Origin of the sequence: Pseudomonas sp. R25(2017) (assembly GCF_002112565.1) — a bacterium.
GTDB classification, from domain to species: Bacteria; Pseudomonadota; Gammaproteobacteria; order Pseudomonadales; family Pseudomonadaceae; genus Aquipseudomonas; species Aquipseudomonas ekonensis.
This window is the reverse complement of record NZ_NEHZ01000024.1, coordinates 1-55,155: the sequence shown is the minus strand read 5'-3', so window position 1 is coordinate 55,155 and position 55,155 is coordinate 1. Positions and strand designations below refer to the sequence as shown.

At 65.2% G+C, this 55,155-nt stretch carries 57 protein-coding genes (1 of these 57 only partly in view); 26 read left to right on the top strand and 31 right to left on the bottom strand.

What is annotated here, in order from left to right; genetic code table 11:
* Positions 1-816 carry the 3' portion of a LysR substrate-binding domain-containing protein gene (locus CAG31_RS25585; protein WP_085586457.1) on the top strand. It extends 69 nt beyond the left edge of the window, so only the last 816 of its 885 coding nucleotides appear in the window; its start codon lies off the left edge, out of view; its stop codon occupies positions 814-816.
* A 217-nt stretch (positions 817-1,033) separates the two neighbouring features.
* Here the strand turns inward: CAG31_RS25585 and CAG31_RS25580 are convergent, their stop codons facing one another.
* Both CAG31_RS25580 and CAG31_RS25575 read right to left on the bottom strand, forming a co-directional pair.
* Positions 1,034-2,308 (bottom strand): glucarate dehydratase family protein, encoded by a 1,275-nt coding sequence (locus CAG31_RS25580; RefSeq protein WP_085586455.1) that lies wholly within the window; start codon positions 2,306-2,308, stop codon positions 1,034-1,036.
* Between the two features lie 24 nt (positions 2,309-2,332).
* Entirely contained in the window at positions 2,333-3,700 is a 1,368-nt protein-coding gene (locus CAG31_RS25575; protein ID WP_085586453.1) for an MFS transporter, read from the bottom strand.
* A 117-nt stretch (positions 3,701-3,817) separates the two neighbouring features.
* Between CAG31_RS25575 and CAG31_RS25570 the strand changes: the two genes are divergently transcribed.
* Positions 3,818-4,717 carry a LysR substrate-binding domain-containing protein gene (locus CAG31_RS25570; RefSeq protein ID WP_085586451.1) on the top strand — a complete coding sequence of 300 codons (900 nt, stop codon included), beginning with the start codon at positions 3,818-3,820 and terminating at the stop codon, positions 4,715-4,717.
* 142 nt (positions 4,718-4,859) lie between these two features.
* On the opposite strand, the gene CAG31_RS25565 is transcribed toward CAG31_RS25570, so the two are convergent.
* From CAG31_RS25565 to CAG31_RS25540, 6 genes are all read right to left on the bottom strand, one after another.
* On the bottom strand, positions 4,860-5,465 hold the full coding sequence (locus tag CAG31_RS25565; protein ID WP_085586448.1) for a DUF6338 family protein: 606 nt from the start codon (positions 5,463-5,465) through the stop codon (positions 4,860-4,862).
* 141 nt (positions 5,466-5,606) lie between these two features.
* Positions 5,607-7,220 carry a GMC family oxidoreductase gene (locus CAG31_RS25560; RefSeq protein ID WP_085586446.1) on the bottom strand — a complete coding sequence of 538 codons (1,614 nt, stop codon included), beginning with the start codon at positions 7,218-7,220 and terminating at the stop codon, positions 5,607-5,609.
* Positions 7,221-7,319: 99 nt separating this feature from the next.
* Positions 7,320-8,537 (bottom strand): mandelate racemase/muconate lactonizing enzyme family protein, encoded by a 1,218-nt coding sequence (locus CAG31_RS25555; RefSeq protein ID WP_085586444.1) that lies wholly within the window; start codon positions 8,535-8,537, stop codon positions 7,320-7,322.
* Between the two features lies 1 nt (position 8,538).
* Positions 8,539-9,855 (bottom strand): nitrate/nitrite transporter, encoded by a 1,317-nt coding sequence (locus tag CAG31_RS25550; RefSeq protein WP_085586442.1) that lies wholly within the window; start codon positions 9,853-9,855, stop codon positions 8,539-8,541.
* Between the two features lie 82 nt (positions 9,856-9,937).
* Complete coding sequence (aldA, locus tag CAG31_RS25545) at positions 9,938-11,362, bottom strand: aldehyde dehydrogenase (RefSeq protein ID WP_085586506.1); 1,425 nt, start codon at positions 11,360-11,362, stop codon at positions 9,938-9,940.
* 226 nt (positions 11,363-11,588) lie between these two features.
* A complete protein-coding gene (locus tag CAG31_RS25540) occupies positions 11,589-12,521 on the bottom strand; it encodes a LysR substrate-binding domain-containing protein (RefSeq protein ID WP_085586440.1) in 933 nt (310 codons plus the stop codon).
* 183 nt (positions 12,522-12,704) lie between these two features.
* On the opposite strand from CAG31_RS25540, the gene CAG31_RS25535 reads away from it, so the two are divergent.
* On the top strand, positions 12,705-13,883 hold the full coding sequence (locus CAG31_RS25535; RefSeq protein WP_085586438.1) for a hypothetical protein: 1,179 nt from the start codon (positions 12,705-12,707) through the stop codon (positions 13,881-13,883).
* A 164-nt stretch (positions 13,884-14,047) separates the two neighbouring features.
* A complete protein-coding gene (locus tag CAG31_RS25530) occupies positions 14,048-14,923 on the top strand; it encodes a LysR substrate-binding domain-containing protein (RefSeq protein ID WP_085586436.1) in 876 nt (291 codons plus the stop codon).
* 358 nt (positions 14,924-15,281) lie between these two features.
* On the opposite strand, the gene CAG31_RS25525 is transcribed toward CAG31_RS25530, so the two are convergent.
* The 5 genes from CAG31_RS25525 to CAG31_RS25505 all read right to left on the bottom strand — a co-directional run bounded on the left by CAG31_RS25525 (position 15,282) and on the right by CAG31_RS25505 (position 21,328).
* Positions 15,282-16,646, bottom strand: a complete 1,365-nt coding sequence (locus CAG31_RS25525; protein ID WP_085586434.1) for an MFS transporter — start codon at positions 16,644-16,646, stop codon at positions 15,282-15,284.
* Positions 16,647-16,876: 230 nt separating this feature from the next.
* The gene (locus tag CAG31_RS25520) at positions 16,877-18,310 is read right to left on the bottom strand and encodes an NAD-dependent succinate-semialdehyde dehydrogenase (protein ID WP_085586432.1); all 1,434 of its coding nucleotides are present in this window, start codon (positions 18,308-18,310) and stop codon (positions 16,877-16,879) included.
* Positions 18,307-19,341 carry an aldo/keto reductase gene (locus CAG31_RS25515; protein ID WP_085586430.1) on the bottom strand — a complete coding sequence of 345 codons (1,035 nt, stop codon included), beginning with the start codon at positions 19,339-19,341 and terminating at the stop codon, positions 18,307-18,309. Before CAG31_RS25515 ends, CAG31_RS25520 begins: the two co-directional genes overlap by 4 nt.
* Before the next feature lie 10 nt (positions 19,342-19,351).
* The gene (gene fae / locus CAG31_RS25510) at positions 19,352-19,864 is read right to left on the bottom strand and encodes a formaldehyde-activating enzyme (protein ID WP_085586428.1); all 513 of its coding nucleotides are present in this window, start codon (positions 19,862-19,864) and stop codon (positions 19,352-19,354) included.
* Positions 19,865-20,122: 258 nt separating this feature from the next.
* A complete protein-coding gene (locus CAG31_RS25505; protein ID WP_085586426.1) occupies positions 20,123-21,328 on the bottom strand; it encodes an NAD(P)/FAD-dependent oxidoreductase in 1,206 nt (401 codons plus the stop codon).
* 337 nt (positions 21,329-21,665) lie between these two features.
* On the opposite strand from CAG31_RS25505, the gene CAG31_RS25500 reads away from it, so the two are divergent.
* Positions 21,666-22,214 carry an Rrf2 family transcriptional regulator gene (locus CAG31_RS25500; RefSeq protein ID WP_085586424.1) on the top strand — a complete coding sequence of 183 codons (549 nt, stop codon included), beginning with the start codon at positions 21,666-21,668 and terminating at the stop codon, positions 22,212-22,214.
* Positions 22,215-22,289: 75 nt separating this feature from the next.
* Here CAG31_RS25500 and CAG31_RS25495 read toward each other — a convergent pair whose 3' ends face one another.
* Positions 22,290-22,625, bottom strand: a complete 336-nt coding sequence (locus CAG31_RS25495; RefSeq protein ID WP_085586422.1) for a hypothetical protein — start codon at positions 22,623-22,625, stop codon at positions 22,290-22,292.
* A 199-nt stretch (positions 22,626-22,824) separates the two neighbouring features.
* Here CAG31_RS25495 and CAG31_RS25490 point away from each other — a divergent pair, with 199 nt between their 5' ends.
* Positions 22,825-23,064 carry a hypothetical protein gene (locus CAG31_RS25490; RefSeq protein ID WP_085586420.1) on the top strand — a complete coding sequence of 80 codons (240 nt, stop codon included), beginning with the start codon at positions 22,825-22,827 and terminating at the stop codon, positions 23,062-23,064.
* Positions 23,065-23,158: 94 nt separating this feature from the next.
* Here the strand turns inward: CAG31_RS25490 and CAG31_RS25485 are convergent, their stop codons facing one another.
* On the bottom strand, positions 23,159-23,347 hold the full coding sequence (locus tag CAG31_RS25485) for a DUF2188 domain-containing protein (RefSeq protein WP_085586418.1): 189 nt from the start codon (positions 23,345-23,347) through the stop codon (positions 23,159-23,161).
* A 209-nt stretch (positions 23,348-23,556) separates the two neighbouring features.
* On the opposite strand from CAG31_RS25485, the gene CAG31_RS25480 reads away from it, so the two are divergent.
* Entirely contained in the window at positions 23,557-23,919 is a 363-nt protein-coding gene (locus CAG31_RS25480; RefSeq protein ID WP_085586416.1) for an NUDIX hydrolase, read from the top strand.
* Between the two features lie 4 nt (positions 23,920-23,923).
* On the opposite strand, the gene CAG31_RS25475 is transcribed toward CAG31_RS25480, so the two are convergent.
* Complete coding sequence (locus CAG31_RS25475; protein ID WP_085586414.1) at positions 23,924-24,166, bottom strand: DUF1652 domain-containing protein; 243 nt, start codon at positions 24,164-24,166, stop codon at positions 23,924-23,926.
* Between the two features lie 111 nt (positions 24,167-24,277).
* On the bottom strand, positions 24,278-25,177 hold the full coding sequence (locus CAG31_RS25470; RefSeq protein ID WP_085586412.1) for a polysaccharide deacetylase family protein: 900 nt from the start codon (positions 25,175-25,177) through the stop codon (positions 24,278-24,280).
* A gap of 223 nt (positions 25,178-25,400) precedes the next feature.
* Here CAG31_RS25470 and CAG31_RS25465 point away from each other — a divergent pair, with 223 nt between their 5' ends.
* Positions 25,401-26,081: an SOS response-associated peptidase gene (locus tag CAG31_RS25465; RefSeq protein WP_085586410.1), complete on the top strand. Its 681-nt coding sequence runs from the start codon at positions 25,401-25,403 to the stop codon at positions 26,079-26,081.
* A 265-nt stretch (positions 26,082-26,346) separates the two neighbouring features.
* Positions 26,347-26,619, top strand: coding sequence for a hypothetical protein (locus CAG31_RS25460; protein ID WP_085586504.1), 273 nt, complete (start codon positions 26,347-26,349; stop codon positions 26,617-26,619).
* 47 nt (positions 26,620-26,666) lie between these two features.
* Here CAG31_RS25460 and CAG31_RS28520 read toward each other — a convergent pair whose 3' ends face one another.
* Genes CAG31_RS28520 through CAG31_RS25450 form a run of 3 tightly spaced genes read right to left on the bottom strand, consistent with a single transcriptional unit; the run spans position 26,667 to position 27,886 of the window.
* A complete protein-coding gene (locus CAG31_RS28520) occupies positions 26,667-26,819 on the bottom strand; it encodes a hypothetical protein (protein WP_170930063.1) in 153 nt (50 codons plus the stop codon).
* A 57-nt stretch (positions 26,820-26,876) separates the two neighbouring features.
* Positions 26,877-27,188, bottom strand: a complete 312-nt coding sequence (locus tag CAG31_RS25455) for an AzlD domain-containing protein (protein WP_170930293.1) — start codon at positions 27,186-27,188, stop codon at positions 26,877-26,879.
* The gene (locus CAG31_RS25450) at positions 27,188-27,886 is read right to left on the bottom strand and encodes an AzlC family ABC transporter permease (protein ID WP_085586406.1); all 699 of its coding nucleotides are present in this window, start codon (positions 27,884-27,886) and stop codon (positions 27,188-27,190) included. The genes CAG31_RS25455 and CAG31_RS25450 overlap by 1 nt, the downstream gene beginning before the upstream one ends.
* A 348-nt stretch (positions 27,887-28,234) precedes the next feature.
* Here CAG31_RS25450 and CAG31_RS25445 point away from each other — a divergent pair, with 348 nt between their 5' ends.
* Complete coding sequence (locus CAG31_RS25445) at positions 28,235-28,621, top strand: DUF2784 domain-containing protein (RefSeq protein WP_085586404.1); 387 nt, start codon at positions 28,235-28,237, stop codon at positions 28,619-28,621.
* Here CAG31_RS25445 and CAG31_RS25440 read toward each other — a convergent pair.
* A complete protein-coding gene (locus CAG31_RS25440; protein ID WP_085586402.1) occupies positions 28,618-29,145 on the bottom strand; it encodes a DUF3087 domain-containing protein in 528 nt (175 codons plus the stop codon). The two genes, CAG31_RS25445 and CAG31_RS25440, sit on opposite strands and share 4 nt — an antisense overlap.
* A 214-nt stretch (positions 29,146-29,359) precedes the next feature.
* Between CAG31_RS25440 and ppnN the strand changes: the two genes are divergently transcribed.
* The 3 genes from ppnN to CAG31_RS25425 all read left to right on the top strand — a co-directional run bounded on the left by ppnN (position 29,360) and on the right by CAG31_RS25425 (position 32,581).
* Positions 29,360-30,733, top strand: a complete 1,374-nt coding sequence (gene ppnN, locus CAG31_RS25435; protein WP_085586400.1) for a nucleotide 5'-monophosphate nucleosidase PpnN — start codon at positions 29,360-29,362, stop codon at positions 30,731-30,733.
* Positions 30,734-30,956: 223 nt separating this feature from the next.
* Positions 30,957-31,694: a response regulator gene (locus CAG31_RS25430; protein WP_085586398.1), complete on the top strand. Its 738-nt coding sequence runs from the start codon at positions 30,957-30,959 to the stop codon at positions 31,692-31,694.
* Positions 31,695-31,846: 152 nt separating this feature from the next.
* A complete protein-coding gene (locus CAG31_RS25425; RefSeq protein WP_085586396.1) occupies positions 31,847-32,581 on the top strand; it encodes an ABC transporter substrate-binding protein in 735 nt (244 codons plus the stop codon).
* A gap of 46 nt (positions 32,582-32,627) precedes the next feature.
* Here CAG31_RS25425 and CAG31_RS25420 read toward each other — a convergent pair whose 3' ends face one another.
* A complete protein-coding gene (locus tag CAG31_RS25420) occupies positions 32,628-34,058 on the bottom strand; it encodes an FAD/NAD(P)-binding protein (RefSeq protein ID WP_085586394.1) in 1,431 nt (476 codons plus the stop codon).
* 66 nt (positions 34,059-34,124) lie between these two features.
* Complete coding sequence (locus CAG31_RS25415) at positions 34,125-34,688, bottom strand: helix-turn-helix domain-containing protein (RefSeq protein ID WP_085586392.1); 564 nt, start codon at positions 34,686-34,688, stop codon at positions 34,125-34,127.
* An 85-nt stretch (positions 34,689-34,773) separates the two neighbouring features.
* Here CAG31_RS25415 and CAG31_RS25410 point away from each other — a divergent pair, with 85 nt between their 5' ends.
* The 7 genes from CAG31_RS25410 (at position 34,774) to CAG31_RS25380 (ending at position 42,092) form a co-directional block, all read left to right on the top strand.
* Positions 34,774-35,709 carry a DMT family transporter gene (locus CAG31_RS25410; RefSeq protein ID WP_085586390.1) on the top strand — a complete coding sequence of 312 codons (936 nt, stop codon included), beginning with the start codon at positions 34,774-34,776 and terminating at the stop codon, positions 35,707-35,709.
* 343 nt (positions 35,710-36,052) lie between these two features.
* Entirely contained in the window at positions 36,053-38,953 is a 2,901-nt protein-coding gene (locus tag CAG31_RS25405; protein ID WP_085586388.1) for a monovalent cation/H+ antiporter subunit A, read from the top strand.
* Complete coding sequence (locus CAG31_RS25400; RefSeq protein WP_007986256.1) at positions 38,953-39,297, top strand: Na+/H+ antiporter subunit C; 345 nt, start codon at positions 38,953-38,955, stop codon at positions 39,295-39,297. Before CAG31_RS25405 ends, CAG31_RS25400 begins: the two co-directional genes overlap by 1 nt.
* Complete coding sequence (locus CAG31_RS25395) at positions 39,294-40,973, top strand: monovalent cation/H+ antiporter subunit D (RefSeq protein ID WP_085586386.1); 1,680 nt, start codon at positions 39,294-39,296, stop codon at positions 40,971-40,973. The genes CAG31_RS25400 and CAG31_RS25395 overlap by 4 nt, the downstream gene beginning before the upstream one ends.
* The gene (locus CAG31_RS25390; RefSeq protein ID WP_085586384.1) at positions 40,970-41,458 is read left to right on the top strand and encodes a Na+/H+ antiporter subunit E; all 489 of its coding nucleotides are present in this window, start codon (positions 40,970-40,972) and stop codon (positions 41,456-41,458) included. Before CAG31_RS25395 ends, CAG31_RS25390 begins: the two co-directional genes overlap by 4 nt.
* Positions 41,455-41,733, top strand: coding sequence for a K+/H+ antiporter subunit F (locus CAG31_RS25385; protein WP_085586382.1), 279 nt, complete (start codon positions 41,455-41,457; stop codon positions 41,731-41,733). Before CAG31_RS25390 ends, CAG31_RS25385 begins: the two co-directional genes overlap by 4 nt.
* Positions 41,730-42,092, top strand: a complete 363-nt coding sequence (locus tag CAG31_RS25380; protein ID WP_085586380.1) for a Na+/H+ antiporter subunit G — start codon at positions 41,730-41,732, stop codon at positions 42,090-42,092. Before CAG31_RS25385 ends, CAG31_RS25380 begins: the two co-directional genes overlap by 4 nt.
* Before the next feature lie 141 nt (positions 42,093-42,233).
* Here the strand turns inward: CAG31_RS25380 and CAG31_RS25375 are convergent, their stop codons facing one another.
* Positions 42,234-42,674: a DUF3995 domain-containing protein gene (locus CAG31_RS25375; RefSeq protein ID WP_085586379.1), complete on the bottom strand. Its 441-nt coding sequence runs from the start codon at positions 42,672-42,674 to the stop codon at positions 42,234-42,236.
* 93 nt (positions 42,675-42,767) lie between these two features.
* On the opposite strand from CAG31_RS25375, the gene CAG31_RS25370 reads away from it, so the two are divergent.
* Together CAG31_RS25370 and CAG31_RS25365 are read left to right on the top strand one after the other, a co-directional pair.
* A complete protein-coding gene (locus CAG31_RS25370; protein ID WP_085586377.1) occupies positions 42,768-43,154 on the top strand; it encodes a DUF2946 domain-containing protein in 387 nt (128 codons plus the stop codon).
* Positions 43,155-43,246: 92 nt separating this feature from the next.
* Positions 43,247-45,379, top strand: coding sequence for a TonB-dependent siderophore receptor (locus CAG31_RS25365; protein ID WP_085586375.1), 2,133 nt, complete (start codon positions 43,247-43,249; stop codon positions 45,377-45,379).
* A gap of 43 nt (positions 45,380-45,422) precedes the next feature.
* Here CAG31_RS25365 and CAG31_RS25360 read toward each other — a convergent pair whose 3' ends face one another.
* The 3 genes from CAG31_RS25360 to CAG31_RS25350 all read right to left on the bottom strand — a co-directional run bounded on the left by CAG31_RS25360 (position 45,423) and on the right by CAG31_RS25350 (position 47,204).
* Positions 45,423-46,433: an ABC transporter substrate-binding protein gene (locus CAG31_RS25360; RefSeq protein ID WP_085586373.1), complete on the bottom strand. Its 1,011-nt coding sequence runs from the start codon at positions 46,431-46,433 to the stop codon at positions 45,423-45,425.
* Between the two features lie 127 nt (positions 46,434-46,560).
* A complete protein-coding gene (locus CAG31_RS25355; protein ID WP_085586371.1) occupies positions 46,561-46,758 on the bottom strand; it encodes a hypothetical protein in 198 nt (65 codons plus the stop codon).
* Entirely contained in the window at positions 46,755-47,204 is a 450-nt protein-coding gene (locus CAG31_RS25350; RefSeq protein ID WP_170930065.1) for a hypothetical protein, read from the bottom strand. Before CAG31_RS25350 ends, CAG31_RS25355 begins: the two co-directional genes overlap by 4 nt.
* Before the next feature lie 432 nt (positions 47,205-47,636).
* Between CAG31_RS25350 and CAG31_RS25345 the strand changes: the two genes are divergently transcribed.
* Positions 47,637-47,891, top strand: coding sequence for a hypothetical protein (locus CAG31_RS25345; RefSeq protein WP_085586367.1), 255 nt, complete (start codon positions 47,637-47,639; stop codon positions 47,889-47,891).
* 5 nt (positions 47,892-47,896) lie between these two features.
* Here CAG31_RS25345 and CAG31_RS25340 read toward each other — a convergent pair whose 3' ends face one another.
* The 3 genes from CAG31_RS25340 to CAG31_RS25330 all read right to left on the bottom strand — a co-directional run bounded on the left by CAG31_RS25340 (position 47,897) and on the right by CAG31_RS25330 (position 50,445).
* Entirely contained in the window at positions 47,897-48,100 is a 204-nt protein-coding gene (locus tag CAG31_RS25340; RefSeq protein WP_085586365.1) for a hypothetical protein, read from the bottom strand.
* A gap of 112 nt (positions 48,101-48,212) precedes the next feature.
* Complete coding sequence (locus CAG31_RS25335) at positions 48,213-49,436, bottom strand: methyl-accepting chemotaxis protein (protein ID WP_371856663.1); 1,224 nt, start codon at positions 49,434-49,436, stop codon at positions 48,213-48,215.
* Positions 49,437-50,040: 604 nt separating this feature from the next.
* Positions 50,041-50,445, bottom strand: a complete 405-nt coding sequence (locus CAG31_RS25330; RefSeq protein WP_065260998.1) for a TraR/DksA family transcriptional regulator — start codon at positions 50,443-50,445, stop codon at positions 50,041-50,043.
* A gap of 464 nt (positions 50,446-50,909) precedes the next feature.
* On the opposite strand from CAG31_RS25330, the gene CAG31_RS25325 reads away from it, so the two are divergent.
* Positions 50,910-51,785: a MurR/RpiR family transcriptional regulator gene (locus CAG31_RS25325; protein ID WP_085586362.1), complete on the top strand. Its 876-nt coding sequence runs from the start codon at positions 50,910-50,912 to the stop codon at positions 51,783-51,785.
* 53 nt (positions 51,786-51,838) lie between these two features.
* Here the strand turns inward: CAG31_RS25325 and CAG31_RS25320 are convergent, their stop codons facing one another.
* Positions 51,839-53,152 (bottom strand): hypothetical protein, encoded by a 1,314-nt coding sequence (locus CAG31_RS25320; RefSeq protein WP_139831393.1) that lies wholly within the window; start codon positions 53,150-53,152, stop codon positions 51,839-51,841.
* A 313-nt stretch (positions 53,153-53,465) separates the two neighbouring features.
* Here CAG31_RS25320 and CAG31_RS25315 point away from each other — a divergent pair, with 313 nt between their 5' ends.
* Both CAG31_RS25315 and CAG31_RS25310 read left to right on the top strand, forming a co-directional pair.
* A complete protein-coding gene (locus CAG31_RS25315; RefSeq protein ID WP_085586358.1) occupies positions 53,466-54,071 on the top strand; it encodes a glutathione S-transferase in 606 nt (201 codons plus the stop codon).
* A 2-nt stretch (positions 54,072-54,073) separates the two neighbouring features.
* Positions 54,074-55,155 (top strand): DNA alkylation repair protein (locus CAG31_RS25310; RefSeq protein WP_139832658.1); only part of this gene is annotated, 1,082 nt, incomplete at its 3' end.

The following is a 55,155-nucleotide window of genomic DNA, read 5'->3' as shown; positions in this document are numbered from 1 at the left end:
AGCTATACCCGCGCCGCCCACGAGCTGTCGCTGACCCAGAGCGCAGTCAGCCGTCAGGTGCAGATTCTGGAGAAGATGCTCGGCATGCGCCTGTTCACCCGCGAAGGCCGGCGGGTGATCCTTACCGACGTCGGGCGCATGTACCAGCGCGAACTGGCCGAAGCCCTCGGCCAGATCCGCAGCGCCACCCTGCAGGCCATGGCGTTCGGCTCCGGCATCCATAGCCTGCGGCTGGCGACGCTGCCGACCTTCGGCTCGAAATGGCTGCTGCCGCGCCTCAAGGACTTCTACACCGCCCACCCCGGCATGACCGTGCACCTGCATTCGCGCATCGAAGCCATCGACTTCGACACCAGCGAGATCGACGCGGCGATCTGCGTCGGCGGCGGCGACTGGCCGGGCCTGACGGCCCTTCCCCTGCACACCGAGGAACTGGTGGCCATCGCCAGCGCCCAACTGAGCGAAACCGAACGCCAGGCCGCCGAGCGTCAGATCGCCGACCAGCTGCTGCTCAACGTCAGCAGCAACGCCCAGGCCTGGGCCGAATGGTTCAGCCACCACGCCCTGCCCCACCGCCGCATGCGCATCGGCCCGAGCTTCGAGATGACCTCGCACTTGATCCAGGCCGTGCGCGCCAACATCGGCGTCGGCCTGGTGCCCAGGATCCTGGTGGAAGACGAACTGCAGAACGGTGAGCTGCTGCAACTGGGCGAACCGATCACCAGTCGCCGCAGCTATTACCTGGTGTACCCGGCGCGCAACGAATCGTTGCCGTCGCTGAAGGCGTTCCGGGACTGGCTGGTGCAAACGCTCTGACCCTGGAGCCGCTTTCGCGGGCAAGCCCGCTCCCACCGGATTGTGCGGTGACCACAACCCCTGCCTTCACCCGAGATCCTCTGTGGGAGATCTTCTGTGGGAGCCAGCCTGCTGGCGATAGCGTCAGTCCTGGCACCGCAGGACCGGCGCGAGACAGTTGCTCCCACATTGGATACGCGTCGTGCATATGCCCGCGAAGAGGCCCGGGCCAGCGCCCTCAGAACCTCGGCTTGACCGCTTTCCAGTCCGGCTTGTAGCGCTGCATCTGGCGCACATCGTCACGCTGGCGGATCCCGCAGGTCAGGTACTGGTCATGCAGCTTGCCCAACTGCGCGTAGTCCAGTTCGACGCCCAGCCCCGCCGCGCGGGTGATCTTCACGCAGCCGTCGACGATCGGCAGCTTGCCGCCCTTGATCACCTCTTCGTCCGGCTCTTGCCATGGATAGTGGGTGTCGCAGGCGTAATCCAGGTTCGGCACCGACGCGGCCACATGGGCCATGGCCATGAGGCTGATGCCCAGGTGCGAGTTGGAGTGCATCGACACGCCGAGGCCAAAGGTGTCGCACATCTTCGCCAGGGTCTGGGTGTCACGCAGGCCGCCCCAGTAATGGTGGTCGGCGAGCACGATCTGCACGCTGTTCTGCTCGACGCTGCGGCGGAACTCGTCGAAATCGGTGACCACCATGTTGGTCGCCAACGGCAGGCCGGTGCGCTTGTGCAGCTCGGCCATGCCGCCGAGGCCCGGGGTCGGATCCTCGTAGTACTGCAGATCGTCGCCGAGCAGTTCGGCCATGCGGATGGACGTCTCCAGCGACCAGTTGCCGTTGGGGTCGATGCGCAGCGGCAAACCGGGAAACGCTTGCTTCAGCGCCTTGATGCACGCCACCTCATGCTCCGGCGGCAAGGTGCCGGCCTTGAGTTTGATGCTCTTGAAGCCGTAGGCCTCGATCATCCGCGCCGCCTGGGCGACGATCTGCTGTTCGCTCAGCGCCTCGCCCCAGTTGTCCGGCCTGTAGGGCGAATCCACGTGCTGCGCGTACTTGAAGAACAGGTAAGCGCTGAACGGCACCTCATCGCGCAACGCACCGCCCAACAGATCCACCAACGGCACGTTCAGGTAACGCGCCTGCAGGTCGAGAAACGCCACTTCGAATGCCGAATAGGCGTTGCTCACCGCTTTGCTGGCGTGGGAGCCGGGGGCCAGTTCGGCGCCGGCCACGCTGGCGGGTTTGTTCGCGGCGACGGTGGCCTGCACGATGCGGCGCAGCTGGTTGAGGTTGAACGGGTCAAGGCCGATCAGCTGCGCCTGCAACTGCTGCTGGATCGCCAGCGCCGGGGCGTCGCCGTAGCTTTCGCCCAGGCCGATGTAGCCGTTGTCGCTTTCGATCTCGATGATCGAACGCAGCGCGAAGGGTTCGTGGATGCCGCTGGCGTTGAGCAGCGGCGGATCCCGGAAAGCAATCGGGGTGACGGTCACACGGGTGATTTTCAAGGGAACGCTCCTGCTGGATCGGGATCAGTGGCTGGCAGCCGTTTTCGCCGCCGTCGCGACGGCGGTGTCACGGCCAGGCTTTGCCGGGGTTTGGCCCTTGGCGCCGGGCGCCATGCGGGCGAAGAAGATCACCACCGCCGCCACCAGCGACGTGGCGGCCAGGCCGTACAGGCCGCCCTCGATGGAGCCGGTGGTCTGCTCAAGAAAACCGAAGGCGGTCGGCGCGACGAAGCCGCCCAGGTTGCCGATGGAGTTGATCAGCGCGATCACCGCCGCCGCGATGCGCGCATCCAGGTAACTTTGCGGAATCGGCCAGAACAGCGCCGATGCCGCCTTGAAACCGATGGCGGCAAAACAGATGGCGACGAAGGCGAACACCGGTCCGCCGGTGGTGGAGATGAACATGCCGACCGCCGCGATCACCAGGGTCAACGCCACCCAGGCCTGCTGGAATTTCCATTTGCCGGCCAACGCGGCGAAGCCGTACATCGCCGCGATGGAGATGATCCACGGGATCGAATTGAGCAGGCCGACCTGGAAATCGCCGAGGTTGCCCATCTTCTTGATCATGCTCGGCAGCCAGAACGTCGCGCCGTAGATGGTCAGGGCGATAGAGAAATAGATGAAGCAGAACAGCGCGATCTGCCGGTCCGCCAACAGCTTGAAGACCGACGGCTTGACCGCCTGGGCCGCTTCCCGGGCCCGCTGCTCGTCGGCGATCGCCGCCACCAGCGCTTCGCGCTCTTCTTCGCTCAGCCACCGGGCCTGGCGCGGGTGCGATTGCAGCCAGAACCAGACGAACCCGCAGAGCACCACCGACGCGGCGCCTTCGATCAGGAACATCCACTGCCAGCCGTGCAGGCCCATCCCGCTGATGTGCAGCAGCGCCCCGGACACCGGCCCGGAAATCACCGACGCGATCGCCGAGCCGCTGAGGAACACCGCCATGGTCTTGCCCCGCTCGGACGCCGGCAGCCACTGGGTGAAGTAGTAGATGATCCCCGGAAAGAACCCGGCCTCGGCGGCGCCGAGAATGAAGCGCAGCACGTAGAAACTGATCTCGCCCTGCACGAACGCCATCGCCATGGCGGCGGCGCCCCAGGTGAACATGATCCGCGTCAGCCAGGCGCGGGCGCCGTAGCGCTGCAGGAGCATGTTGGACGGCACTTCGAACAGGGCGTAGCCGATGAAGAACAGCCCGGCGCCCAGTCCGTAGGCGGCCGCGCCGATGCCCAGGTCGGTTTCCAGGTGGCTGCGCACGAAGCCGATGTTGACCCGGTCGATGTAGTTGACGATGAACATCACCACGAACAGCGGCAGCACATGGCGCTTGACCTTGGCGGCGGCCCTGGCGAGGACCGTGATGTCCGGCGGACTCTGGAGGGTATTCAAGGGGCGACTCCCGATCATTGTTTTTTTAGGGAAGCTTGAGGCACAGCCCGATCATGGACGCCGGTATTGATCCCGTCTAATCTAACTTGGCACTTGATTGATACCCGGATTGGATCAATGTTCGAACTGACCCAGCTGCGCTGCTTCACCACCGTCGCCACCGAACTGAATTTCCGCCGCGCCGCCGAGCGGCTGAACATGACCCAGCCGCCGCTGAGCCGGCAGGTCCAGCTGCTGGAGCATCACCTGGGCGTCGAACTGTTCACCCGCAACACCCGCAGCGTGGCGCTCACCGCCGCCGGCCGGGCGTTCTTCATCGAAGCGCAGAACCTGCTGGAGCGCGCCCAGCAGGCGGCCGTCACCGCCCGGCGGTTCGCCGAGGGCGACATCGGTTCGGTCAACATCAGTTTCGTCGGCAGCGCCGTGTATGAGTTTCTGCCCAAGGTCATCGCCGAGGCGCGGCTGAACCAGCCCCAGGTGAAAATCGACCTGACGGAAATGAACACCTACCAGCAGCACGAAGCCTTGCGGGCCCGGCGCATTGACCTGGGCATCGTCCGCGCGCCGCTGCTGGAGCCGGGCTACGCCACCGAATGCCTGGTTCGCGAACCGTTCGTGCTGGCCGTGCCGAGCGGCCATCGCCTGGCGGAGGCGGCTGAGGTGTCAGTCAGCGACCTCGACGGCCAGCCGTTCCTGATGTACTCCCACGCCGCCTACCCGCCGTTCAACGAACTGCTGACCGGCACCCTGCGCTCGGCCCGGGTCGCCCCGGACTACGTGCAATGGCTGGGGTCTTCGCTGACCATCCTGGCGCTGGTCAACGCCGGCATGGGCCTGGCCCTGGTGCCGCGTTGCGCCACCAGCGTGGTGTTCAGGAATGTGGTGTTCCGCGAGATCGACCTGGGTGACGGGGTGCAGAGCGAGCTGCACCTGATCTGGCGGGAGAACAACGACAACCCGGCGTTCGCGATGCTGCTGGAGGGCATTCGCCGGGCGGTGAAGGAAGGTTGGGGGTGAAAAGGTGCAGGCAGGACTGATCAGCGCTTGAGCGGCGGTGGCGCCTTCGGCCCCTTCACCAGCGGTTTCTCCAGCATTTTTCCGTCCGGTCCGTAAAACAGGCGCACGATATGGGGCGGCATGGGTTGTGGTGCTCTGGCGGTCATGATGAACCCTCTGATTTCGGGTTGAACTCAACCCACTTAACTTTCGCGGAATCTATCAGCAAGAACTCGGCGCCAAAAGGTACCTCAGTGCCATCATCGTTCAGCCAACAGGGTGATTGCATCAGGAACTGCCCGCTGCTCGACTCCGGCGGCCACTCGACGGGCCAGCCTAGGACGCGCCTTTCGTCATGCAGATGCAAGGTGATGAGCCGGTCAAACTGCACGAACGCCCTGAACCATTCACTCGGGTAAGAAGATTGTTTCGTCACGTTTCTGCTGCGCAGCCAACGGTGCAATCGGTCATTGGTGGCCAGGCAACAGGCGAACAACCCAAGCACCAGCGACACGGCAAACGCCCAGAACGCCTGCGCCCCGCCGTCCCATTTTCCTACGGAAAAACCCCACGCCCCCATCCACCGGCAGACGGCGCCAATGCCCATCACCACGCCATGGATCACAAACGTGAAGATCAGCGCCTGCACGATCTGCCCGAACGTGTCGGGCCGCCTGAACGCCGTGAGGGTGTAGAACACCCAGGTCGAGACGAACCCGGGGATCAGGTACTGCAACAACGGAATCACTTCCTTCACCAGATCATCCATGATCCGCGGCTCCTCAAAACAGAAAACAGACCTCCCTCAATGACGATGCCGGCCCCCAAAGGAGCCGGCATCCGAAGCCTAGCCCAGGCAGCGAAACCGCCCCGGCCCAAGTGTCACATCTCATTGCGCATGCACCGGGCCTTACGCCTCCTGCAGGATCAGGTCCGCCCCCTTCTCCGCCACCATCAGCACCGCCGCATGGGTGTTGCCGGATGTCACGTTGGGGAATACCGAGGCATCGACGATCCGCAGCCCTTGCAGGCCATGCACCTTGAGCCGCTTGTCGACCACCGAGACCTGCTCGTCCGCCCCCATCGCGCACGAGCCGCACAAGTGGTAGATCGAGCCGCAGTTGTCGCGGAAGTACTGCAGCATCTGCTCGTCGCTCTCCACCGCCGGCCCCGGCAGGACCTCATCGACCGTGATGCCCTTGAGCGCAGGCGCGCCCATGATCTTGCGCATCAGGCGGCTGCCCTGGATCACCTCGTCGATGTCCTTTTGCGTGCTCAGGTAGTTCGGGTCGATCAGCGCAGCGTCACGCGGGTTCTTCGAGGCGATCTCGATGTGCCCGCGGCTGGTGGGCCGGCACGGGTTGAAGCACAGCAGGAAGCCTGAATACGGCTCGGGCTTGAGGCTGGCCTTGTTGTTCTTCGGGATCTGGTACGACAGCGGGTTGAAGTACAGCTGCAGGTTCGGATGCGCCTGCCGCTCGTTGCCGCGGAAGAAGCCGCCGGCCTGGTTCACGCTCATCGCCAGCGCGCCCTTGCGGGTGAACAAATACCGGATGCCGAGCTTGAGCTGGCCGAACAGCGAGCTGAGTTCATCGTTCAGCGTCGGGATGTTGGCCTTGTAGTAGTAGCTCACGCACAGGTGGTCCTGCAGGTTGCGCCCCACCGCCGGCAGGTGCTTGACCACCGGGATCCGGTGCTTGGCCAGCAAGGTGCGGTCGGCCACGCCGGACAGTTGCAGGATCTTCGGCGTATCGACGGCGCCGGCGCACAGGATGACTTCCTTGCGTGCGGTGAACGTGCGCGTCACGCCGTGCTGGGTGATGGCGATGCCGGTGGCGCGCTGCGCGCTGTCGTCGAACAGCACACGGTCGACCAGCGCGTAATGCTCCACGCTCAGGTTCGGCCGGCCCAGCGCCGGATGCAGGTGCGCGAAGCTGCTGGAGCAGCGCTGGCCGTTGCGCGTGTTGACGTCGTAGATGCCCGCGCCTTCGAACGTCGGCCCGTTGAAGTCGTCGCTGCGCGGATAGCCCAGCTCATCGCAGCCCTTGAGGAACACGTCGCAGATCGGGTGGGTCTGGCCCGCCATCGGGGTGATGCTGATCGGGCCGCTGCCGCCGTGGTACTCGCTGTCGCCCAGCGGGTGGTTCTCCAGCTTGCGAAAGTACGGCAGCACGTCCTTGAAGCCCCAGCCGTCGTTGCCGTTGGCGGCCCAGTCGTCGAAGTCATGGGCCTGGCCGCGCACGTAGATCATCGCGTTGATCGAACCCGATCCGCCCTGCACCTTGCCGCGCGGGGCGTAGATCTCACGGTTGCCGAGCTGTTTCTGCGGCTGGCTGTAGTACATCCAGTTGAACGTCGGGTTGTAATACATTTTGGCGAAGCCGACCGGGATCTTGAACCACGGCGAACTGTCCTTGCCGCCCGCCTCCAGCAGCAGCACCGAGTGTTCGCCCGAGGCCGAGAGCCGGTTGGCCAGCACGCAGCCGGCGGCGCCTGCGCCAGCGATGATGTAGTCGTATGTCATGCACGGTTACCGCGTCAGTCGTTGTACGAAAATCGAATGGGCAATGGCGTTCTCTGCGGGGGCCGACAGGTGGGCTCCCACAGGACCGCATCCGCCCTGTCAGCCCTTGGCCGGCGAGGTGTCTTTCACGTCGGCCGGGGTCGGGGCCATCTGCAGGTGCAGGCGCTCTCCGGTGTACGGCGAATGCCGGCGCACCACGTCCATGTCCAGTTCCACCCCCAGGCCCGGCTCGGTGGACGGGATGATGTAGCCGTCCTCCCACTGCAACGGTTTCTTCAGGACTTCGGCGTGGAAGCCGCCCCAGGTCTCGATGCTTTCCTGGATCAGGAAGTTCGGCGTGCACGCCGCCAACTGGAAACTCGCCGCCGCGCCGATCGGGCCGTTGTACAGGTGCGGCGCGATCTGCGCGTAATGCGCTTCGGCCATGCTGGCGATCTTCTTGCCTTCGAGCAGGCCGCCGCAGCGCCCCACGTTCATCTGCAGGATCGACGCCCCGCCGGCCTGCAGCAGCTTGAAGAACTCGTACTTGGTGGTCAGGCGCTCGCCCGTGGCGATCGGGATGCTGGTCTTGGCCGCGACCTGGGCCATGGCCTCTTCCTGGCCCGGCGGCACCGGTTCCTCGAACCACAGCGGGTCGTACTTCTCCAGGCGCTTGGCCAGGCGGATCGCCGAAGACGGCACCATTTGCCCGTGGGTGCCGAACAACAGGTCGCACTGGTTGCCCACCGCCTCACGGATCTTGCGGCAGAAGGTTTCGCAGCGCTCCAGCACCTCCAGCGAGATCTGGTGCCCGGAGTACGCGGTGTACGGGCCGGCCGGGTCGAACTTCACGGCGGTGAAGCCCTTCTGCATGTTCTGCACCGCGCACTCGGCGGCCAGGTCCGGGTCGTCGTAGTCGTATTCGCCGCGGCTGTTGAGCGGGTACAGGTAGGTGTAGGAACGCAGGCGCTCGTGCACCTTGCCGCCCAACAGTTCGTAGACCGGTTTGTTCGCGGCCTTGCCGATGATGTCCCAGCAGGCCATTTCCAGGCCGCTGACCACGCCCATCATGGTCAGGTCGGGCCGCTGGGTGAAACCGCTCGAATAGGCCTGGCGGAAGAAGCGCTCGATGTGGTGCGGATCCTGGTCGAGCAGGTAGCGCTCGAACACGTCCTCGATGATCGGCAGCATGGCCTTGGGGCCGAAGGTGGCGGCGTAGATCTCGCCGACGCCTTCGATGCCGCAGGCGGTCCTGAGCTTGACGAACAGCCAGTACATGCCGCCGATGTGCGGTGGCGGTACGGCGACGATGTGGGTTTCAAGGGCGACGATTTTCATCTCAGGCACCTGCCTTGTTCAAGGATTTGCGATTGATCCGGGCCCGCAGGGCCAGCGCGGCGCAGGTGCCGATCAGGCCGACGCCGGCGATGTAGCCGAAGTAGAGCTTGTAGCCGAGCGCACCCGGGTACTGTTCGGTGAGGTAGCCGTTGATCAGCGGAATGAAGGCGTCGGGCATGTAGCCCACCACCGAGACGATGCCGATGGCCAGGCCGGTGATGCGCAGCGGGATGTCGCAGTTGTCGAGGATCGCCCAGTACAGGCCACGGATCGCGTAGGTCATCAGGCCGATGAAGATCACCGTGCCGATCAGCAGGCCCATGCTGTTGAGCGCCGGGAACACGATCAGTCCGACCATCGCCAACGAGGCCAGCAGCAGCGCCACGGTCAGCACCGAGACGTTGGAGAACTTGTCGCCCAGCCAGCCGCCGCCGATGCCGCCCACCGGGCGCATCCACAGCTTGATGGTGGTGATGGTGCCGGCCATCACGGCGGTCATGCCGCCCCCTTGCAGGTAGTCCGAGAAACTGTAGGTGGCCCAGAAGATGTGATAGCCGCAGAACACGATGGCGGTGACCAGCCACAGTTCGGGGATCTTCACCAGCGTGGCCAGGTCGGCCAGCAGGTTGAACTTGCCCTTCTCCACCGCCGGCGTGTCCTCCATCGACTTCGGATCCTTGATCAGCACCAGCACACAGCCGATGGCGATGCAGGTGAAGGCATAGAGGTAGACCACATGGCGGAAGCCTTCGGCGGTGGACTCGCCGCGGGTTTCGGTGGCGTAGGCGAACAGGCCCAGGGCCACCGTCGCCAGCAGCGCCTCGACCAGTCCGCGGCCGCCGTCGAGGATGCCGAAGAAACGGCCCTGCTCGGAGTGATGGGCGATCATCTTGACCCGTTTGAGCACCGAGGCCCAGAAGGTCAGGCCGGTGGTCAGGCCCCAGCAGCCAAAGATGATCATCAGGCCGGTCATCGACGGCGCCGTGGAGTACCACAGCCCCAGCGCGCCGGTGGCGACCAGCGAAAAGAAGATCAGGAAACGCGGTGCGATGCGGTCGGCCAGCCAACCGCTGGGCAGGTAGCTGAGCAGGAAAATCGTGCCGAGCATCGAGTACAGGTAGCCCAGTTCGCTGTGGCTGATCTGGAACACTTCGAGCATGGTGGTCTGGTAGACCTGGCGCAGGTACAGGATCGGGTAGATCGCACCGGCGGCCAGCACCAGCAGCATCAGTTGGACATAGCGACTTCCCTTGTCGCTGCGGCTTTGCGAAACCGCAGTGGAGCCCTGGACAGCAGCGGAGGATGCAGGCTTGGACATGGATGAGACCTCGGGCGACCCGGTGTCCGGGCGCCCCTGATAATTGTTTTTATAGGTGTAGCGTGAGGCGTGTCGCGGCGGATCAGTACTTCATGACCACCAGGCGGGTCTGGGTGAATTCGAGCATCCCGTGCTTGCCGTCGTCGCCGCCCAGGCCCGAGCGTTTCCAGCCGGCGTGGTAGCCCTGGTAGGGGTCGGCCGGGGTGCGGTTGACGTACAGCTCGCCGGCCTCGATGGCGTTGGCGACCTTCTGGGCGGTGCGGTAGCTCTCGGTGTAGAGCACCGATGACAGGCCGAACTGATGGTCGTTGGCCAAGGCCAGGGCCTCATCGATGTCGCGGTACTTGAGCACCGGCAGCACCGGGCCGAAGATCTCTTCCTGGACGATTTCCATGTCCTGGCGGCAGCCGCTGAGCAGGGTCGGCGGGTAGAAATGCCCAGGCCCCTCCGGCAGCACGCCGCCGCTTTCGAGCACGGCGCCGTCGGCGACGGCGCGCTCGACCATGGCGTGGATGTTCTTCTGCGAACTGGCGTTGGCCAGCGGCCCCATCAGGCTGGCGTCGGTGGCGCGGTCGCCGAACTTCACCGCAGCGATTTTCGCCTTGAGCAGCGCCAGGAAGCGGTCGTGCACGCTCTCCTGCACGTAGACCCGCTCCACCGCCGTGCACAGCTGGCCGCAGTGGGTGGTCTTGGAACCGATGATCGCGGCGGCGGCGGCCTCAAGGTCGGCGTCGGCCTCGATGATCGCCGGGGTCTTGCCGCCCAGTTCCAGCGACGGCTTGGCGATGTTGGCCTTGCAGTAGTCGAGCACGGTGCGCCCGGCGTTGACGCTGCCGGTCAGGGTGATCAGGCCTACGGCCTTGTGGGTGCACACCACGGCGGCGGTGGCGTGGTCCATGGTCAGGATGTTGATGACGCCGGCGGGCATGCCCGACTGTTGCACGGCCCGGGCGATTTCGAACGCCGAGGTCGGGGTGTTGTTGCTCGGGCGCACCACCACGGTGTTGCCGGCGATCAGCGCCGGGGCGACCTTGCGCAGCAAGGTGTAGACCGGGTAGTTGAACGGGATCAGGCAGGCGACCACGCCGATGGGTTCGCGGTGCAGGAACAGGTTTTCGTCCGGGCTGTCGCTGGGAATGATCTCGCCTTCGATGCGCCGCGCCCATTCGGCGTGGTAGCGGGTGATCTGCGCGGCGTAGCGGGCTTCATTGCTCGCGTCGGCCAGGCTCTTGCCGGACTCGGCGGCCAGTGCGGCGCCGATGGATTCGGCGCAATCCTCCAGGGCGGCGGCGAAGGACCGCAGGTGTTCGGCGCGCTCGATGGCGGTGAGTTTGCCCCAGGTTTTCTGCGCGGCGGCGGCGGCCTCCACGGCGGCGGCGGCCTCTGCGGCGGTGGCGGCCGAGACCTGGCCGATCAGCGCTTCGGTGGCCGGATTGTGAACCGCGATCAGCGCGGCGCTGGCCGGTTCGGTGAAGTGGCCGTTGACAAAATTTCGCTCGACTCGCATGTGCATCGCCCATCGTTTGTTTTTATCGATGGCGCCAGTCTTGCCCCGTTGCCGGCGGTGGACAAACGACTTATCGGGCGGACAAACATGCAAAAAACGAACGTTACCCGGTCTGGAGCGCACCGGGCACCTTGGGCTGCGACCGGCAGGGTTGCCCTGCGGTGCCCGGGCGGGCGCCTTCGCCAGCAGGCTGGCTCCCACAGGTTTTTTGTGGGAGCCAGATTGTTCAGATGGCAGCGGTGGAAGGCTCCAGCTGCCGCTGCGCCAGCCAGATCTCTTCTTGCAGCCATTGGCTGAACATCTGCAACTGCGGCGTGTGCGTCTGCTCCGGGCGGGTCACCAGCCAATAGGACTGATGCCCCTCCACGTGCACGTTGAGCACCTGGGTCAACTGCCCGCTGGCCAGTTCCGCCGCGACCATGTGCCAGTCGGCGATGGTGATGCCCAGGCCGTCGGTGGCCGCGCGGATCGCCAGGTCCAGCAGGTCGAACTCATAGCCGCCCTGGGTATCGACGCCGCTGATGCGCGCCGCGTCGAGCCAGTGCTTCCAGGTCAGGTAGCGCTGGTCCTCTTTGGCCAGCACGTGCAGCAGGGTCAGGCGATTGAGGTCGATGCCCTGTTCCCCGCCCTCGCGGGCATACAGCGAGGGCGCGCACACGGCGATGTGCCGCTCCTGGATCAGCAACGAGCTGTCGAGCCCGTCCCACTCGCCGTTGCCGAAGCGGATCGCGCAATCCAGCGTGTTGGTTTCCGCCAGGCTGTCCTGCAGACGGGTGGTGATGCTCAACTCCAGCTCAGGGTGCCGCTCGCGCAGGCGGCCCAGGCGCGGCATCAGCCAGCGGCGGGTGAAGGTCGGCGGCGCGTTGATGTGCAGGCGGTTGGAATGGGTCTTCTGCTGGATGCTGCGCACCGTCAGCTCGATCTTGTCGAACGACTGGTGCAGCGCCCGCAGCAGGATCCGCCCGGCCCCGGTCAGTTCCAGGTGATGGTGGCGGCGCTCCAGCAAGCTTTCGCCCAGCTGTTCCTCAAGCTGCCGCACTTGGCGGCTGACGGCGCTCTGGGTGACGTTGAGCAGTTCGGCGGCACGGGTGAAGCTGCCGGTGCTGCCGGCCACCTCGAACGCCTTGAGTGCGTTCAGGCCGGGCATTTTGCGTTTCATGGAAGGCACTCGAAACCACGGACAAGGCGCAAAGCTTCCCACGGATTCAAATGATTGTCCTACAGGATTTTCCGACTAACATGCGTTCGGCGAAGGTTTCCCCGCCGTTTTTATCGTTTGTTCTACCCCTGGCGGATCGCAAGACTGCGCGGCACTCCAATAAAAACAATCGAGAGCCGCTTTATGCCCTTCCCTGCTTCCTCGCGCCTGAACACGACGTCCCTCCTTCTGCTCTGCTGCGTCGCCGCCCCGGCGATGGCGGTGCAGGTCACCGACAACCTCGACCTGGGCGGCGCCGTCCGCGCCCGCTGGGACGTGGACCCGGACCGCGACATCCAGACCTTCGGCCTGGACACGGTGTTCCTCAGCGCCAAATACAACTCCGACACCTGGATCGGCGAGGCCCAGTACCGCTTCTACGGCCGCTCCTACCCCTACCGCTACACCAAGGACTACGGCGACATCCGGTTCGCCAAGTTCGCCTGGGCCGGCTACAAGTTCAATCCCGACCAGCAGGTGCAGGTGGGCCTGAACACCGTGCCGTTCGGCCTGCAGCCGTACTTCGGCAGCACCTTCTACGAGACCCTGGGCAACGTCATCGGCCTGGAGGACGTGCAGCAGGTCGGCGCCAAGTACATTCAGCAGTCCGGCGACTGGAACGTCCAGGCCGGCTACTACCTGCGCCCGGCGTGGCAAGGCAAAGGCACCAGCAAGGGCGTCACCTATTCCAGCGTGGTCTCCGGCGCCGACAGCTACGTGGCCGACGGCAGCGACAACCAGGAACGCAACACCGTGGTGCTGCGCGTGGCCCGGGCGTTCGACCTGGGCCCATGGACATCCGAAGTCGGCCTCTCCGGCCTGACCTCGACCCTGGAGAACAAAGACACCGACCACGATGGCCGGCGCAACGCCGTGGCCGTGCACTACCTGGGCAAGAACGGCCCCTGGGGCGTGCAGCTTCAAGCGGCGCGCCAGCAGATGTCGCCGCGCAACGCCGGCACCGACGAACTGGTGACCCTGGGCGGCTACGACGGCACCTACAACGTCGCCAGCCGCGGCAACCTGTACGTCGCCGACCTGAGCTACGACGTGGCCGGCAAGTACCTGTTCGATCAGGTCAGCGGCATCAAGCTCTACGCCAACTACAGTGCCTTCGACAAATCCGCCGACGCCTTCAAGACCTCCCAGCGGGTGATCCTCGGCAGCTCATTCTCGGTGAGCAAACTGTGGGTGGCGGCGGAATGGCTGATCGGCAAGAACGACCCGTACATCGGCGGCAGCAGCTACACCCAGAGCCTTGGGGCGGGCGGGTCGGACCAGTGGGAAAACCAGCTGTACGTGAACGTCGGCTACTACTTCTGATCGAGGATCTGCGGCACCTTCAAGCATGCCATCGCGGGCCGGCTCCGGGCGGCGGTCCGACGATGGCGTGCGCCCAAACAACGCTTGCCTGCGCCAGGCATCGATAGTCAGATAGGCACCCCCTCAAAACAAAAACAAACCGTCCGGTCCGGAGTCCCGCCTCCATGCGCCAACTGCCCTCCCTCAATACCTTGCGCGTATTCGAAGAAGTCGCCCGCCACCGCAGTTTCAGCCAGGCTGCACAGGGGCTGAACGTCACCCAGGGCGCGGTCAGCCGCCAGATCAAGCAGCTGGAAGATTACCTGGGCGTCGCCCTGTTCGTGCGCACCCCGCAAGGGCTGACGCTGACCGAAGCCGGCAGCAACCTGTCCCCGCACTTGGCCGAAGCGTTCGATCACATCGAGCGCGCCCTGCAAGCCGTGCGCGTGCCCAACCTGCGCCAGCGCCTGCGGGTGCTCGCGCCGCCGACCTGGGCCACCCGCTGGCTGTCGCCGCACCTGCGTGCGTTCTGTCAGCGTTACCCGGACATCAACCTCAGCGTCACCAACCACGCCAGCCACGAGAGCCTGGCGGAGATCGATTGCCATATCCGTTTCGGGCTCGCGGCGGCCAGCCATTGCGCGAGCCGCTTGCTGGTGATGGAACGGCACATCGCGGTGGCCAGTCCGGAGCTGTTCGACTCAGGCCAAGCGCCGGAACTGCGCAGTGCGCCGCTGCTGCACATCCTGCACGACGGCAAGCGCCTGAAGGTCTGGGAGAACTGGCTGGCGGCCATGGGCCGGGACGACATCGACGCCGGGCAAGGGATCGAGTTCAGCACCCTGGACCAGGTGATCCACACCGCACTGGCCGGCGGCGGGCTGGCGGTGATCGACCGGCAGATGATCGAAAAGGAACTGGCCAACGGCAGCCTGCTGCCCATCACCCCGGTCGAAGTGACCGGCCCTTACGGCTACTGGCTGGACGTGGCGAACGACAAGCAAGGCCTGTCGAAGGTGAAGCTGTTCACCGATTGGCTGGAAAGGGTCAGCAATCCCTGATCGGCGGCCTGTGCACTGCGGCCGGCACGGACATCCCTGTTGCCTGCCCCACCGCTATCGCCGGCAGGCTGGCTCCCACAGGCATCTGCGGTGATGACAGATTCTGTGCCCACCACAAGACCCTGTGAGAGCTGGCTTGCCAACGATGAGGCCAGCACTGCCAACATCCCTGTTGCCTGACCCACCGCTATCGCTGGCAAGCCAGCTCCCACAGATATCCCGGGTGTCCCCAAGATTCATGCACACCACCAAAACCTGTGGGAGCTGGCTTGCCAGCGATGAGGCCAGCACTGCCGACATCCCTGCTGTCTGACCCACCGCTATCGCCAGCAGGCTGGCTCCCACAAGGGCCAGCAGCCTAGACCGGGGCAACCGCCTTGGCGCCGGCCGGCAGTGTGCCTTCCACCGGGCTCTGGGCCTTGCACGCCTGGCTCAGCGTCAGCGACTTGGTCTCTGGCGCCCAGGCCCAGGACAGCAGCGCGCCGATGGCCAGGATCGCCGCCAGGATGCCCATGGTCGGGCTCAGGCCGATGCCCGCCACGCTCACCGGCAGCAGGAAGGTGCTGACGGCCGAGCCGAGTCGGCTGACCGCCGTCGCCAGACCGATGCCGCTGGCGCGCACCTCCGTCGGGAAGCTCTCCGCCGGGAACACACCGACCAGGTTGCTCACCGCCGACAGCACCAGGGTGAACAGCCCGAACACCAGCACCATCAGCCAGGCCGCGCTGCCCGGCAGCACCGCCAGCAGGAACAGCGCCACCGCCAGAATGACGAATGAGTTGATCAGGAACCCGCGCCGGGTGAACTTGATCGTGCACCAGATGCCGATCAGCGCGCCGAGGATCAGCAGCAGGTTGAGCATCAGCTCCGTGCCGAAGCCTTCGGCCAGGCCCATCTTCTGCAGGATCGACGGCAGGAAGGTGTAAATGGCGAAGTACGGCATGACGATGCAGACGAAGAACAGGCAGTTGAACGCCGTGCGCTTGCGGTACTCGCGGCTGAACAGCACCGCGTAGCCCGAACGCTGTTCCGTGGAACGGGTTTCGTCCAGCTCGACGTTGTCGCCCAGGTAGCGTTTCACAATAGCCCGGGCTTCGGCCACACGGCCCTGGTTGACCAGCCAGCGCGGCGATTCCGGCGTGCCGATCCGCGCGATGAGGATCAACGCCGCCGGGATCGCCGACGAGGCCAGCATCCAGCGCCAGGCGTCGTCGCCCAGGCTGAGCATGGCGGTGCCGACGAAGGTCGCGGCCACATAGCCGAAAGTCCAGATCACGCTGAACGAACCGAGCAGCACGCCCCGGTGCCGCTTCGGCGCGAACTCGGCGAGCATCGCGTGGCCGACGCTGAAATCGCCGCCCAAACCGATGCCGATCAGCACCCGGCACAGGAACAGGCCCATGGCGGTCTCGACATAGAACTGCATCACCGACGCCAGGGTGATCAGCACGAAGCTGACCAGGAAGATCTTCTGCCGGCCGACCTTGTCCGAGATCCAGCCGAAGAACAGGCTGCCGAGAAACAGCCCGATCAGCGCCGAGGAACCGATCAGCCCCTGCCAGAACGCATCCAGGTGCATCTGCGGGCTGAGCAAGGTGAAGGCGATGCCGATCAGGCCGAGGATGTAGCCGTCGGTGAAGTGCGCGCCGAAGGTCAGGCCGGCGATCTTGAGATGAAAGCGCCCGATGGGCAGGTCATCGATCTTTACGGGTTGAGCGGACATGTTCGTCTCCAATTGTTGTTATTGACGGAGAAACCGATTGCGCTTGCTTCATGATTCGCGGTGGAGGCGGTGTGTCAGTGAACTGGGCGTTGCCCGACACACCGTCTTCGCGGGCGAGCCTGCTCCCCCATGGTTTGGCAGCGACCACAGACCCTGTGGGAGCGGGCTGGCCTGCGAAGGCGTCAGCCCAGGCACCGCAGGCATTCGCCCCCGCAGACGGACCGAGCGGGCTAGAGCCCGCCCATCAGCAGGTACTTGATCTCCAGGTAGTCCTCCAGACCGTACTTCGAGCCCTCGCGCCCCAGGCCCGATTCCTTGATGCCGCCGAACGGCGCGACCTCCGTGGAGATGATCCCTTCGTTGATCCCGACCATCCCCGCCTCCAGGCCTTCGGCCATGCGCCAGACCCGGCCGATGTCGCGGCTGTAGAAGTACGCCGACAGACCGAACGGCGTGTCGTTGGCCGCCGCCAGCACCTGGGCCTCATCCTTGAAGCGGAAGCAGGCGGCCACCGGGCCGAAGGTTTCGTCCTGAGCGATGAGCATGTCGCCCGTGGCGTCGATGAGGATGGTCGGCTCGTAGAACGTGCCGCCGAGGGCATGCCGGCGACCGCCGCACAACAGCGTGGCGCCCTTGTCCAGCGCATCGCTGACGTGGGCCTCGACCTTGGCCAGGGCAGCGGCGTTGATCAGCGGGCCCTGTTCGGTGTCGCCCTCCAGCGCAGGGCCGACCCGCATGGCGGCGACCGCCTCGGCGAGCTTGCCGGTGAAGGCTTCGAAGACGCCGTCCTGAATGAAGAAGCGGTTCACGCAGACGCAGGTCTGCCCGGTATTGCGGAACTTGGAAGCCATGGCGCCTTTGACGGCCGCGTCGAGGTCGGCGTCGTCGAACACAATGAACGGCGCGTTGCCGCCCAGTTCCAGCGAGACCTTCTTCAAGGTGTCGGCGGCCTGGCGCATCAGCAGCTTGCCGGTGCGGGTGGAGCCGGTGAACGACAGCTTGCGCACCACAGCGGACGCCTGCAGCGCGCCGCCGATGGCCACCGCATCGCCGGAGACGATGTTGAACACCCCGGCCGGAATCCCCGCCTGCTCGGCCAGCACCGCCAGGGCGAAGGCCGACAGCGGGGTCTCCTCCGACGGCTTGAGAATCATCGTGCAGCCGGCCGCCAGCGCCGGGCCGACCTTGCGGGTGACCATCGCCAACGGGAAGTTCCATGGGGTGATCGCAGCGACCACGCCGATGGCCTCCTTGGTCACGATGATGCGGGCGTCGGCCTTGTGGCTCGGGATCACATCGCCGTAAGCGCGCTTGGCCTCTTCGCCGAACCACTCCAGGAAACTCGCGGCGTAGACCACCTCGCCCTTGGCTTCGGCCAACGGCTTGCCCTGCTCGCGGCTGAGCAAGGTCGCCAGTTCCTGCTGGTGGGCGAGCATCAGTTCGCTCCAGCGCTTGAGACGCTGGCTGCGCTCCTTGGCGGTGAACGCGCGCCAGGCCGGCAACGCGCGGTCGGCGGCTTCGATGGCCAGGCGGGTTTCTTCGGCGCCGGCCTTTTGCACCTCGGCGATCACCTCACCGTTGGCCGGGTTGAGCACCGGGTACGTCGCCCCGCCCTGCCCCCACTGGCCGTCGATAAAATTGCCGTGACGGATCAGCCCGCTCATGCCACCGCCTCCTGCAAGGTGAAGCGCTCATGGCCCGGACGCGGCGTGCGCAGGATGCGCTTGCCGGCGGTGTAGTCGTTGATCACGTCGCACGGGGTGTAATTGCGTTCCAACTCATGCAGCTCTTCGGCGTCGAGCCGGGTGTCCAGCGCCGCCAAGGCGCTGTCGAACTGCGCCGTGGTGTCGGCGCCGACCAGCATGCAATCCACACCCGGGTGGTGGGCGACCCAGGCCTGGGCGATCTGCGCGTTCGACACGCCGCGGGCACGGGCCACGCGCTGCACCGAACGGGCGATCTCGAACGAGGCCTCGTCGCTGTACATCTGTTGGGTGAAGAAGTCGGTCTGGTTGCGGGTCGACTGTACGTCGCCGGTCAAAAGGCCCCGGGCCAGCGGGCTGAACACCGACACGCCGATGCCCTGGTCGCGGCAGAACGGGATCATCTCGCGCTCTTCCTCGCGGTAGGCGCAGTTCAGCTGCAGCTGCATGTTGATCGGCTTGACCCAGCCGTTGCGCGCGCAGGCCATGAGGAGTTTGGCCAACTGGCCGGTGAGCATGGTGGACACGCCGATGTAGCGCGCCTTGCCCGAACGCACGATGTCGTTCAGCGCGCCCATGGTCTCTTCGACCGGGGTGTTGACGTCGAAGTAATGCAGCATGAACACGTCGACGTAATCCATGTCCAGGCGCTTCAGCGAAGCGTCGATGCTGTCCATGATGTGCTTGCGCGAATGGCCGCTGGCATTGAGGCCGGTGCGGGTGCCGTAGCCGACCTTGGTGGTGATCACCAGATCCTCGCGCCGGGCCAGGCGCTTGACGATGCGCCCCACCACTTCCTCGCCGACGCCGGCGGAATAGAAGTCCGCCAGGTCAATGAAGTTCACGCCGTTGGCCAGGGCGTGGGCCACGATCGGCTCGCTCTGCTTTTCATTGAAGATCCACGGTTTCCAGTCCGGGGTGCCCATGTTCATGGTGCCCAGGCACAGGCGGGAGACTTGCAGGCCGGAGTTGCCCAAACGGATGTATTGCATGGCGCGGACCTCAGGCTTTGGGGGTGTAGAAAGGGTTGCCGATGTGGTTGACCACATCCTTGAGCTGCGCGGTTTCCGGCTTACCGGTCAGGGCGGCGCGGATCGCGGTGCGGCAGGCGTTGTAGTTGTTCAGGTACACCGCATCGAGGTCGTCGCAGGCCGGGTTGACCCAGTTGGCAGTGACGATCGCCCACTCGTCCTCGGCTTCCGGCGGCAGCGTGCCGTCGAGCAGCGCTTCGAGCACGGCCTTGGCGATCCCGGCCTGGGACGCGCCCCAGGTGGCGTTGCCGTGCAGGTCGCCGACGATGGCGGCCTTGTTCACGTAGAGGGTCATCGGCTTGACCGGGATGTTCGGCTGGGCGATCACCATGAACGGGCAATGGCCCTGGCTCGGCGAGGCCAGGCTGTTGGCGAACGCCTGCCCCGCCGGACCGTTGCGCGGGCCGATCAGGATGTTGATGTGCGCGGCGTTCACGCCCGGGCCTTCGAAACCTTCACCGATGTAGAGGTCGAGTTCTTTCATCTGTCATTACTCTGGGTGGCGCGGAGGGATCAACAACGGACGCAGGGAGACGTGGCGGGGCAATCGGGACATGGCTGCAAACGCTCTCTGGTTGTTATTGATGAGCTGTGTTTGCGATTTTTTAGCATCGGGTGCCGAGCGGGCCGTAACCATTAAAAATCATGGGGCAATGACTTTTGGTCATAGCCTGGGCGCGGGCAAAAAAAATCCCGCCCTTGCACTCAGTCAAGGGCGGGATCCTGTGGCTTTACGGGGTGATCAGGCGACCACGGGGATCATCGGATCCGCCGCCGCCAGCGCAACGGTGCGGTCAGCCGCCGGCGGGTAGATCCACTGGGTGTTGATCTGGGTCTTGAGCGACTTGCCCTCTTCCTTCTCCAGCTTCACCTGGCGATCCCAGCCTTCGGTGTACACCGCGCCCCACGCGCCCAGGTCCAGGCAGGTGACGTACTTGGGCTGGCTGTACGGCGTCGGCTCGACCCCGAGGATCTGCGCGGCCACGTTGTTGCCCGCATGCCGGCCCAGCGAAATGGCGTGTTGGCAGGTCATCAGGGCGAAGTTGCCGATGTCGTCGGTGGCGGCGTAGGCCACATCGCCGGTGGCGAAGATGTCGTCCTGGCCGATCACTTTCAGGTGCGCATCGACGTGCAGGCGTCCCTGACGGTCGCGCTCGGCGGGAATCTGCTCGGTCAGGGAACTGGCGCGTACGCCGGTGGTCCAGACCACGGTGTTCGCCTCGATGCGCTGACCGTCGGACAGGGTCACGCCGTTTTCATCGACCGACAGCACCGACACACCCAGTCGCCATTCGACGCCCAGCTCTTCACTCGCCTCGGCGATCTTCACGCTGATGGCCTCGCCCATGGACACGCCGATCTTCTGGCCGCGATCCACGACGATCACCCGGATGTCCGCTTGCTCGCCCAGCACTTCGCGAAGGCGTGCCGGCATTTCGGTCGCCGTCTCGATCCCGGTGAAGCCGCCGCCGGCCACCACCACGGTGTTGCGCGCCGGGCTCTGAGGGCGGTCGGCCAGGGCCTTGAGATGGTTCTCCAGGCGGATCGCCGATTCGATCTGGTCGACATCGAACGCATGCTGCGCCACGCCCGGGGTGTCCGGCAGGGCCAGGCCGCTGCCCGAGGCCAGCACCAGCTTGTCGTAGTGGAAGACCTGCCCGGCGCCGGCGGCGTCGGTGTAGCCCACGGTCTTGGCCTGCACGTCGATGCTGTGCGCCGCGCCCTTGATGAAGTGAACGCCGACCGCTTCGAACAGTTCGCCGAGCGGCGCGGCCAGTTGATGGGCGTTCGGTTCGTAGAAACGCGGACGCACGCGCAGCTCGGCCTGCGGCGCAAGGACGGTCACGTCGATGTTGTCCCGGTTGTGGATGTCCACCAGGCGCGTGGCGCTCAACGCGCTCCACATGCCACCGAAACCTGCGCCGATCACCAGAATGTGCTGTTTCATCGTTGTCTCCCGGCACGTGGCCAAGTCATGGAAAAAGGTTGGGCGGGATTGCCCGCCGGGGTGCCGACCTACGCGTTGAGGATTCAGGCGCAGCGGGCATCCCTGTCGACAACGGCGACTCTATTGGTCGCCTTTAGAATCGACAAGTCAGATTTTACGATCATTGAAATCGAAAATTTCGATAGCTATTCGTAGAAAACGGCCTGGCAACGACGCTGCATTTCTAGGGAATAGGCCGAAAAGCCCTACTCCAGAACCAGAAAACCCTGGCGTCCCCACATTTGCCGCCCCCTCCAAGGCCTGATAACATCGGCGACAACTGAAGTCGGAGATAGCTATGTCGCTTTACAGTGCGGGGGTCGAATACGGCATCCACTGCCTGATCTTTCTGGTGGGCAACGGCGGCGACAGCCGCGAAGCGAGCGTGCGCGACCTGGCGGACCTGCAAGGCGTGCCGCTGGACTACCTGGCCAAGATCTTCACCAAACTGGCCAAGGGCAAACTGGTGACCGCCACCGGCGGCGTGCGCGGCGGCTTCACGCTGGCGCGGCCGGCGGACGAGATCACCCTGCTCGACATCGTCAACGCCATCGACGGGCGCAAGAACATTTTCGAATGCCGCGACATCCGCGGCCGCTGCGCCTTGTTCGAGGGTTCGCCGCCGGACTGGGCGGTGGAAGGCACCTGCTCGATCCACGCGGCGATGCTGACCGCGCAAAAGCGCATGGAAGAAGCGCTCGCCCAGCAGACCATCCTCGACATCGCCAGGAGGGTCGGCCGCAAGGCACCGCCGCAGTTCGGCAGCCAAGTGGAAGACTGGATGCAGGAGCGGCGCGACAAAAAGGCCGGCGGCGCTTCGATCCCCCTCATCGACCTTTCCGACTGATCCCTCGGCGCACAGGCAAAAAAAAGCGGAAACCGTCACCCGGTTTCCGCTTTTTTCACACAGGTTGGATCGCCCTCAGAGGCAATCGCGCACGGCCTTGCGCAACGACCCGGACTTGGCCCACGGCGGCCCCTGGTACAGGGACACCCGGCTGCCGTCCTTGTACTTGACGATGTCCAGGATCTCGTCCGCCGTGACGATGCTCGGCGCGGTGATGCGGTAGCCGTTGGAGATGGCGGTCTGGGTGGTCTTGGGGATGTCCTGCTGCCACAGCGGCAGCACGCAGGCGGCGTAATCCTTGGGGGCCTTCGCGCTGGTCTTGTTGACATTCGGTTCGCCCGGCACCAACGAGGCCGGCAACGAACAACCGGCCAACGCCGCCAACAGCATGCCCCCGATCAACATCCGCATGGTGAATCCTTCATCGTCAAAAAACGCGAATGTACCCTGTAACTGTGCGGACATCCATCGTGGCGCACTGCCTTCAGCGACCCGCCGCCACGGCGCCGAAGCCTGATCGGCATCCGTTCAGCCCGCCGACAGGCGACCCTTGCCCCGCCTCCCGAAAATGCGGCTACTCTTCTGTACCGAGAATGTTCCGGAGGTGATCATGCGGCTCAACGAATACGAACACGAACTACAGCGCGACCTTCAGAGTGTCGCGTCGGATCTCAGGTGGTCGGCGGTCGACCTCAAGCGCATCGCCGAGCAATTGCGCAAGTCCGGCAACGAAGCGGACGCCCAGGCGGTGCTCAGATCCTGCGAAGTGCTGCAAAGCGACGAGGAACGCCTGCAACTCTACGCCAAGGAGGTGAAAGCCCGCGCCATCAGCCGGGTCAAGGTGCACTGAGCCCCGCCGCCCAACCATTCACCCAATCAGACACCCAACAAAAAGCCCCGGACATCCGGGGCTTTTGCGTCTTGGCCCTGAGAGCCTCAGACCCTCAGCCCGACCGGCGGGCGCGGGTGCGGCTCCTGTAGCCCGGCAGCGCGGCGGCATACGCCAGCGCCTCTTCCCGGCTGGCGAACGACGCCAGCCGGTCGCCCTCGGTGCAGACCCGCCAAGGGCCGTTGTTGACGCTGAGCACGTCATAACCGTTCATGTGCATCTTGTTCAACATCGCAATGCTCATAGGCACCTCCTGTCCGCTCGCGATGAAACAGTTTCACGCTTGCACCTTACACCCCCACCGCGGCACTGTGCCGACCGGACGTCGCACCGGCCCACGTCAACTCTGCGGCACTTTTGTGACCTGTCGGCCCTCAGAACCTCTAAGCCCTTGCGCGGCGCGGATATTGCAGATTCGTGACAGTTTTATGACAAACGGCAATCGGGTAACAAATGAAAATACGTGCAACCGTGATCTGCGAACAGGACCGGCACATTCTCCTGGTGCGCAAGGCCCATTGCCGCTGGACGCTGCCGGGCGGCAAGGTCGAGCCCGGCGAGACGCGGGCGCAGGCCGCCGTGCGGGAACTGTTGGAGGAAACCGGCCTGATCGCCGAGGACATGCTGTGCCTGATGGAACTGCAGAGCGGCAGCACCCGCCACCACGTCTATGAGGCGTCTGCGCTGGATCCGGCCCTGGCCAGGCCGCAGAACGAGATTGTCGATTGCCTGTGGCAGCCGCTGGACGAGGTGCACGCCCTGAACGTCAGCGAGGCGACCTTGCGCATTGTCCGCGCCTTCCGGCGCCGGCTCTGAGCGCTCAGCCGGCGAACGCCCGGCGGCCGGCGCTCATTTCGGTGCGCAATTCACCGATGAAATTGGAAATGTCACGAATGGTGACCAGATGCTCCGGCGAAACGCCGTTGAGCAGCAGATCGACGCGCCCGCTTTCAGGCTCGTACACCTTGATCTGCAACAGACCCTGGGCATTTTCGGTGCAGTCGCAGTACAAGGGCCGGAACCCGGACTCCACGATGCGGCAAATATCGGCGATGGCAAGCATGGGCGCAGCCTCACAGGCGTCTGATCCTTCGACCGGTTGAGCATAGATGAGCCCTGTGCACTTTGCTGCGTCAGCAAATGCCAACCGTTTCACATCCCTGGCATACGCCCGTCAATGGGCGTTGCGGTCCCAGATCCAGTTCCAGATCCCCGGCAGGCGCACCGGATCCGAACTCTGACGGACGGTGCGGGCCAGCGCCGCTTTCTCCAGTGCCGCATGATCGTCGTAGAACGGCTTGTCCGCCAGCCGCACACCGGTGGCGGCGGCGCTGTCGAGCAGGATCTGCAGGTACTCGCGGGCATGGCGCGCGGTGTAGCGGTTCAGGTCATGGAACGTCACCACCACCGGTATCACCCCGTCGACCGTCGGCAATTCGCCGAGGGCGATCCGCTCGCGGACTTCCGACAACTGCCGCAGCATGTTCGCCCGGCGCCTGGGGCTGGCGTTGAAGCCCCAGATCTTGCCGTCGTTGGCGCTGAGGTCCGTCAGCAGCACGCTCAGGCCGTGCCGCCGATAGGCGGCGAACGTGCGCTTGTCGTAGTTCCAGAACGGCGGACGCAGCAGCACCGGCGGCGCTCCGGTGATGGCGGCGATGTCCGCCGTGCCGTTGGTCAGCGCCTCTTCGAGCTCCGCAGGCTCCAGCGAACGGTGGTTGGTGTGCCAAGGGGTCGCGGTGTGGAAGCCCAGCACATGCCCTTCGGCGTGCTCCCGGCGCATGAGGCTGCGGCCGATGTCGCTGTTGCCGGCCCGCGGGGCGCGGGTCTGGACGAAGAACACTGCCTTCAGATCCGGCTGCACCGGGTTGGTCTTGAGGCTGTCGAGCACGGTGGCGGTCGGGTTCCAGAAACTGGAGGCGCTGGGGCCGTCATCGAAGGTCAGCAGAAAACGCACCGGCGCCTGGGCCTTGAGCCGGGTCTCGGTCTGCGGGGTCATCTCGATGGGTGCGGCGATGCACCCGGCCAGCCCGAGGGCGACGGCCACTACGCTGAACAGCCTGAACCAATGCTTCATGTCTTGCCTTGCACCCGACCGTGACGGTCATGTTGTCGATTGGCAAAACTCCCTCGCCGCCGTCGCCTCCCTGCGCCCCGCCAGAGCGGGCCGGAGTTGGATCGAGGCCGTCGTCTTTGGTTCCGGCGCCCGTTCGAGGCCCCTGCGCCTCTGTTCCTCTGGCTGCATTTATACGCGCAACTAAGCTCAAGGCTGTAGATATCGTTTGCCGGAGGTTCGGCGGATGTGCGGACGACTGTCGCAGTACCGGGGCATCCACGATTTCGTGGCGGTCCTGAGCATTCCCGATGCGCTGATCAATCACGTCGGCGACGCGCCGCTGGCCCGCTACAACGCCGCGCCCACCACCTCGCTGGCCATCCTCCATCAGCACGAACATCGCCTGCACGCCGACAACCTGCGCTGGGGCTGGCGCCCGCACTGGGCCAAGGACCGCGCGGCGCCGATCAACGCGCGGGTGGAAAAAGTCGCCCACGGCCCGTTCTTCCGGGCAATCTGGCGACACCGGCTGATCGTGCCCGTGGACAACTGGTTCGAATGGGTGGACGGCCCCGACAAAAGCCGACAGCCCTGGCTGATCCGTCGTGCCGACCATGGCGCGATTTTCTGCGCGGCCATCGGTCAGTTTCCGACACCCGGCACGCCGCCAAAGGAAGACGACGGCTTTGTCATCATCACCGCCGACAGCGAAGGCGGCCTGCTCGACATACATGACCGGCGCCCGCTGGTGCTGCCCGCCGAGCGGGTGAACGAATGGCTGGATCCCGCCACGCCCGCCGAACGGGCTGAGCAGATGCTGCTGTTCGACACCGAACCGGCTTCCGTCTTCCAATGGCACAAGGTCGATAAGGCCGTCGGTAACGCCCGCAATCAGGGTGCACAATTGATTCAGCCGACGGATTAAATAAACCCCGGGGCGGAACGTCATTCAGAGGAGAGATTCGCGTGCTGTCCCCCTGCGTTACAGGGGGTGTATCAACCGCGAGACAACACCGTGAATCAATCGTTCGAGCGAACTAACCGCCTGTCTGACATTTCAATCGTCATACATACATTTAGATGCACTACGGATAGCATGCGCGCCGCATTTCCAATTGGCACTTTAGTTGACCGAAGAGTCAACAGACCAGGAATCCCCGACAAACTCAACATCCTTGCAGAGAACCAAGTTGCGCGACGATTTTGCAATCAAACAGGCCCGCGGCCTGGAGTGTATTCACCTGTCCATGACAGAGCGCTTTCAACTCGACTGTTTTATCGGCCACTACATAAAGACCCGAAACCTGCGTGACGTACCCGATATCGACCGCATCCTGCGCACCACGCTCGAAAGCTATCCCTGCCACCCGCCGGTGATGGTCAACGAGCTCAACGCCTGGATCGACAAGACGTTGGGCTATCGGGCTTCCCACCCCGATTTCACACAGCTGGACGATCTCTGAACCCACGAAAAAGCCCCGCGCATGCGGGGCTTTTTCGTTTCAGCCGTTCAGGGTTTCAAAGGACGTTCCTGATCGCGGTCGGACAACTCACGGCTGTCGTCATGTTTCCAGGTCTGTTCTTTGTGCTTTTCCCGTTCGATCTCTTCTTCGCTCGGTTCATCGTCATCGATGGGTGCCGGAGGTCTTTGCTCGTTCGCCATGTTCGCCTCGCTTTCGCCAATCATCCTTAAAGCGTAGAACACTTTGTGACGTGCAACTTACAGCCACCAGCGCAACAAAAAGAAGAACGCCATGCTCAACAGCATGCTCAGCAACGTATTGCGCGTATAGATCACCAGCCCCACCGCCACCAGCGAACTGAGCAGGTAGGGGTTGTCCCAGTGCAGGTTCAGTTGCTTGTCCGGCATGAACACGATCGGCCCGCAGATGGCGGTCAGCATGCCCGGCACCGCGAACCCGAGAAACTGCCGTGCGTTGCTGCTCAGGCGCACCGGCAAGCGTGGCTCCAGGAACACGTAGCGGTTGAGGAACACCAACAGGCCCATGCCGAAGATCACTGCCCAGACCATCACGTGCGCTCCCGATACAGTTTATTGCAGACAAACCCCGCCGCCATCCCGGCCAGCCCCGACAGAACCAACGCCGAGCCCCACTGCCAGTAACTGAACAGCACCGAGCAGAACAGCGACACCGCCACGCAGACCACGGTCGGCACATCGCGCACCACCGGGGTGATCAGCGCGATGAAGGTCGCGGCGATGGAGAAGTCCAGGCCCAGGTGCTCCAGCCCCGGAATGCTGCTGCCCAGCACGATCCCGGCGAGGGTGAAGAGGTTCCAGGCGACGTAGAACGTCAGACCCACGCCCAGGGCGTACCAACGGTTGAACTGCTGGCGGTCGTGCTGGCTGGTGAGGGCGAACAGCTCGTCGGTGAGCAGAAAGCCCAGGCCCAGGCGCCAGCGGCCGGGCAGCGGCGAAATCACCGAACGCATGCTCATGCCGTACAGCAGGTGCTGAGAGGTCAGCAGCGCCGTGGTCAGCAGAATGGAAAACAGCCCGGCACCGCCCTTGAGCATGCCGATGGCCACCAACTGGGCGGCGCCGGCGAACACGATGGTCGACAGCCCCTGCCCTTGCAGCGGGGTGAGGTTGGCCTCGATCGCCATGGAGCCGGCCAGCAGGCCCCACGGCGCGGTCGCCAGGGATAACGGCATGATCGCCGCCGCACCGCGAAGGAACGCACGGCGCGGCATGAGTGAGTCAGACATAACGCTCTTCAACCGGGAAACAGGGCCGCCGACTCTGCCATTGAACGCCCGTTCGTGGCTTGAACAATCTTGCGCACTTGGGGCCGCCATCGCCAGCAGGCTGGCTCCCACAGGGGAATGTGTGTGCACCCCGGAACACTGTGGGAGCCAGCCTGCTGGCGATGACGTCAGTCCGGACACCACAGGCCCAAGGCCGTTTGCGGTGTACGCAACACTTGCGAACGACAGAGATCACTGTGGGAGCGGCGGTGCGACGATTCGACTTGCCCGCGATGACGGCGGCACAGACACCCTCCCTCCGTACTGGCGTACCATGAGCCCCATCCACCACCGCGTCAGGGAGACGACATGCTGTACCGAATCGCCGCCGACAGCCTCGTGCTGTTCCATCTGCTGTTCATTCTGTTCGTGCTGTTCGGCGGCCTGCTGGCGCTCAAGTGGCGGCCCGTGGCCTGGCTGCACCTGCCGGCGGCCACCTGGGGCGTGCTGGTGGAAGTGCTGCACCTGACCTGCCCGCTGACCTACTGGGAAAACCTGATGCGCCACGCCGCCGGCCAGACCGAATACGCCGGCGGCTTCATCGAGCATTACGTCTGGCCGATCATCTATCCGGCGGGCCTGACCCCGCAGATCCAACTGGCGCTGGGCAGCGTGGTGCTGGCGGTCAACCTGCTGGTGTACGGGCGCCTGATCCGCCGGTGGCAGCGGCGGCGCGCCGCACGCATTCCGTTCTAGCGGGCGGCGGGCTTCAACGCTTGCAGCCAGGCCGGGTCGAGGCGCGTCTGACCGGGGTCGATCCCCAACGCCTCCATCCGCGCCTGGTGCTGCTCGGCTTCACGCCGCAACTGCCCATGATCGCTGGAGTTGCCGTCCAGTTCATGCATCTGACCCAAACCCAGGTGATAGAAGCGCAGCACCTTCGTCGCCGTCGGATCATCCCGCTCCACCGCCGCCGTCACCTGATGCATCACATTGGTGACGCTCATCAGGCTGCGCTTGAGCCGCCAGCCGTACACCGCCGGCGCCATCCAGGCCTGATGCCAGAAACGAGCGCGCAGCAGCGCAGCGGTCAGCAGAAAACCGACCACCACCCCGCCGACGTTGAACCGCAGGTTGTCGCCGCCCGGCTCGCCGAACAGCGCGACCGCCGCCGTGGACAACGACATCGCCAGCACCAGGAACAGCGCCGCGATGGCCAGCGTGCTGCGCCGGGTCTGCCGGCGGTAGGTGACAGGATCGATCGGCTGGATTTCGAACATCGCGACAGGCTTCCAAGTCTTGGGTTAAAAAGAGGCTGACGCATTATCGCCAACGGGGCGGATTTAGCTATGCTGGAGCGCCCTTTCATCTTTTCACCGTCCGACGGGGACATGGCGACACCACGCAATCCGTGCCACATTCATTCATGGATACACACCATTCGGATGCCGTTGGCCCGCTTCACCGCAACGGCATCGTTTTAAGGATCACCGCATGACCCAACGACACGTCATCAATGCCTCGGTCAGCCCCAAAGGCAGCCTGGAAACCCTTTCCCAACGTGAAGTCCAGCAACTGAGCCAAGCCGGATCCGGCAGCACCTACACCCTCTTCCGCCAGTGCGCCCTGGCCATCCTCAACACCGGCGCCCATGTCGACAACGCCAAGACCATCCTGGAAGCCTACAAGGACTTCGAGATCCGCATTCACCAGCAAGACCGCGGCGTGCGCCTGGAACTGCTGAACGCTCCCGCCGACGCCTTCGTCGACGGCGAAATGATCGCCAGCACCCGCGAGATGCTGTTCAGCGCCCTGCGCGACATCGTCTACACGGAAAACGAACTCGATGCCCTGAGCATCGACCTGAGCACTTCTCAGGGCATCAGCGACTATGTCTTCCACCTGCTGCGCAACGCGCGCACCCTGCGGCCGGGCGTCGAGCCGAAAATCGTCGTGTGCTGGGGCGGCCACTCGATCAACACCGACGAATACAAGTACACCAAGAAGGTCGGCCATGAGCTGGGCCTGCGCAGCCTTGACATCTGCACCGGCTGCGGCCCGGGCGTGATGAAAGGCCCGATGAAGGGCGCGACCATCGCCCACGCCAAGCAGCGCATCCACGGCGGCCGCTACCTGGGCCTGACCGAGCCCGGCATCATCGCCGCCGAGGCGCCGAACCCGATCGTCAACGAACTGGTGATCCTGCCGGACATCGAAAAGCGCCTCGAAGCCTTCGTGCGCGTCGGCCACGGCATCATCATCTTCCCCGGCGGCGCCGGCACCGCCGAAGAGTTCCTGTACCTGCTGGGCATCCTGATGCACCCGGACAACGAAGGCCTGCCGTTCCCGGTCATCCTCACAGGACCCAAGCACGCCGCGCCGTACCTGCAGCAACTGGACGCCTTCGTCACCGCCACCCTGGGCGAAGCGGCCAAGGGGCATTACCAGATCATCATCGACGACCCGGCCGAAGTCGCCCGGCAGATGACCCAGGGCCTCAAGGCCGTGAAGCAGTTCCGCCGCGAGCGCAACGACGCGTTCCACTTCAACTGGCTGCTGAAGATCGACGAGGGCTTCCAGCGCCCGTTCGACCCGACCCATGAAAACATGGCCAACCTCAAGCTCCACCGCGACCAGCCGCCCCACGAACTGGCGGCCAACCTGCGCCGGGCGTTTTCCGGGATCGTCGCCGGCAACGTCAAGGACAAGGGCATCCGCCTGATCGAGGAACACGGGCCGTACCGGATCCACGGCGACGCCGCGATCATGCAGCCGCTGGACCTGCTGCTCAAAGCCTTCGTCGCCCAGCACCGGATGAAACTGCCGGGCGGCGCCGCGTACGTGCCGTGCTACCAGGTCGTGTCCTGACAGGCTGAACCTGTGGGAGCGAGCCGTGTCAGTCACCCTTGCGGGTGGCTGGCCCACCGTCATCGCGGGCAGGCTCGCCCCCACACCGTTCTGCAGCGACCACCGATTGCGCATTCGCCGCCGTTCCCCTGCGGGAGCCAGCCTGCTGGCGAAAGCATCAGCTTAGACATCGCCGGATCAGGGCAATGAAGATCCGGACAAACCAACAACAAGAGCGCCAGCCATGGACCACATCAACCACATCCTGATCGTCGACGACGACCGCGAGATCCGCGAGCTGGTCGGCAATTACCTGACCAAGAACGGCCTGCGCACCACCGTGGTCGCCGACGGCCGGCAGATGCGCAGCTTTCTGGCCGCCAACACCGCCGACCTGATCGTGCTCGACCTCATGCTGCCCGGCGACGACGGCCTGGTGCTGTGCCGCGAACTGCGCGCCGGCAAGCACAAGGCCACGCCGATCCTGATGCTCACCGCCCGGGACGACCAGACCGACCGCATCCTGGGCCTTGAGATGGGCGCCGACGACTACCTGACCAAACCCTTCGCCGCCCGCGAACTGCTGGCGCGGATCAACGCCGTGCTGCGCCGCACGCGGATGCTGCCGCCCAACCTGCTGATCACCGAAACCGGCCGCCTGCTGGCGTTCGGCCGCTGGCGCCTGGACACCACCGCCCGCCACCTGCTCGACGAGGACGACACCCTGGTCGCCCTGAGCGGCGCCGAATACCGCCTGCTGCGGGTGTTCCTCGACCACCCGCAACGGGTGCTCAGCCGCGACCAGTTGCTCAACCTGACCCAGGGCCGGGAAGCCGATCTGTTCGACCGTTCCATCGACCTGCTGGTCAGCCGGCTGCGCCAGCGCCTGCTGGACGACTCCCGCGAGCCGACCTACATCAAGACCGTGCGCAACGAAGGCTACGTGTTCTCCTACGCGGTGGAGATGCTCGCCGAATCCTGATCACCGCGCCGGCGATGGCGTCGGCCGGGACGCCATAGCAACCCGCCACTACCGATAAGCCTTGCTCTCTGACGCAAAAGCCCCGCTGATTGCGCGGGACAGGCAGCCCGCGCCCGTACTAAGCTGCGCGTTTGATTTTTCAGGGACGATCCATGAAACGCCTCGCCGCCTGTCTGCTGTCATTGCTGGCCCTGACGGCCCACGCGGCGGAGCTGCGCCTGCTCACCGACAACCATCCGCCTCTGCACTTTCAGGAAGGCGACCGCCTGGTGGGCTTCGGCGTGGACGTGGTGCAGGCCCTCGCGCAGCAGACCGGCGACCACATCCACCTGCAGCAGGTGCCGCTGCTGCGGGCATTGCGCATGGCCAGCGACTCGCCGGACACCGGTGTGTTCACCGTATTGCGCACCAACGAGCGCGACGACCGTTACCAATGGGTGGGGCCGCTGGTGGAGGTCGAGACCGCGCTCTATGCCCACGAGAATCTGCAGAAACCGGTGCGCAGCCTGCGCGAAGCCGACCACTTGGGGCGGATCACCGTGCCGCGCAAATGGCTGGCCTACAGCTATCTGCAAAAGCAGGACCTGAACAACCTCTACGGCGTGGAGACCCCGGAGCAGATGATGCGCCTGTTCAGCCTGGGGCGAACCGACTTCGTGGTCTCCGACACCCTGTCCAGCGCCACGTTGGCCCGCGAGCAGGGCATGGAGCCAGGCCGCCTGCAGTACCAGATGCCGCTGATGAAGCAGGACACCTACATCGCCTTCTCCCGCCAGACCGACCCCCGCCAGGTCGCCCGCTGGCAACAGGCGCTCGACGCCTTGCGCGCCGATGGCCGACTGGAGGAAATGCGCCAGCGTTGGCTGGTGGACAGCTTGCCGCGCTGACCCGAGCTTGCTTTTGCGGTGGCCTTGCGGGCCTCATCGCCCCACACTAAAGCGCCGCCAACCTCGCCGCCAACGCCTTGGCCTGCGCCGCCACATCGGTGACCGCCGTGCTCTCCCACCACATCCCGCGCAACGGCGGCCCCATGGCGAACAGCCGCGCTGACGCTTGCCCCTGCGCATCCACCACCGCGCCATCCGCCGCCGCAGCGATCCCCAGCGCCAACGGCCCCGGCCGCACCAGCCCGCGCGCCAGCAGTTGCTTGGGCAGCGGACGCGCCACCCGGCGCCAGTCGTACTCGATGCCGCTGGAGTTGATCAGCGCCTGCCCCGACACCCAACACGTGTCCGCCTCGCCCCGGCGACGCAGGCAGATGCTCACCCCGCCCTCGGACATCGCCTCCAGCCCTTTATAGGAGGCGGCCTGAATGCTCAGCCGCCCTTCACGCTGCAGGCGCTCGACCACCTCGGCGCTCAACGGCGGCGAACGGTGGTGATGGCTTTCCCACCACGGCCGCACATGGCGCACGAACTGCCGGCGCTGGCCGTCGGTGGCCTGGCTCCACAAGCGGCCGATGTGCGCCCGCACCGTGTCCAGCGGCGCCTGCCAGTCGACGCCTTGGGCGATAGCATCGCGGCACTGCCGGCGCACCGCCCGCAGCAGTTGGCGAGGGCTGCGGATACCGGGGTCTTCGGCAAGAAAGTCCACCCAGACCGGCGGCTGGCGGCGTACATGGGGCAGAAGGCCGTGACGGGAGAACACTTTGATCGGCCCACGGTGCCCGGCCTGCTCCAGGGACACCACCGCGTCGACCATGGTCAGGCCGGAACCGATGATCAGCACCGTGGCGTGGGGATCGAGCCGGCGCATCGCCGCGACGTCCCAGGGGTCGAGCGCTGCGGCGTTCAGCCCGCTGGAGTGGGTCTGCGGTGTACGGGCGGCGGGGAACAGGCCGGTGGCGATGACAGCACGGGCACCTTGCAGGCATTGGCCATCGCTCAAGGCGACGCGCACCGAGCCGGCCTCGACCTGCACGTCCACCGCCTCCGCCCGCACATGCTCGACGGTCGAGCCGTGCGACGCGCCCGCCTGTTGCGCTTCGGCCAGACGTTGCTGCACGTAGACGCCGAACAGGCCCCGTGGCGGAAACAGCTCGCTGACCGGCACCGATTGCCGCCCCGACTCCGGCCAGCCGCCGTCGGCGATGTGAGTGGTGAGCCATTGGGTCAGATCATCGGCGTTGTCCGGATCCACGCTCATGCGCGCCGCGTTGCCGTTGAGCGTGTGCCCCAGCTCCACCGCGCTGTAGGCCTCGCCGCGACCGAGTTCAGGCCGAGGCTCGACCACCAGGATCCGCCGCCGGCCCGGCAGGCGCAGCAGCTGCGCCGCCAGCAGCGCGCCGCTGAGGCCGCCGCCGATGATCACGATGTCAGCCTGACGGGTCGGGGAAGTCGCCTGTCCGTGTTCGGGGTGTGTCATCCGTTTCGCCGCTCCGTCGTTGAGGTCATGCCACCTTAAGGGATCGGCCGGGGAATGTCCTGCCGCTCAGATCACCACGTTGCGCACGAAGCGCGCCGCCACCTCGCCGTCGTTACGGTAGCCGTGGGGCTGGTTGCTGGCGAACATGAAGAACTCGCCGGCGGCGATCCGCTGCGGGCGGTCGCCCAGCATCAGGGTCAGGCAGCCTTCGAAGACGAAGATCTGCTCGCTCCAGCCCTCGGCGTCCGGTTGCGAGGGGTACACCTCGCCCGGTTGCAGGCACCACTCCCATTGCTCCACCGCGCGGGTGGCGGTGGCCTTGGACAGCAGCACGGCCTTGCTGCCGGGAATGTTGCCGGCCCAGGCCAGTTCGTTGATGCGGCCCGGGTCGCGGTTGTCCGGCGCCTGGATCAGGTCGCTGAACGCCACGTCGAGGGCTTCGGCGATGCGGTCCAGGGTGGTCAGGCTGACATTGTTCTCGCCGGCCTCGATGGCCACCAGCATGCGCCGGCTGACCCCGGACTGCTCCGCCAGGGTGGCCTGGCTCATGTCGATGGCATGACGCAGGCGCCGCACGTTCTGGCTGACATGCTGGAGGACGGACGTCCGCGGAGGGGAATCTTTGTGCACTATATTGCTCACTCGGTGGGGTTGGGCAGTATACTGCGCAACGTTGGGCGCATTGTGCGTTCCCCTCCTCCTAGCGTGCAAGGTCATGATGTCGCTCAATTCCCCCCACACTTCCCCGCGTCTCCCCCGGTTCAGCAAGGCCGAAGCCGTGCTGGTGCTGATCACCATGCTCTGGGGCGGCACGTTCCTGCTGGTGCAGCATGCGATGACCGTCAGCGGCCCGATGTTCTTCGTCGGCCTGCGCTTCGCGGCGGCGGCCAGCATCGTGGCGCTGTTTTCGTGGAAGCACCTGCGCGACCTGACCTTGTTCGAACTGCGCGCCGGCGCCTTCATCGGCGTGGCGATCATGCTCGGCTACGGCTTGCAGACCGTGGGCCTGCAAAGCATCCCCAGCAGTCAGTCGGCGTTCATCACGGCGCTCTACGTGCCGTTCGTGCCACTGCTGCAATGGCTGGTGCTGGGCCGCCGGCCCGGGCTGATGCCGAGCATCGGGATCATGCTCGCGTTCACCGGCCTGATGCTGCTGTCGGGGCCGTCCGGGGCGTCGCTGAACTTCAGCCCCGGCGAAATCGCCACGCTGATCAGCGCCATCGCGATCGCGGCGGAAATCATCCTCATCAGCACCTATGCCGGCCAGGTCGATGTGCGCCGAGTGACGGTGGTGCAACTGGCGGTGACGTCGGTGCTGGCGTTCCTGATGGTGGTGCCGACCGGTGAGGCGATTCCTTCTTTCTCGTGGCTGCTGGTGTCCACCGCCCTGGGGCTGGGGGCGATGAGCGCGGCGATCCAGGTGGCGATGAACTGGGCGCAGAAGAGCGTGTCGCCGACCCGCGCCACCCTGATCTATGCCGGCGAGCCGGTGTGGGCCGGCATCGCCGGGCGGATCGCCGGGGAACGCCTGCCGGCGATTGCCCTGGTGGGCGCGGGGTTGATCGTGGCGGCGGTGATCGTCAGCGAACTGAAGACCAAGGCCAAGGGCGCCGAGGCCGACGCCGCCCTGGAGCGTGAGATCCAGGGTTGAATCATCGAGGGCGGCGGCGCCTGACCCGGCGCCATCGCCAGCAGGCTGGCTCCCACAGGTATCCCGGGTGTCCACAAGATCCACGTACGCCACCAAAACCTGTGGGAGCTGGCTTGCAAGCGATGAGGCCGGCACTGCCGACATCTCTGTTGCCTGACTCGACTTGCCAGCGATGAGGCCAGCGATCCGACGCAGAGGCCATCACCGGCGCCATCACGCTCCCTGAAACCATGTGAAGGAGGAAATTTCCGACTACCTTGTAGGATTCTGAGACATCCTGGCGTTTGGTGATCGGGGAACTGGCACGTATGATGCTTCACAAACTTCCGCAGATTAGAAGCCTATGTCCCTGATAGTTCTACTGCTTCTGCCTTTTCTGGGCAGCTGTCTGGCCGCGGTGCTGCCGCACAACGCACGAAACGCCGAATCCCTGCTGGCCGGTCTGATCGCCCTGATCGGCACCGTTCAGGTGGCGCTGCTGTACCCGCAGATCGCCGACGGCGGCGTGATCCGCGAGGAGTTCATGTGGCTGCCCAGCCTGGGCCTGAACTTCGTCCTGCGCCTGGACGGTTTCGCCTGGCTGTTCTCGCTGCTGGTGCTGGGCATCGGCACGCTGGTCTCCCTGTATGCCCGCTACTACATGTCGCCGGACGACCCGGTGCCGCGCTTCTTCGCGTTTTTCCTGGCGTTCATGGGCGCGATGCTCGGGCTGGTGATCTCCGGCAACCTGATCCAGATCGTGTTCTTCTGGGAACTGACCAGCCTGTTCTCGTTCCTGCTGATCGGCTACTGGCACCACCGCCACGACGCCCGGCGCGGCGCGTACATGGCGCTGATGGTCACCGGTGCAGGCGGATTGTGCCTGCTGGCGGGGGTGCTCATCCTCGGCCATGTCGTGGGCAGCTATGACCTGGACAAGGTCCTGGCCGCCGGCGACCTGATCCGCGCACATGCCCTCTACCCCGTTCTGCTTCCCCTGATCCTCATCGGCGCCCTGAGCAAGAGCGCCCAGTTCCCCTTCCACTTCTGGCTGCCCCACGCCATGGCGGCGCCCACACCGGTTTCGGCCTACCTGCACTCGGCGACCATGGTCAAGGCCGGGGTGTTCTTGCTGGCGCGGCTGTGGCCGTCGTTGTCCGGCAGCGAAGAATGGTTCTACATCGTCAGCGGCGCCGGCGCCGCCACGCTGCTGCTGGGCGCGTACTGCGCCATGTTCCAGAACGACCTCAAGGGCCTGCTGGCCTACTCGACCATCAGCCACCTGGGCCTGATCACCCTGCTGCTGGGCCTCAACAGTCCGCTGGCCGCCGTGGCCGCGGTGTTCCACATCCTCAACCACGCCACGTTCAAGGCCTCGCTGTTCATGGCCGCCGGGATCATCGACCACGAAAGCGGCACCCGCGACATCCGCAAGCTCAACGGCCTGTTCAGACTGATCCCGTTCACCGCCACCCTGGCGATGGTGGCCAGCGCGTCGATGGCCGGCGTGCCGCTGCTAAACGGCTTCCTGTCCAAGGAAATGTTCTTCGCCGAAACGGTGTTCATCAACGCCACCGCCTGGGTCGAAGCCACGCTGCCGGTCGTCGCGACCATCGCCGGCACCTTCAGCGTCGCCTATTCCCTGCGCTTCACCGTGGACGTGTTCTTCGGCCCGACCGCCACCGACCTGCCGCACACCCCGCACGAGCCGCCGCGCTGGATGCGTGCGCCGGTGGAGCTGCTGGTGCTGACCTGCCTGGTGGTGGGGATCTTCCCGGCCCAGGTGGTCGGCCCGCTGCTGGCTGCGGCGGCCACGCCCGTGGTCGGCGGCACGCTCCCTCAATACAGCCTGGCGATCTGGCACGGCCTCAACGCGCCGATGATCATGAGCCTGATCGCCATGTCCGGCGGCATCGTGGTGTACCTGCTGCTGCGCAACCAGCTCAAGCGCGGGCGCTTCAGCTTCCCGCCGCTGGTGGGCCGCTTCAACGGCAAGCGCCTGTTCGAGCGCAGCCTGGTGGCGATGATGCGCCTGGCCCGGCGGCTGGAGCGGCGAATCGGCACCAAGCGCCTGCAGGCGCAGCTGTTCCTGATGGTGCTGGCGGCGGTGCTGGCCGGCCTGATCCCGATGCTGCACAGCAGCCTGAGCTGGGGCGACCGGCCGAAGATCCCGGGCTCCATCGTGTTCGTCACCCTGTGGCTGCTGGCGATCGCCTGCGCCCTGGGCGCCGCGTGGCAGGCCAAGTATCACCGTCTCGCGGCCCTGACCATGGTCAGCGTCTGCGGCCTGATGACCTGCGTGACCTTCGTCTGGTTCTCCGCGCCGGATCTGGCCTTGACGCAACTGGTGGTGGAAGTGGTGACCACCGTGCTGATCCTGCTCGGCCTGCGCTGGCTGCCCCGGCGGATCGAAGAGGTCTCGCCGCTGCCCAACAGCCTGCGCAAGGCGCGGGTGCGGCGGGTGCGCGACCTGCTGCTGTCGGTGGCCGTCGGCGGCGGCATGGCGCTGCTGGCCTACGCGATGCTGACCCGCCAGACCCCCAACGACATCTCGTCGTTCTACCTCAGCCGCGCCCTGCCCGAGGGCGGCGGCAGCAACGTGGTCAACGTGATGCTGGTGGACTTCCGCGGCTTCGACACCCTGGGCGAAATCACCGTGCTGGTGGCCGTGGCCCTGACCGTGTACGCCCTGCTGCGCCGGTTCCGCCCGCCGAAGGAAAGCCTGCAATTGCCGGCCCAGCAGCGCCTGCTGGCGCCGGACGTGGTCACCGACCTGGTCAACCCGCGCTCGGCCAGCGACACCGCGCTGGGCTTCATGATGGTGCCGGCGGTGCTGGTGCGCCTGCTGCTGCCGATCGCGCTGGTGGTGTCGTTCTACCTGTTCATGCGCGGGCACAACCAGCCGGGCGGCGGTTTCGTCGCCGGGCTGGTGATGTCGGTGGCGTTCATCCTGCAATACATGGTCGCCGGCACCCAGTGGGTCGAGGCGCAGATGAGCCTGCGGCCGCTGCGCTGGATGGGCACCGGGCTGCTGTTCGCCACGGTCACGGGGCTGGGGGCGATGGCCGCCGGCTATCCGTTCATGACCACCCACACCTGGCATTTCAATGTGCCGTTGCTGGGCGACCTGCATATCGCCAGCGCGCTGTTCTTCGACATCGGCGTGTATGCGGTGGTGGTCGGCTCGACCCTGCTGATCCTCACCGCCCTCGCCCACCAATCGGTGCGGGGCCATAAAACCGCCGCCGCCAAAGGAGCCGTCTGATGGAAGAAGTCATCGCAATCGCCATCGGTGTGCTCGCCGCCTCCGGCGTCTGGCTGATCCTGCGTCCGCGCACGTTCCAGGTGGTCATGGGCCTGTGCCTGCTCTCCTACGGCGTCAACCTGTTCATCTTCAGCATGGGCAGCCTGTTCATCGGCAAGGAGCCGATCATCAAGGACGGCGTGCCCCAGGATCTTCTGCACTACACCGACCCGCTGCCCCAGGCGCTGGTGCTGACGGCGATCGTCATCAGTTTCGCCATGACCGCGCTGTTCCTCGTTGTACTGCTGGCGTCCCGGGGCCTCACCGGCACCGACCACGTGGACGGCCGGGAGCCTAAGGAATGATGGCGATGACTCATCTGATCGCCGCGCCGATCCTGCTGCCGCTCTTGACCGCCGCCATCATGCTGATGCTGGGCGAGCGGCACCGGCCGCTGAAGGCCAAGCTCAACCTGGCCTCCAGCCTCGCCGGCCTGGGGATCGCCCTGGCGCTGCTGGCCTGGACCCAGACCACCGGCGTGCCCGGCTCCATCGGCGTGTACCTGCCGGGCAACTGGCAGGTGCCGTTCGGCCTGGTGCTGGTGGTGGACCGGTTGTCGGCGCTGATGCTGGTGCTCACCGGGATCATCGGCGTCAGCGCCCTGCTCTACGCCATGGCCCGCTGGGACGGCGCCGGGTCGAGCTTCCACGCCCTGTTCCAGATCCAGCTGATGGGCCTGTACGGAGCGTTCCTGACCGCCGACCTGTTCAACCTGTTCGTGTTCTTCGAGGTGCTGCTCGCCGCCTCCTACGGCCTGATGCTGCACGGCTCCGGCCGGGCGCGGGTGTCGTCGGGGCTGCATTACATCTCGATCAACCTGCTGGCCTCGTCGCTGTTCCTGATCGGCGCGGCGCTGATCTACGGCGTCACCGGCACGCTGAACATGGCTGACCTGGCGCTGAAGATTCCGCTGGTGCCGGAGGCCGACCGTGGCCTGCTGCATGCCGGCGCGGGCATCCTGGCGGTGGCGTTCCTGGCCAAGGCCGGCATGTGGCCCTTGAACTTCTGGCTGGTGCCGGCCTACTCCTCGGCCAGCGCGCCGGTGGCGGCGATGTTCGCGATCATGACCAAGGTCGGCGTCTACACCCTGCTGCGCCTGTGGACGCTGCTGTTCTCCGGCCAGGCCGGGGCGTCGGCGTACTTTGCCGGCGACTGGCTGATCTACGGCGGCATGGCCACCATCGTCTGCGCCGGGATCGCGATCATCGCCGCCCAGCGCCTGGAGCGCATGGCCAGCCTGAGCATCCTGGTGTCGGCGGGAATCCTGCTGTCCGCCACCGGTTTCGCCCAGCCGAACCTGGTGGGGGCGGCGCTGTTCTATCTGGTCAGCTCGACCCTGGCGCTGAGCGCGCTGTTCCTGCTGGCCGAACTGATCGAGCGTTCGCGCACCGCCAGCGAAGTGCCGCTGGAAGACGAAAACGAACTGCTGCCGCGCCCGCAGGAGGCCGCCGCGCCGGTCAAGGGCACCAACCTGGACGACGACCAGCAGGCCGTGGTCGGCCAGGTGATTCCCTGGACCATGGCGTTCCTGGGCCTGAGCTTCATCGCCTGCGCGTTGCTGATCGTCGGCATGCCGCCGCTGTCCGGGTTCATCGGCAAGCTCAGCCTGATCGGCGCCCTGCTCAACCCGTTGGGCCTGGGTGCCGGCGAGCCGGTGTCGCCGGCCGCGTGGTCGTTGCTGGCGCTGCTGATCCTGTCGGGGCTGGCTTCGCTGATGGCCTTCTCGCGGCTGGGCATCCAGCGCTTCTGGTCGCCTGAGGAGCGCCCGTCGCCGGTGCTGCGCAAGCTCGAATGCACGCCGATCCTCTTGCTGCTGGGCCTGAGCATCGCCCTGACCTTCAAGGCCGAGCCGCTGCTGCGCTACACCGAAGCCGCCGCCGATGCCCTGAACAATCCGCAGCAATACGTGATGGCCGTGCTCGGCACCCGCGCCGTGCCGAGCCCCGAAGCCAAGGCCGCACTGCAGGAGGCCCACCCATGAAGCGTCTGTTCCCTGCCCCCTGGCTGTCGCTGGCGCTGTGGCTGCTGTGGCTTTCGCTGAACCAGTCGGCCAGCCCCGGCAACCTGCTGCTCGGCGCCGTGCTGGGGTTCGCCGCGCCGCTGATGATGCGCAAGCTGCGCCCGCAGCGGATCCGCATCCGCCGTCCGGGCACCATCCTGCGCCTGTTCCTGCTGGTCGGGCGGGACGTGATCCACTCCAACCTGGCTGTGGCCTGGGGCGTGCTCAACGCCGGCCGCCGGCCGCCCCGCTCGCGCTTCGTCAAGGTGCCGCTGGACCTGCGCGACGCCAACGGCCTGGCGGCGCTGTCGATGATCACCACGGTGGTGCCCGGCACGGTATGGTCGGAGCTGGCACTGGACCGCAGTATTTTGCTGATGCACGTCTGGGACCTGGACGACGAAGCGCAGTTCATCCAGCACTTCAAGACCACTTACGAGCGGCCGCTGATGGAGATTTTCGAATGAGCCCGTTGCTGTCGAACGCGATCCTGCTCACGCTGTTCCTGTTTTCCCTGGCGATGGTGCTGACCCTGGTGCGCCTGTTCAGGGGGCCGTCGGCCCAGGACCGGGTCCTGGCGCTGGATTACCTGTACATCGTCGCCATGCTGATGATGCTGACCCTGGGCATCCGCTACTCCAGCGACACGTACTTCGAGGCGGCGCTGCTGATCGCGCTGTTCGGCTTCGTCGGCTCGTTCGCGCTGGCCAAATTCCTGCTGCGGGGCGAGGTGATCGAATGAACGCGCCATTGTCTTTGTGGGTGGAAATCCCGGTGGCGATCCTGCTGGTGCTGGGCGGCACCTTTGCGTTGATCGGCGCCTTGGGGCTGCTGCGCATGAAGGATTACTTCCAGCGCATGCACCCGCCGGCCCTGGCCTCGACGCTGGGGTCGTGGTGCGTGGCGCTGGCGTCGATCCTGTGTTTTTCCGCGTTCAGCGAAGGGCCGGTGGTGCACGCCTGGCTGATTCCGATCCTGCTGGCGATCACCGTGCCGGTGACGACCTTGCTGCTGGCACGGGCGGCGCTGTTCCGCAAGCGCATGGCCGGGGACGATGTGCCGGCGGAGGTGAGCAGCCGGCGGGGTGAGAGCGAGGGCTGACCTCGGGAGACGGGGTGTCTTCGCCGGCCCCATCGCCAGCAGGCTGGCTCCCACAGCTTTTTGCGGTGAGCCAAGAATCCTATGGCACCGCAATCCCCTGTGGGAGCCAGCCTGCTGGCGATGAGGCCGGCACAGGCCACCTCAAACCCAGGCCACCGCCAGCAACCCCGCCCCCAACACCGTGCACAGCGGCGAGTAGAACCAGGTGTCGAGCCAGGCGAACCGCGAGGCCTTCACCTCCTTGAAGAAGCCCACCAGCTCCGAGTCGCCGATGGCCCGGGCGAACATCAGCAGCGCAATCGCGCTGATCACCCATTGCAGCGACCAGTGCTGCACCGTCGGCAACCACCACCCCACCCGCAGGCACACCAGCGCGGCCACCGACAGCAGCGCCGCCGCCACCAGCAACGTCAGCCAGCCCGACGGCTTGAACGCCGGCCGCAACGTCGCCGCGCCTTCGGCCACGGGCACGTGCGGAACCACCGCAGCCGCCGCCCACTGCCCGCCCAGGGCCCAATACACATGCACCAGGCTGATCACCGCGAACACCGTGACCAACCCTCGAGCCAAGACAAACGTCATGGTCGCGGTTCCTTGTTTTCGATTTGAACAAAATCATCCTAGACGGCATTTTTCCATGTGCACGACCGTTCGACCTTGGGTAAAGTGCCGCCCATGAAATTCACCCGTTCCGATCGCTCACTGCTGGCCTGGATGCTCTATTGCTGCGTCCTGTTCAACGTGTTCGCCTGCAGCATCGGTCACGGGCAAATGGTCGGGATGCAGCTCAACGGCCTCGGCGGCCAGTTCTGCGCGGTCGATCCGGCCACCCAGGCGCCGCTCGCCGCCACCCCTTCCGAAGAAAAACTGCCGACCCTGGCCAAAGCCTTCGGCTGCCCGCTGTGCTCCACCGGCGGCATGGGGCCGGCGTTCAACTCCAGCCTGACCCTGGCGATCCTGCCGGAACAGCACAGCCCGCCGCGGCCGGCCATCGTCAGCGCCGACCTCCCCGCCCGCTTCACCTGGCCTTCGGCCAACCCCCGCGCCCCGCCGCTCGCCTGAGTACCCTTGCCTTTTTGATTCGTCAGCCCACTGCGCCAACGCGCGGCGTTCGCCTGTGCGCTGATTCCTAGACAAGCATTCAGGATTCAACGATGAAACAACTCACTTTGCTGGCGAGCCTGTGCGGCTGCCTGTCCGTCAACGCCTGGGCGCAATCGGCCGTGGACCTGGCGCCGATCACCATCGACGGCGAATCCGCCGCCGAACCGGGCCTGAGCCTGGACGGCTCCAGCGGCATGGCCTCGCGCCTGGGCCTGAGCGTGCGCGACACGCCGGCCTCGGTGGCGGTGGCGAACCGCAACGACATCGAACGCCACGGCGCGCAGAACTTCCAGGACGCCGCCAACACCCTGCCCGGCGTCAACGCCAGCGCCCCGCCGGGCTTCGGCGGGTTCGTGTCCTACCGCGGCTTCACCAGCAGCCAGATCACCCAGATGTTCAACGGCGTCAACGTCTCCGGCGGGCTGGCGCGGCCGGTCGATGCGTGGATCTACGACCGGGTCGAACTGGTCGGCGGCCCGTCGTCGCTGATCAACGGCGCCGGTTCGGTCGGCGGCTCGCTCAACTACGTGACCAAGCTCGCCACCCGCGACGAGCAGGCCGTCGAAGGCCGGGTCAGCTACGGCACCTTCGACGCCGTCGAAACCGCCTTCGGCCTCAACCATGCCCTGACCGAACCCGGCGCCGACGTGCAGCACTACGCGCGGCTGGACGTCAGCCACAACACCGGCAACGGCTACATCGACCGCCAGGAGCGGGACGCCTGGAGCGTGGCGTTCTCCCTGCTCAGCGACCTGACGCCCGACCTGTCGCACACCCTGGCCCTGGAATACCAGGACGAGCACGAAGACAGCCCGTACTGGGGCACCCCGGTGCTCAACCCCAAGGCGGGCGAGCTGAAGATCGACAAGCACAACCGCTTCAACAACTACAACGTCGAGGACGGCCGCTACGAGCAGCGTACGATCTGGGTGCGCTCGATCATCGACTACCGGATCAACGACAGCACCACCCTGCGCAACACCCTCTACCACCTGGACAGCCAGCGCGACTACCGCAACCTGGAGACCTACCAGTACAACGCCGACAACAGCGCGGTGAACCGCTCCACCGCGTATCAGGTGCGGCACCAGGGCGAACAGAACGGCAACCAGTTCGAACTGCGCCACGACAACGCCCTGTTCGGCCTCGACACCACGTGGTCCGGCGGCTTCGAGTACAAGGTCAACCAGACCACCAACTCGCCGCTCAACGTCAAGGGCGCGAGCACGGTCGACCCCGACAACTACCGGCCCGGGCACTTCTACGACATTCCCGGCACCAAGCCTGGCTTCGTCAGCGACAAGACCAACGAGGTCACCACCAAGGCCCTGTTCGCCGAAAACCGTCTGGCGCTGACCGACAAGCTGGCGTTGCTCACCGGGCTGCGCTACGACGACATCGACCTGGACGTGACCAACCACCGCACCGTGACCGCCAGCAACCCCAAGCACCTCAAACGCAGCTGGGAACCGGTCACCGGCCGCGTCGGGCTGACCTACCAATTCATTCCGTCGGCCAACGTCTACGTGCAGTACAGCACCGCCGCCGAACAGCCGAACGGCACCCAGGACTTTGACGTCTCGACGGGCAAGCAGTGGGAGATCGGCAGCAAGTTCGACTACCTGAACGGACGCGGCTCGGCGACAGTGGCGGCCTACACGATCGAGCGCAAGGACTTCGCCGTGACCGATCTGCTGGATCCGACCCTAAGCATTCCGGTGGGCCAGCAGACCTCCAAAGGCATCGAGGTCGCCAGTTCGCTGCGCATCACCGACCGGTTGCTGGCCGAGGGCAACTTTGCCTGGGTCGATGCCCAATACGACGACTTCACGGAGAAGAACGCCGCCGGCGTGGTGGTCTCGCGCAAGGGCAACACGCCGACCAACGTGCCGGACCGCGTGGGCAACCTGTGGCTGACCTATGACTTCTCGCCGCAATGGCAAGGCGGGGTCGATGCGCGGTACGTGGCGTCGGTGTACGCCGACACGGCCAACACCATGACCGTGCCGTCGTACACGCTGTTCGGCAGTTTCCTGAGCTACAAGGTCGATGCGCACACCACCGTCACCGGCCGGGTGCGCAACCTGACCAACGAGGTGTACGCCGAGTTCGCCCATGTGTCGCCCGCGTACTACCTGGGCACGCCGCGCACCTTCGAGCTGGCGGTGCAGACGCGGTTCTGAGGGCGCGACCAGAGCGGTTGACCATTGAGGGCGCCGGCCTTGGTCACAGGCCGGCGGCCACTTTGTCCGCCACGTCCTTGGGCAACCAGGCCTGCCACACCTGCGGGTGATCCTTCATGAACGCCACCGCCGCCTCCCGCGGCGGTGTGTGTTTCTCGCTCATGCCGGCCAGGGCCTTGTTCAGTGCGTCGATGGGGAAATCGACCTTGGCGAAGAACGCCGCGATCTCCGGGTATTCCTTCTGGAACGGCGCCGACACGCCGATCGACAGCTTCGAGGCCAGCGAACGGGTCGGTTTCGGGTTGGGGTTGTCGGCGTCGGTCAGGGTTTTCCAGGCCTCGGCGTCGAAGGGTGGCTCTTGCAACTGGATCAGCTTGAATTTGCCGAGCAGCGGCGTCGGCGACCAGTAATAGAACAGCACCGGCTTGCCCCGGCGGATCGATGAACTGATTTCCGCATCCAGGGCCGCACCGGAGCCACTGCGAAAGTTGGTGTAGGCATCCTGCAAGCCGTAGGCGATCAGCTTCTGCTTGTTCACCACCTCCGAAGTCCAGCCGATCGGGCTGTTGAGGAAGCGCCCCTTGGCCGGGTTCTCCGGATCCTTGAACACATCCTTGTACTTGATCAGGTCGCTGACGCTACGCAGGTCCGGCGCCAGCGGCTTGATGCCTTTGGCCGGGTCGCCCTTGACCACGTACTCCGGCACCCACCAGCCCTCAGTGGCGCCCTTGACCGTGTCGCCGAGGCTGGCGACCTTGCCTTCGGCCTCGGCCTTGACCCACACCGGGCTGCGGCCGGCCCATTCTTCGCCGATGACCTGGATGTCGTTGTTGGCCAGCGCCGTCTCCAGGGTGATGGTGGTGCCCGGCAAGGTGTCGGTGGGCAGGCCGTAGCCCTTCTCGACGATGATCCGCAGCACGTCGGTGATCAGGCTGCCGCTCTCCCAGTTAAGGTCGGCGAAATGGATGGGCTTTTGCGCAGCGTTCGCCGCCGGCGTCGCCAGCAGGGCCCATGCGCTCAGGCAGGCGAAAAACCACTGTCGTAATCCGTTCATGCGTTGCACCTCGTGCTGTTCGCAGCAATAGCAGGACGGCCTGACAGAAGACCGCAAGCCTCTGAATACTCAGTCAACTGACTGTAGACGAGGTTCCTGCTTTTTCAGGGCATGACACGGACGAAGATCAGTTTTCAGACATTTCCTGCAAGCGCTGCAGCTCGCGTCTGACCATGCTGGCGTATTCCGCCGGGCGCAGGCCGTAGATCTGCGAGGCCACCCAACCGAGCCAGGCGCCTTTCAGCTCGGCCTTCGCGGCGTAGAGCCTGCGGGCCTCCTCACGGGCGCGGTCGAGGTGCTGCCCATGAAAGTCGGCACGGCTCACTCGCTGGCCTTGAACGTCACCAGCTCGCCCTTGCGCCACTTGGCGGCCTTGGCGGTGACGGCCTTGAGGGTCTTGGTCAGGCCTTCGGTCAACTGCGCGTGTGCGGCGAACACCGTCACCACGTTGTGGCCTTCCTTGAACACGATGGCATGGCCGTCGGCGGTGGTGACGAAGGCGTAGTCGCCCAGGCCGTAGACCACCAGCTTGATGTCACGAAAGCGGATGTCGAACTTGCCGCCTTCGCGGCTGGGCAGCACCGACGCGCTGAAATGGTCGCCGACCTTGAGCTTGAGCCCCGGCTTGTCGTCCACCACCAAGGCGCTTTCGGTGTCGATCTCCGCCACGTAAATGCCTTCGGCGTTCTGTTCGGTGACGTACACGAAACGCGATTGGAACTGCTTGACCAGCTTTGCCCGCAAATCGCCCAACACGAACAAGGCATGCATATCGAGGTTACTGACTGCCAAAGAAACATCCCCACACTGGAAAAGAGTGCCGCACGCCGGAAAACGCGCACGGCAAAAAAGTGACGGCTGGGCCGACGGTATTGCCGAATGAATCAGGTGAAAGCCTGAGCGGGGCAGCGGCCCCTTCATCGCGAGGTTCGGTAAGACTAACGGAATGCCGCTCGCGGAATCTGCCCTGAAGTTCGCCGGACGTTGAAGGAAAACGCCTCGTCATGGGCCGGACAAAACCGACTACGAACTTTAGGGAAAAAACTTACTAAAAAAAGCATTTTTCCGACATATCGCCGGTAAAAAATTGCTTTAGATAAACAACGTTCGCCAACAGGCACTGGCGATTCTAGAGCACCGACGCTCGATACGACTACCCGCAACGGTAAACCAATGCCGATCCGACCACGAAAAGGACTTCACATGTGCAACCTGACCCACTTCGCCTTGCCCGCCCAGGCCCGTCCCGACGCCCTCCCATTCCCGCCGACGGCGGACGGCTACGCCTTGCAACGCAATGAACCCTTTACCGACGGGCCCCGCTATCGCGTGGTGCCGGCCGGTAACGGGTTCTTTCACATCAAGGAAACGTCGACAGGACGTGTGAGAGGATTCCGCAAGGATCACAACCAGGCTTGCGCCCTCGCCCGGTCACTGGAAACGCAAGCGGGCCTCTGAGCCGGTCAGTGCAGGTGGCCTTCAAGCCCGGCGTTCAGCTGCGCCAGCCAAGCGGCCCTGCACTCTTCCGCCTCGTCGCGGCTGGCGAACGCCGCCCCCCGGGGCTCGCCGTTGAGCAGCACCACCCAGCACACGCGCTGCCCCCGCGCCCGCAAGCCGGCGGGCACGGCACTGCCGATCACCGCCGCCACATCGACCCTGCATTGCATGCTGACCTCCCGAGACCATTAGCTACCTAACTATGCAGGCAGAGTAATGACTCAGGCCCCAGGGAAACAGCCGCCGGGATGCACAGCTTCATTGCAGGTGCGGCAACAATCCTCAGCGCGGCGCCTCAGGCTTGTAGCCCAGGCGCAATCCGCCCCAATGCCGGCCCTTGACGGTGATCGGCACCGACAGGTCGTGCATCAGCTCGCCGGTGTCGCGGGTGTAGGTCTGCAGCAGCACCGGCTGCTGGTGGCTGCCGCAGCGGATGCCGGTGCGGTCGGCGAACTTGCGTTTGGTGCGGTTGTTGACGGTGTCCGCCTGCTCGTCGCCGGTCAGCGGCTGGCTGAACACTTGGTTGTGGGTCGGCACGTAGCCCTGCTGGGTGCAGGCGATGGCGAACACCAAACCTTCGTGCCGCGGCAGCAAGGGTTCCTGGATCGCCGGCAGCACCTGGTCGGTGTAGCGGTCGAACCGGGTCTGATACTTCTCCGGCCGCGTGCCGGGGATCGGCTGGTAGTGACGGTCGAACAGGTCGTCGAGGCTGATCCGGCCTTGATCGACATCGGCCTCGAAGCGCGCGGCGATCTGCTCGGCCCCTTCGCGGGCCAGGTCGTAGATGCGCTGGTGGTAGTCATCCAGCCCGACCTCGGCCAGCCGTTCGCTGATGGTCTCGGCCTGGCCTTCCATCTGCACGGCGGCTTCGGCGAGGCGGCGGGTCTGCTGGTCGCTGATGGCCAGGTCGGCGCGCATCTGCTCGATGGCGGTGAACAGGCTGTCGAGCTGCTCGCGGTTGGTCTCGGCGCCCTGGGCGATCTCGCCCACTTGGGTTTCCACCCCGGCGGCCAGCCGGGCGATGTTTTCCAGGTGCTGGCCGGTGAGCTCGACCTGCTCCACGCCTGTGTGCAGGTCATCGGAGAGCTGGCGGATCTGCTCCACCACCTGCGCGGTGCGTTGCTGGATGTCGGCGACCATTTCGCCGACCTCGTCAGTGGCGGACGCGGTACGGGCCGCAAGACCGCGCACCTCGTCCGCCACCACCGCAAACCCGCGCCCGTGCTCGCCGGCGCGGGCCGCCTCGATGGCGGCGTTGAGCGCCAGCAGGTTGGTCTGGCTGGCGATGGACTGGATCACCAGCGTGACGCGCTGAATGTCGTCGCTGCGCTGGCTCAGGGCTTCGATCAGCTCGCGGCTGTCGTTGGCGCGCTGGCTGAGCTGATGCATGCGCGAAATGGAATCGACCAGCACGGTATGCCCCGCCGCGCTGCTGTGGTGCGCCTCGCTGGCGGCGCCCAACGCCTGCCGGCTGAGCTGCGACGTGGCCTGTTCGGTGGCGATCATCACCTCGGCGTTGCTGACGATCTGCTGTGCCGCATCGAGCTGGGATTGCAGCTTGCCGGCCAGGGCCTTGACCGAAAACGCCACACCGGCGGCGGACAGCGCGTTATGGCTGGTGGTGTAGGAAAGGTCGCGGGTCAGTTCGGCCATCGCGCTGCCGGTGTCGACAGGCCGGGCCTCAGGGGTGGCGCGGGAACGCAGGCGCGGCAGCCATACGATCAGCACCGCCAGCGGCATGCCCGCATACAGCGGCCAGCCCCCCAGCGCCATGCCCGCCAGCAACAGCATCAGGGCGATGCTCTGCAGCGTCGGCGACAGCCAGCGGTTCTTCGGCAAAACAACTGGTGCAGGCAGAGCCTCAACCAGAGATCCATCTCTCGTCATTTCGTAACCCCACGCGTGTTCTCATTGTTGTGGCCGCATTAAACGCCACTACAACGCCATTATCCATGGTCCGTTAGTCGTGGGGTCTGTGGCAGGTCAATGGAACGGCGGGATTGTTACGGACGGCAAAACGCTTCGCGGGCAAGCCCGCTCCCACAAAGGTCCGGGTATCACCGTAAACCTTGTGGGGGCGGACTTGCCCGCGATGACCGCGTCGGCGCAATCAGGCCTGGCGCTGGTGCTTGTCGATCTGCTCGTGGCGCTCTTGGGCTTCGATGCAGTATTTGGTGGTCGGGCTGATCAGCAGGCGCTTGAGGCCGATCGGCTCGCCGCTGTCGTCGCACCAGCCGAAGCTGTCTTCCTTGATGCGCTCAAGGGCTTGTTCCAGTTGCGGCAGCATGCGCTGGTCGCGGTCGATCGCGTTCACCAGCCAGGTGCGCTCTTCTTCCACCGAGGCGGCGTCCGCCGGGTCAGCCGGGGTGTCCAGGCTTTCGATGGCAATACGGTTCTGCTCAATGCGCTCGTGGGTTTCGACTTTCATGTTCTGCAGCAGCTCAGTGAAGAAAGCGTGCTGCTCGGCATTCATGTAGTCATCTGCCGGCATGGCCAGCAACTTGTCCTTTGTCATTGATATCTCTAATAAAAAACGTGCATTAAGGCGAATTAGGGAGCGTTCCGGCGAACCGCCTGCGGTCATCGGAAAGGCATCGTTTATTGCAAACGCCACCCGGCACTCAATTTACGAAGGGGCGGCAGTCTAAGGCCCGATTGAGGCCTCAGCAACTGGAAATACAGGGAATTTGTCCGACAAAGCCCGGAAACCGCCCGCAGACGGGGTTCGCAGCGGCCATCGGAGTGCGTTTATAGCAAGAAATTCAGTCCAGCGGCTGTATATAGAAGACAAACGGCGATTGGGCGTGGCGCTTTGTCGCACCCCACCCTGAACGCGCAGGCCGGCGCGGTGCATCGATTCAGCAGCAAAACCATGGACTTAGGCTTCACAAAACGCCGCCCGGACTGGCTATCCTCAAGGCCGGCGACCCCTCGCCGCAGCCGCGTGCCCTTATAAAAGAACAGCCAGAAGGATTGCCCATGCCGTCCACCGATCAGCCGGTCAACGCCGAGCGCCTGCTGCAGCGGATCACCGACGAACACGATTCCCTGCCGCGCCAGCTCAAGCGCATCGCCGCCTACATGAGCCAGCAAAGCGAGCGGATCATGCTCGACCGCATCAGCGACATCGCCCATGAGTGCGAAGTGCACCCGTCGGCCATCGTGCGCTTCTGCCAGCGCTTCGGCTTCAGCGGCTTCAGCGAGATGCAGGCGCTGTTCCGCGAGGCCTACACCCACAAGACCACGCCGGTGCAGAGCCACCAGAAACGCATCCGCACGCTGATCGCCGACAAGTCCCGGCCAACCACCGACAGCGACCTGGCCCGCGAATGCATCGCCGCCACCCTCTCCGGCATCGAACGGCTGGGCCTGGAACTGGACGACGCCGCGTTCGAAAAGGCCGTGGACCTGCTGGCCGGCGCCGACCACATTCACGTCATCGGCGTGCGCCGCTCCTTCGCCGCGGCCGACTACCTGGCCTACAACCTGCGCCACACCCAAAAGCGCATCCAGCTCATCTCCGGCCTGGGCGGCAGCTACCGCGAACAGATGCGCAGCGTGCGCGCCAACGACCTGGTGGTCGCCATCAGCTACACCCCCTACGCCAAGGAAACCCAGCACTGCCTGCGCCTGGCCCGGCAACAGCAGGCCAACACCCTGGTCATCACCGACAGCCACCTCTCGCCGCTGACCAAAGGCGCCGGTGCGGTGCTGCTGGTCAACGAGGGGCGTTCGTTCGCGTTCCGCTCGTTGAGCGCGACGTTGTGCCTGTGCCAGGCGTTGTTCATTGCGCTGGCGTACCGGTTGGGGTTGAAGGTGGAGGAGATGCAGGAGCAGGTGGGGTTTGAGGACTAGTGAGCAGGTGGCGAGTGCGGTGCACTCGCCGGTACACGAGCCCAGACCCGATGTCAGCGGTCTGTACCCATGATTTTGATGCCGGGAAGCATTAATGGCCCTGGGTCACCGCCGGGATCTGGCTCAAGCGGTTTGCCAGCTGCACCAGAAGGCTTGAGCGCCGCAATTTTGAAATGGATGCCTCGATATCCGATGGCGACAGGTTCCGCAAAGGCTTGCCGCAACGTGATGCCCAACGCCGATGACCGGACCACCGATCCGGTGACCCCGGGCAAGTCCGGCACGATCTGGCTGACCTTATCCCTCAACTGATCGTTAACCTGTGCCAACTCGGACTTGACCCGATCGATCTCGGCTTGCTTGGCCGGCGGTTTAGGCGGCGTTGAACCTTCTTTGGGGGGCTTGTCATCCTTGGGCTTCTCGGCTGCGGCGGCGGGCTTGGGATCCTCCGGTTTTGGCTTGGGATCCTCCGGCTTGGGCTTGGGCGCCTCCGCAGGTGCTTGAGGCTTCGTTGCCGCTTCCCCGGTCAACTTGCCCAGTTGTGCCTCAAGGGATTTTTTCTTGTCGCTCAAGTCGACCATCGCCAAAGTCACAGCCTTGAACGTGCCGCTCATACCCTCATCTGAGGTCACCACCACATCAAGGGCACGGGCCAAATAGACATCCGTGACAAACACCAGTATCGGGGCAGCGGCGTTTGCCGTTTTCATCTGAGTTGCCTGCAGTTGATCAGCCGCCTCGCGCATTCTGCGAAGATCATCTTCCGTGTAACGGGTGGACGTCTCTTCGTCGAATCGCTTTCTCGCCAGCAGATACCTGGCCCCATACGTTTCAGCGCTGGGAACCGAATACGAAACGCTGTATTGAGAACGGCGCCCAAACCCCAGGGCGGACGCGATGGCGCTGCTGGTAACGTTGACCCCGATGTCGCTCTCGGCCAGTGAGGCAAAGGTAAACCCAGGAAACGCCACCAGACTGTTGACCTGTGTGCCATCGATTTCCATGGGGATGAGCGCCCGGGCCTGCACCGAGCCGTTTCCCGAACCGTCGTCATAGGTGGCCAACGACGTGAACGTGTGTTTGCGCGCGGATTCGACAATCTGCGCATCGATATCGATGTAATCGAATTTCGTCGAAGCGAGGACGTAGTCGCCGGTGGAAAGTTTCTCGCCCGCCTTTGCCGCACGCGCAATAAACAGGTCACCCACTTCAACATTGCTACGGGGCGGATAGATCGCCTTGATACCCAGTTGCTCCGTATTGAGTGTCCAATTCTCGGCAACAACGCCCGGCTCGGGCTTTGAACTGCCACATCCGGTCAGTCCCATGCCCACAAGACACAACACCGTGAATCTATAACCGTACATGTCCCGCCCCCCTTGCTGTCCGTAAAGCACGACCTGATGCGTTCGCACCTTCCAAGGCCTCCACGTTCGCAAGGCCTTGGACTGCAAGGGACACATGCCGACAAGTACTGAATCAGTGGGTCTGAACTTGTCTGCTTTTACCATCCCTGGCCGATGCTGGCACTTTGACTATAGAACCGGAACCACCCCCGGCAAGGCCGGCGAAGCCCTTTATTTTCGGGTGTTTCATCCCCGTTACGGCATGCGGGTGTAGTCAACCGCCAGACCGAACCGCTACATTCGACACCCATAACAAACACCCAGGGAGCTGCACATGAAACTGATCGGAATGCTCGACTCACCCTATGTCCGCCGCGTGGCCATCTCCGCCCAGTGCCTGGGCATCGAGCTTGCGCACGAACCGGTGTCGGTGTTCCGCCATTTCGAGCGCTTCCAACAGATCAACCCGGTGGTCAAGGCCCCTACCCTGATCCTCGACGATGGCCAGACGCTGATCGACTCGACCCTGATCATCGACTACCTCGAAACCCTCTCCGGCCAATCCCTGCTGCCCGCCCACCCCGCCGCGCGCGTACGCGCCCTGCACCTCATCGGCCTGGGCCTGGCCGCGTGCGAAAAAGCCGTGCAGCTCTATTACGAACGCAACCTGCGCCCGGCGGAAATCCAGTACCAACCGTGGGTCGAGCGGGTCGAAGGCCAACTCGCCGCCGCCTTCACCGCCCTGGAGCTCGAACTGCAACGGCAACCGCTGCCCACCGACGGCGCACTGATGCAGGACGGCATCACCCTGGTCGTCGCCTGGAGCTTCACCGGCCTGGTGGTCCCCGACCAGATCGACGCCGCCCGCTTCCCGCACATCGCCCACTACACCGCGTACGCCGAAGGCCTCGACGCCTTCGCCCGCACGCCGATGAACTGACCATGAGCGCCCCCGCCCCCGCCGCCCCGGCGCTCAAGGAAATCTTCAACGCCGAACGCCTGCGGCACATCGCCGACGAGATGAGCGCCGTGTACCCGGCGTTCAACGCCAAGGCCTTCCTCAAGCAGGCCAACGACGGCCTCGCCGAGCTCTCGGTGATGCAACGCATGGCCCGCGTCAGCGAATGCCTGCACGCCGTGCTGCCGCTGAGCTATGAAGACTCGCTCGCCGTCCTGCGCGACCTCGCGCCCCGGCTCAACAGCGCCTTCGTCGGCATGACCCTGCCGCACTACGTCGCGAGCTACGGCGGCCACGCGTTCGACACCTCGCTGGACGCGCTCCACTACTTCACCGCGTTCGGCTCCTCCGAATTCGCCATCCGCCACTTCCTGCGCAGCGACCTGTCCCGCACCCTGGAACGCATGCACGACTGGGCCCGCGACGACAACCACCACGTCCGCCGCCTCGCCAGCGAAGGCAGCCGCCCGCGCCTGCCCTGGTCGTTCCGCCTCGAACCGGTGCAGGCCGACCCGCAACTGGCGGCCGGCATCCTCGACCGGCTCAAGGCCGACGACAGCCTCTACGTGCGCAAATCCGTGGCCAACCACCTCAACGACATCACCAAGGAACACCCGCACTGGGTGCTCGACACCGTAGAGGGCTGGTCGCTGGACAACAAACACACCGCCTGGATCGCCAAACACGCCCTGCGCAACCTGATCAAACAAGGCGACACCCGCGCCCTGAGCCTCATCGGCGCCGGCGCGAAGGCCGAGGTCGAGTTGCTGGACGTGAAGGTGGAACCGGCAGTGGTACGGCTGGGGGACACGATCACACTGTCGTTCACCGTAAAGTCCACCGTGCCCGAGGCACAGCGGTTGGTGATCGATTACGCGATCGACTACGTGAAGGCGAACGGCGGGACATCGCGCAAGGTGTTCAAGTTGAAGGGGTTGGATTTGGCGGGATTTGGGGAGGTTGAGGTGGTGCGGCGGCAGCAGATCAAGGATTTCACGACACGCAAGCATTATGCGGGGTGGCATGGGGTGGAGGTGATGGTGAATGGGGAGCGGTTGGGGGGTGG

Bases quoted from the DNA above. Each gene is read 5' to 3' on its own strand.
- CAG31_RS25570 (WP_085586451.1), top strand. From the start codon at position 3,818: ATGTTCGAACTGACCCAGCTGCGCTGCTTCACCACCGTCGCCACCGAA.
- CAG31_RS25565 (WP_085586448.1), bottom strand. From the start codon at position 5,465: ATGGATGATCTGGTGAAGGAAGTGATTCCGTTGTTGCAGTACCTGATC.
- CAG31_RS25560 (WP_085586446.1), bottom strand. From the start codon at position 7,220: ATGACATACGACTACATCATCGCTGGCGCAGGCGCCGCCGGCTGCGTG.
- CAG31_RS25555 (WP_085586444.1), bottom strand. From the start codon at position 8,537: ATGAAAATCGTCGCCCTTGAAACCCACATCGTCGCCGTACCGCCACCG.
- CAG31_RS25550 (WP_085586442.1), bottom strand. From the start codon at position 9,855: ATGTCCAAGCCTGCATCCTCCGCTGCTGTCCAGGGCTCCACTGCGGTT.
- aldA (WP_085586506.1), bottom strand. From the start codon at position 11,362: ATGCGAGTCGAGCGAAATTTTGTCAACGGCCACTTCACCGAACCGGCC.
- CAG31_RS25540 (WP_085586440.1), bottom strand. From the start codon at position 12,521: ATGAAACGCAAAATGCCCGGCCTGAACGCACTCAAGGCGTTCGAGGTG.
- CAG31_RS25535 (WP_085586438.1), top strand. From the start codon at position 12,705: ATGCCCTTCCCTGCTTCCTCGCGCCTGAACACGACGTCCCTCCTTCTG.
- CAG31_RS25530 (WP_085586436.1), top strand. From the start codon at position 14,048: ATGCGCCAACTGCCCTCCCTCAATACCTTGCGCGTATTCGAAGAAGTC.
- CAG31_RS25525 (WP_085586434.1), bottom strand. From the start codon at position 16,646: ATGTCCGCTCAACCCGTAAAGATCGATGACCTGCCCATCGGGCGCTTT.
- CAG31_RS25520 (WP_085586432.1), bottom strand. From the start codon at position 18,310: ATGAGCGGGCTGATCCGTCACGGCAATTTTATCGACGGCCAGTGGGGG.
- CAG31_RS25515 (WP_085586430.1), bottom strand. From the start codon at position 19,341: ATGCAATACATCCGTTTGGGCAACTCCGGCCTGCAAGTCTCCCGCCTG.
- fae (WP_085586428.1), bottom strand. From the start codon at position 19,864: ATGAAAGAACTCGACCTCTACATCGGTGAAGGTTTCGAAGGCCCGGGC.
- CAG31_RS25505 (WP_085586426.1), bottom strand. From the start codon at position 21,328: ATGAAACAGCACATTCTGGTGATCGGCGCAGGTTTCGGTGGCATGTGG.
- CAG31_RS25500 (WP_085586424.1), top strand. From the start codon at position 21,666: ATGTCGCTTTACAGTGCGGGGGTCGAATACGGCATCCACTGCCTGATC.
- CAG31_RS25495 (WP_085586422.1), bottom strand. From the start codon at position 22,625: ATGCGGATGTTGATCGGGGGCATGCTGTTGGCGGCGTTGGCCGGTTGT.
- CAG31_RS25490 (WP_085586420.1), top strand. From the start codon at position 22,825: ATGCGGCTCAACGAATACGAACACGAACTACAGCGCGACCTTCAGAGT.
- CAG31_RS25485 (WP_085586418.1), bottom strand. From the start codon at position 23,347: ATGAGCATTGCGATGTTGAACAAGATGCACATGAACGGTTATGACGTG.
- CAG31_RS25480 (WP_085586416.1), top strand. From the start codon at position 23,557: ATGAAAATACGTGCAACCGTGATCTGCGAACAGGACCGGCACATTCTC.
- CAG31_RS25475 (WP_085586414.1), bottom strand. From the start codon at position 24,166: ATGCTTGCCATCGCCGATATTTGCCGCATCGTGGAGTCCGGGTTCCGG.
- CAG31_RS25470 (WP_085586412.1), bottom strand. From the start codon at position 25,177: ATGAAGCATTGGTTCAGGCTGTTCAGCGTAGTGGCCGTCGCCCTCGGG.
- CAG31_RS25465 (WP_085586410.1), top strand. From the start codon at position 25,401: ATGTGCGGACGACTGTCGCAGTACCGGGGCATCCACGATTTCGTGGCG.
- CAG31_RS28520 (WP_170930063.1), bottom strand. From the start codon at position 26,819: ATGGCGAACGAGCAAAGACCTCCGGCACCCATCGATGACGATGAACCG.
- CAG31_RS25455 (WP_170930293.1), bottom strand. From the start codon at position 27,188: ATGGTCTGGGCAGTGATCTTCGGCATGGGCCTGTTGGTGTTCCTCAAC.
- CAG31_RS25450 (WP_085586406.1), bottom strand. From the start codon at position 27,886: ATGTCTGACTCACTCATGCCGCGCCGTGCGTTCCTTCGCGGTGCGGCG.
- CAG31_RS25445 (WP_085586404.1), top strand. From the start codon at position 28,235: ATGCTGTACCGAATCGCCGCCGACAGCCTCGTGCTGTTCCATCTGCTG.
- CAG31_RS25440 (WP_085586402.1), bottom strand. From the start codon at position 29,145: ATGTTCGAAATCCAGCCGATCGATCCTGTCACCTACCGCCGGCAGACC.
- ppnN (WP_085586400.1), top strand. From the start codon at position 29,360: ATGACCCAACGACACGTCATCAATGCCTCGGTCAGCCCCAAAGGCAGC.
- CAG31_RS25430 (WP_085586398.1), top strand. From the start codon at position 30,957: ATGGACCACATCAACCACATCCTGATCGTCGACGACGACCGCGAGATC.
- CAG31_RS25425 (WP_085586396.1), top strand. From the start codon at position 31,847: ATGAAACGCCTCGCCGCCTGTCTGCTGTCATTGCTGGCCCTGACGGCC.
- CAG31_RS25420 (WP_085586394.1), bottom strand. From the start codon at position 34,058: ATGACACACCCCGAACACGGACAGGCGACTTCCCCGACCCGTCAGGCT.
- CAG31_RS25410 (WP_085586390.1), top strand. From the start codon at position 34,774: ATGATGTCGCTCAATTCCCCCCACACTTCCCCGCGTCTCCCCCGGTTC.
- CAG31_RS25405 (WP_085586388.1), top strand. From the start codon at position 36,053: ATGTCCCTGATAGTTCTACTGCTTCTGCCTTTTCTGGGCAGCTGTCTG.
- CAG31_RS25400 (WP_007986256.1), top strand. From the start codon at position 38,953: ATGGAAGAAGTCATCGCAATCGCCATCGGTGTGCTCGCCGCCTCCGGC.
- CAG31_RS25395 (WP_085586386.1), top strand. From the start codon at position 39,294: ATGATGGCGATGACTCATCTGATCGCCGCGCCGATCCTGCTGCCGCTC.
- CAG31_RS25390 (WP_085586384.1), top strand. From the start codon at position 40,970: ATGAAGCGTCTGTTCCCTGCCCCCTGGCTGTCGCTGGCGCTGTGGCTG.
- CAG31_RS25385 (WP_085586382.1), top strand. From the start codon at position 41,455: ATGAGCCCGTTGCTGTCGAACGCGATCCTGCTCACGCTGTTCCTGTTT.
- CAG31_RS25380 (WP_085586380.1), top strand. From the start codon at position 41,730: ATGAACGCGCCATTGTCTTTGTGGGTGGAAATCCCGGTGGCGATCCTG.
- CAG31_RS25375 (WP_085586379.1), bottom strand. From the start codon at position 42,674: ATGACGTTTGTCTTGGCTCGAGGGTTGGTCACGGTGTTCGCGGTGATC.
- CAG31_RS25370 (WP_085586377.1), top strand. From the start codon at position 42,768: ATGAAATTCACCCGTTCCGATCGCTCACTGCTGGCCTGGATGCTCTAT.
- CAG31_RS25365 (WP_085586375.1), top strand. From the start codon at position 43,247: ATGAAACAACTCACTTTGCTGGCGAGCCTGTGCGGCTGCCTGTCCGTC.
- CAG31_RS25360 (WP_085586373.1), bottom strand. From the start codon at position 46,433: ATGAACGGATTACGACAGTGGTTTTTCGCCTGCCTGAGCGCATGGGCC.
- CAG31_RS25350 (WP_170930065.1), bottom strand. From the start codon at position 47,204: ATGCATGCCTTGTTCGTGTTGGGCGATTTGCGGGCAAAGCTGGTCAAG.
- CAG31_RS25345 (WP_085586367.1), top strand. From the start codon at position 47,637: ATGTGCAACCTGACCCACTTCGCCTTGCCCGCCCAGGCCCGTCCCGAC.
- CAG31_RS25340 (WP_085586365.1), bottom strand. From the start codon at position 48,100: ATGCAATGCAGGGTCGATGTGGCGGCGGTGATCGGCAGTGCCGTGCCC.
- CAG31_RS25335 (WP_371856663.1), bottom strand. From the start codon at position 49,436: ATGATCGCCACCGAACAGGCCACGTCGCAGCTCAGCCGGCAGGCGTTG.
- CAG31_RS25330 (WP_065260998.1), bottom strand. From the start codon at position 50,445: ATGACAAAGGACAAGTTGCTGGCCATGCCGGCAGATGACTACATGAAT.
- CAG31_RS25325 (WP_085586362.1), top strand. From the start codon at position 50,910: ATGCCGTCCACCGATCAGCCGGTCAACGCCGAGCGCCTGCTGCAGCGG.
- CAG31_RS25320 (WP_139831393.1), bottom strand. From the start codon at position 53,152: ATGTACGGTTATAGATTCACGGTGTTGTGTCTTGTGGGCATGGGACTG.
- CAG31_RS25315 (WP_085586358.1), top strand. From the start codon at position 53,466: ATGAAACTGATCGGAATGCTCGACTCACCCTATGTCCGCCGCGTGGCC.